The sequence below is a fragment of the Cohnella baijiui genome, from assembly GCF_020731285.1.
Lineage (GTDB): Bacteria > Bacillota > Bacilli > Paenibacillales > Paenibacillaceae > Cohnella.
The window spans coordinates 1-43,385 of the sequence record NZ_JAJFOW010000050.1; the positions used below are offsets into that span (position 1 = coordinate 1).

Annotated in this window: 45 protein-coding genes, 1 rRNA gene and 1 riboswitch; of the genes, 4 read left to right on the forward strand and 42 right to left on the reverse strand. The window is 60.7% G+C overall.

Annotated features, from left to right (window positions below; all coding sequences use genetic code 11):
* From LKX83_RS28260 to pth, 9 genes are all read right to left on the reverse strand, one after another.
* Nucleotides 1-1,020: oligosaccharide flippase family protein (locus LKX83_RS28260; protein ID WP_227886190.1), on the reverse strand; the 1,020-nt coding region annotated here is incomplete at its 3' end.
* 390 nt (nucleotides 1,021-1,410) lie between these two features.
* Nucleotides 1,411-1,953 (reverse strand): stage V sporulation protein T, encoded by a 543-nt coding sequence (gene spoVT, locus LKX83_RS28265; protein WP_227886191.1) that lies wholly within the window; start codon nucleotides 1,951-1,953, stop codon nucleotides 1,411-1,413.
* 691 nt (nucleotides 1,954-2,644) lie between these two features.
* The gene (locus tag LKX83_RS28270) at nucleotides 2,645-3,541 is read right to left on the reverse strand and encodes a MetQ/NlpA family ABC transporter substrate-binding protein (protein ID WP_227886192.1); all 897 of its coding nucleotides are present in this window, start codon (nucleotides 3,539-3,541) and stop codon (nucleotides 2,645-2,647) included.
* Nucleotides 3,542-3,618: 77 nt separating this feature from the next.
* Complete coding sequence (locus tag LKX83_RS28275) at nucleotides 3,619-4,287, reverse strand: methionine ABC transporter permease (protein ID WP_227886193.1); 669 nt, start codon at nucleotides 4,285-4,287, stop codon at nucleotides 3,619-3,621.
* Nucleotides 4,284-5,069 carry a methionine ABC transporter ATP-binding protein gene (locus LKX83_RS28280; RefSeq protein ID WP_227886194.1) on the reverse strand — a complete coding sequence of 262 codons (786 nt, stop codon included), beginning with the start codon at nucleotides 5,067-5,069 and terminating at the stop codon, nucleotides 4,284-4,286. Before LKX83_RS28280 ends, LKX83_RS28275 begins: the two co-directional genes overlap by 4 nt.
* A 1,404-nt stretch (nucleotides 5,070-6,473) precedes the next feature.
* On the reverse strand, nucleotides 6,474-7,517 hold the full coding sequence (locus LKX83_RS28285; protein ID WP_227886195.1) for a peptidylprolyl isomerase: 1,044 nt from the start codon (nucleotides 7,515-7,517) through the stop codon (nucleotides 6,474-6,476).
* Complete coding sequence (gene mfd, locus LKX83_RS28290) at nucleotides 7,504-11,028, reverse strand: transcription-repair coupling factor (RefSeq protein WP_227886196.1); 3,525 nt, start codon at nucleotides 11,026-11,028, stop codon at nucleotides 7,504-7,506. Before mfd ends, LKX83_RS28285 begins: the two co-directional genes overlap by 14 nt.
* Before the next feature lie 192 nt (nucleotides 11,029-11,220).
* Nucleotides 11,221-11,451, reverse strand: coding sequence for an anti-sigma-F factor Fin family protein (locus tag LKX83_RS28295; protein ID WP_227886197.1), 231 nt, complete (start codon nucleotides 11,449-11,451; stop codon nucleotides 11,221-11,223).
* A gap of 91 nt (nucleotides 11,452-11,542) precedes the next feature.
* Nucleotides 11,543-12,106, reverse strand: coding sequence for an aminoacyl-tRNA hydrolase (gene pth, locus LKX83_RS28300; RefSeq protein ID WP_227886198.1), 564 nt, complete (start codon nucleotides 12,104-12,106; stop codon nucleotides 11,543-11,545).
* Nucleotides 12,107-12,252: 146 nt separating this feature from the next.
* On the opposite strand from pth, the gene LKX83_RS28305 reads away from it, so the two are divergent.
* On the forward strand, nucleotides 12,253-12,459 hold the full coding sequence (locus LKX83_RS28305) for a hypothetical protein (RefSeq protein WP_227886199.1): 207 nt from the start codon (nucleotides 12,253-12,255) through the stop codon (nucleotides 12,457-12,459).
* A gap of 210 nt (nucleotides 12,460-12,669) precedes the next feature.
* Here LKX83_RS28305 and LKX83_RS28310 read toward each other — a convergent pair whose 3' ends face one another.
* The 21 genes from LKX83_RS28310 to LKX83_RS28410 form a co-directional block, all read right to left on the reverse strand.
* Complete coding sequence (locus LKX83_RS28310) at nucleotides 12,670-13,098, reverse strand: DUF6220 domain-containing protein (protein WP_227886200.1); 429 nt, start codon at nucleotides 13,096-13,098, stop codon at nucleotides 12,670-12,672.
* 45 nt (nucleotides 13,099-13,143) lie between these two features.
* Entirely contained in the window at nucleotides 13,144-13,875 is a 732-nt protein-coding gene (locus LKX83_RS28315; protein WP_227886201.1) for a response regulator transcription factor, read from the reverse strand.
* Nucleotides 13,850-15,424 carry a sensor histidine kinase gene (locus LKX83_RS28320; RefSeq protein ID WP_227886202.1) on the reverse strand — a complete coding sequence of 525 codons (1,575 nt, stop codon included), beginning with the start codon at nucleotides 15,422-15,424 and terminating at the stop codon, nucleotides 13,850-13,852. The genes LKX83_RS28315 and LKX83_RS28320 overlap by 26 nt, the downstream gene beginning before the upstream one ends.
* Nucleotides 15,425-15,597: 173 nt before the next feature.
* On the reverse strand, nucleotides 15,598-16,062 hold the full coding sequence (locus tag LKX83_RS28325; RefSeq protein ID WP_227886203.1) for a RidA family protein: 465 nt from the start codon (nucleotides 16,060-16,062) through the stop codon (nucleotides 15,598-15,600).
* A gap of 70 nt (nucleotides 16,063-16,132) precedes the next feature.
* Nucleotides 16,133-17,284, reverse strand: a complete 1,152-nt coding sequence (locus tag LKX83_RS28330) for an alanine racemase (RefSeq protein ID WP_227886204.1) — start codon at nucleotides 17,282-17,284, stop codon at nucleotides 16,133-16,135.
* Nucleotides 17,281-17,943, reverse strand: coding sequence for a helix-turn-helix transcriptional regulator (locus LKX83_RS28335; protein WP_227886205.1), 663 nt, complete (start codon nucleotides 17,941-17,943; stop codon nucleotides 17,281-17,283). The genes LKX83_RS28330 and LKX83_RS28335 overlap by 4 nt, the downstream gene beginning before the upstream one ends.
* 207 nt (nucleotides 17,944-18,150) lie before the next feature.
* Entirely contained in the window at nucleotides 18,151-18,795 is a 645-nt protein-coding gene (locus LKX83_RS28340) for a 50S ribosomal protein L25 (protein WP_227886206.1), read from the reverse strand.
* Between the two features lie 57 nt (nucleotides 18,796-18,852).
* Nucleotides 18,853-19,809 (reverse strand): ribose-phosphate diphosphokinase, encoded by a 957-nt coding sequence (locus LKX83_RS28345; protein ID WP_227886207.1) that lies wholly within the window; start codon nucleotides 19,807-19,809, stop codon nucleotides 18,853-18,855.
* A gap of 24 nt (nucleotides 19,810-19,833) precedes the next feature.
* Complete coding sequence (gene glmU / locus LKX83_RS28350) at nucleotides 19,834-21,225, reverse strand: bifunctional UDP-N-acetylglucosamine diphosphorylase/glucosamine-1-phosphate N-acetyltransferase GlmU (RefSeq protein ID WP_227886208.1); 1,392 nt, start codon at nucleotides 21,223-21,225, stop codon at nucleotides 19,834-19,836.
* A 255-nt stretch (nucleotides 21,226-21,480) separates the two neighbouring features.
* Nucleotides 21,481-21,768 carry a septation regulator SpoVG gene (spoVG, locus tag LKX83_RS28355; protein WP_227886209.1) on the reverse strand — a complete coding sequence of 96 codons (288 nt, stop codon included), beginning with the start codon at nucleotides 21,766-21,768 and terminating at the stop codon, nucleotides 21,481-21,483.
* A 109-nt stretch (nucleotides 21,769-21,877) separates the two neighbouring features.
* Nucleotides 21,878-22,276 carry a RidA family protein gene (locus LKX83_RS28360; protein ID WP_227886210.1) on the reverse strand — a complete coding sequence of 133 codons (399 nt, stop codon included), beginning with the start codon at nucleotides 22,274-22,276 and terminating at the stop codon, nucleotides 21,878-21,880.
* A 13-nt stretch (nucleotides 22,277-22,289) separates the two neighbouring features.
* The gene (purR, locus tag LKX83_RS28365; RefSeq protein WP_227886211.1) at nucleotides 22,290-23,129 is read right to left on the reverse strand and encodes a pur operon repressor; all 840 of its coding nucleotides are present in this window, start codon (nucleotides 23,127-23,129) and stop codon (nucleotides 22,290-22,292) included.
* A gap of 134 nt (nucleotides 23,130-23,263) precedes the next feature.
* Entirely contained in the window at nucleotides 23,264-24,127 is an 864-nt protein-coding gene (gene ispE, locus LKX83_RS28370; RefSeq protein WP_227886212.1) for a 4-(cytidine 5'-diphospho)-2-C-methyl-D-erythritol kinase, read from the reverse strand.
* Nucleotides 24,128-24,349: 222 nt separating this feature from the next.
* Nucleotides 24,350-24,532: a small, acid-soluble spore protein, alpha/beta type gene (locus LKX83_RS28375; protein ID WP_227886213.1), complete on the reverse strand. Its 183-nt coding sequence runs from the start codon at nucleotides 24,530-24,532 to the stop codon at nucleotides 24,350-24,352.
* Nucleotides 24,533-24,667: 135 nt separating this feature from the next.
* Complete coding sequence (veg, locus tag LKX83_RS28380) at nucleotides 24,668-24,943, reverse strand: biofilm formation stimulator Veg (RefSeq protein WP_185672758.1); 276 nt, start codon at nucleotides 24,941-24,943, stop codon at nucleotides 24,668-24,670.
* A 152-nt stretch (nucleotides 24,944-25,095) separates the two neighbouring features.
* Nucleotides 25,096-25,968, reverse strand: coding sequence for a sporulation peptidase YabG (gene yabG, locus LKX83_RS28385; RefSeq protein ID WP_227886214.1), 873 nt, complete (start codon nucleotides 25,966-25,968; stop codon nucleotides 25,096-25,098).
* Between the two features lie 66 nt (nucleotides 25,969-26,034).
* The gene (gene rsmA, locus LKX83_RS28390; protein WP_227886215.1) at nucleotides 26,035-26,937 is read right to left on the reverse strand and encodes a 16S rRNA (adenine(1518)-N(6)/adenine(1519)-N(6))-dimethyltransferase RsmA; all 903 of its coding nucleotides are present in this window, start codon (nucleotides 26,935-26,937) and stop codon (nucleotides 26,035-26,037) included.
* Complete coding sequence (rnmV, locus tag LKX83_RS28395) at nucleotides 26,934-27,497, reverse strand: ribonuclease M5 (protein ID WP_227886216.1); 564 nt, start codon at nucleotides 27,495-27,497, stop codon at nucleotides 26,934-26,936. Before rnmV ends, rsmA begins: the two co-directional genes overlap by 4 nt.
* Before the next feature lie 445 nt (nucleotides 27,498-27,942).
* On the reverse strand, nucleotides 27,943-29,094 hold the full coding sequence (locus tag LKX83_RS28400) for a 3D domain-containing protein (RefSeq protein WP_227886217.1): 1,152 nt from the start codon (nucleotides 29,092-29,094) through the stop codon (nucleotides 27,943-27,945).
* 414 nt (nucleotides 29,095-29,508) lie between these two features.
* A riboswitch (cyclic di-AMP (ydaO/yuaA leader) is annotated at nucleotides 29,509-29,721 on the reverse strand.
* A 154-nt stretch (nucleotides 29,722-29,875) separates the two neighbouring features.
* Nucleotides 29,876-30,673 carry a TatD family hydrolase gene (locus LKX83_RS28405; RefSeq protein WP_227886218.1) on the reverse strand — a complete coding sequence of 266 codons (798 nt, stop codon included), beginning with the start codon at nucleotides 30,671-30,673 and terminating at the stop codon, nucleotides 29,876-29,878.
* Nucleotides 30,674-30,731: 58 nt separating this feature from the next.
* A complete protein-coding gene (locus LKX83_RS28410; RefSeq protein ID WP_227886219.1) occupies nucleotides 30,732-32,024 on the reverse strand; it encodes an HD domain-containing protein in 1,293 nt (430 codons plus the stop codon).
* A gap of 324 nt (nucleotides 32,025-32,348) precedes the next feature.
* Here LKX83_RS28410 and LKX83_RS28415 point away from each other — a divergent pair, with 324 nt between their 5' ends.
* Nucleotides 32,349-32,603, forward strand: coding sequence for an AbrB/MazE/SpoVT family DNA-binding domain-containing protein (locus LKX83_RS28415; protein WP_185672753.1), 255 nt, complete (start codon nucleotides 32,349-32,351; stop codon nucleotides 32,601-32,603).
* Nucleotides 32,604-32,824: 221 nt separating this feature from the next.
* Here LKX83_RS28415 and rsmI read toward each other — a convergent pair whose 3' ends face one another.
* From rsmI to LKX83_RS28470, 11 genes are all read right to left on the reverse strand, one after another.
* The gene (rsmI, locus tag LKX83_RS28420; RefSeq protein WP_227886230.1) at nucleotides 32,825-33,709 is read right to left on the reverse strand and encodes a 16S rRNA (cytidine(1402)-2'-O)-methyltransferase; all 885 of its coding nucleotides are present in this window, start codon (nucleotides 33,707-33,709) and stop codon (nucleotides 32,825-32,827) included.
* 176 nt (nucleotides 33,710-33,885) lie between these two features.
* Nucleotides 33,886-34,641 (reverse strand): tRNA1(Val) (adenine(37)-N6)-methyltransferase, encoded by a 756-nt coding sequence (locus LKX83_RS28425; protein WP_227886231.1) that lies wholly within the window; start codon nucleotides 34,639-34,641, stop codon nucleotides 33,886-33,888.
* 213 nt (nucleotides 34,642-34,854) lie between these two features.
* Nucleotides 34,855-35,220 (reverse strand): initiation-control protein YabA, encoded by a 366-nt coding sequence (locus tag LKX83_RS28430; RefSeq protein WP_370639144.1) that lies wholly within the window; start codon nucleotides 35,218-35,220, stop codon nucleotides 34,855-34,857.
* Nucleotides 35,221-35,272: 52 nt separating this feature from the next.
* A complete protein-coding gene (locus tag LKX83_RS28435; protein WP_227886221.1) occupies nucleotides 35,273-36,073 on the reverse strand; it encodes a PSP1 domain-containing protein in 801 nt (266 codons plus the stop codon).
* A 40-nt stretch (nucleotides 36,074-36,113) separates the two neighbouring features.
* Nucleotides 36,114-37,097, reverse strand: a complete 984-nt coding sequence (holB, locus tag LKX83_RS28440; RefSeq protein ID WP_227886222.1) for a DNA polymerase III subunit delta' — start codon at nucleotides 37,095-37,097, stop codon at nucleotides 36,114-36,116.
* A gap of 108 nt (nucleotides 37,098-37,205) precedes the next feature.
* Nucleotides 37,206-37,649 carry a YaaR family protein gene (locus LKX83_RS28445; RefSeq protein WP_227886223.1) on the reverse strand — a complete coding sequence of 148 codons (444 nt, stop codon included), beginning with the start codon at nucleotides 37,647-37,649 and terminating at the stop codon, nucleotides 37,206-37,208.
* Nucleotides 37,650-37,673: 24 nt separating this feature from the next.
* On the reverse strand, nucleotides 37,674-38,003 hold the full coding sequence (locus LKX83_RS28450; RefSeq protein ID WP_227886224.1) for a cyclic-di-AMP receptor: 330 nt from the start codon (nucleotides 38,001-38,003) through the stop codon (nucleotides 37,674-37,676).
* Nucleotides 38,004-38,089: 86 nt separating this feature from the next.
* On the reverse strand, nucleotides 38,090-38,722 hold the full coding sequence (tmk, locus tag LKX83_RS28455; RefSeq protein WP_227886225.1) for a dTMP kinase: 633 nt from the start codon (nucleotides 38,720-38,722) through the stop codon (nucleotides 38,090-38,092).
* Nucleotides 38,694-40,211, reverse strand: a complete 1,518-nt coding sequence (wsfD, locus tag LKX83_RS28460) for a glycan biosynthesis hexose transferase WsfD (RefSeq protein WP_227886226.1) — start codon at nucleotides 40,209-40,211, stop codon at nucleotides 38,694-38,696. The genes tmk and wsfD overlap by 29 nt, the downstream gene beginning before the upstream one ends.
* Before the next feature lie 8 nt (nucleotides 40,212-40,219).
* Entirely contained in the window at nucleotides 40,220-41,686 is a 1,467-nt protein-coding gene (locus LKX83_RS28465) for an aminotransferase class I/II-fold pyridoxal phosphate-dependent enzyme (protein WP_227886227.1), read from the reverse strand.
* Between the two features lie 150 nt (nucleotides 41,687-41,836).
* On the reverse strand, nucleotides 41,837-42,022 hold the full coding sequence (locus LKX83_RS28470) for a sigma factor G inhibitor Gin (RefSeq protein ID WP_227886228.1): 186 nt from the start codon (nucleotides 42,020-42,022) through the stop codon (nucleotides 41,837-41,839).
* A gap of 170 nt (nucleotides 42,023-42,192) precedes the next feature.
* On the opposite strand from LKX83_RS28470, the gene LKX83_RS28475 reads away from it, so the two are divergent.
* Entirely contained in the window at nucleotides 42,193-42,708 is a 516-nt protein-coding gene (locus LKX83_RS28475; RefSeq protein WP_227886229.1) for a transposase, read from the forward strand.
* An 84-nt stretch (nucleotides 42,709-42,792) separates the two neighbouring features.
* Complete coding sequence (locus tag LKX83_RS34520; protein ID WP_227886232.1) at nucleotides 42,793-43,140, forward strand: sigma factor; 348 nt, start codon at nucleotides 42,793-42,795, stop codon at nucleotides 43,138-43,140.
* A 56-nt stretch (nucleotides 43,141-43,196) separates the two neighbouring features.
* Here LKX83_RS34520 and rrf read toward each other — a convergent pair.
* Nucleotides 43,197-43,313, reverse strand: a 5S ribosomal RNA gene (rrf, locus tag LKX83_RS28485).
* Between the last annotated feature and the right edge of the window lie 72 nt (nucleotides 43,314-43,385).

A 43,385-nucleotide genomic window follows, 5' to 3' on the forward strand; every position in this document is an offset into this window, starting at 1 on the left:
GGCGTCGCCCCGTGCGCGCGCCGCCGTCAGCGCGGGCACGAGCGCGGCGGCCGCGCCGCCGGCCGCCATGGCGACGAGCTGGAGCAGGGCGATGCCGCGGTTGTATTCGCCGAAGGCGGTCATCGCGGCGGCTGCCGAATCGCCCGCGTGCTGCAAGAGCCGCGGCAGCGTAAAGGCGTCGATCAAGCCGAACAGCGGCGCCACGACCGAGCCCGCGGCGACGGGCAGCGCGACCGCGGCGATGCGTCGCACGAGCGGCCAGCCCGTCTCGTTCGGCGCCGGGGCGGGCGACGGTTCGGATCGCCGTTCCTGCGCGTCGGCGTACGTTGGCACTCCACCCGCCGAGACGTCCGCTTTCGGCGAGGCGCTTGTCCCCGCGCGCCGTCTGCGGATTGGCAGCAGCATCGCGACCAGCCCCGCCGCGGCGCCGGCCGCGAGGCCGCCGTGAACGGCGGCGGCGGTCGAAGCCGGCCCGTACGCCTGCCGCAGCGCCCACAGGAGCGCGACGATCATAAAGGCGACGCGCGCGACCTGCTCCAGCAGCTGCGAGACGGCGGGGCGGAGCATCTCCATCCGCCCCTGCGCGTAGCCGCGCATCGCGGCCGTCATCGGCGCGACGAGCAGCGCGATCGACGACGTGCGGATCGCGGCCGCCGCCTCCGGGGAGCCCATCCACCCCGCGAGCGTATCGGCGCAGGCCTGCAGCGCGGCGAAGGCGGCCAGCCCCGTGAGCGACAGCAGCGCCGTCGCGTAACGCCGCACCCGTCGGGCGCCGGCTTCGTCGCCGGCCGCATGGCGTTCGGCGACGAGCAGCGACACGGCGACCGGCACGCCGGCCGCCGCGAGCGTCATCCACATGACCGCAAGGGCGTAGACGGCGCTATAAAGGCCGAAGACGCGATCGCCGGCCAAATTCTGCAGCGGGATTTTCTGCAGCGTCCCGATCAGCTTGGACGCCAGAGCGGCGCCCCCGAGCAGCGCCGCCCCCTGCCATACGGCTTTGGGAGCGTTCGATTTCAATATGCGTATGAACCGCCCCGGTGATGCGCGCCGCGGCCGTTCCCCTCCTCTGCATCAAGTCGCTTGTCGAGACCATTATAGCACAAGGAGACGGACCGGCAGCGTCTTTGGAGCTGATAGCCGGGCAGCGGCAGCAGGCTTGCAGCGACAACACCTCTCAGACTAGTTCTGGTTATCGTACCCCTTGCCTCTCGCCCCCGTAGGGCGATGCCAATCCCGGGCCTCGCTCCGAACTTCTCACTTGCTTGAACGTGGGAGCCCGTGTAACCGATACACTCAAAAAAGCTTCTCGGACCGTGGATCTCCACAGCTCCGGGAAGCTTTTTCGCCGATTCGCGTGCGCTGCCTGCCATCCGGCAATCGCATGCGCGCCGTGCATCGCAGCGTCTTCTATTGCTCCATCTGCTTGGCCAGGAAACCCGCCGCCGTCTCGACCATCTTGCTCTCCATCTCGGCCATCGAGACGCCGTCTTCTTTACTCAGAAGGACGACCGTCCCGATCGGATCGCCGCCCGCCACGATCGGCGCCGCCACGAACGAGCTAAGCGATTCGTTGCCGTCGCGAATCAGGTCGACCTGGCCGGCGCTGCTCTCGAGCGTGATTTTGCGGTTTTCCATGCAGTTTTCCAGCACGTTGCCAATCGGCTTGTCCAAGTACTCCTTTTTGGACGCGCCCGCCACCGCGATGATCGTATCCCGGTCGGAAATCAGGCAGATATGGCCCGTGCTCTCGGACAGCGATTCGGCGTATTCCTTGGCGAAGTCGCCGAGCTCGCCGATGGGGGAGTACTTCTTAAGGATGACTTCTCCGTCCCGGTCCACGAAGATCTCCAGCGGATCCCCTTCGCGGATGCGGAGCGTTCTGCGGATCTCTTTTGGTATAACTACCCTGCCGAGGTCATCAATGCGGCGTACAATACCGGTTGCTTTCATGGTTTCGTGTTGCCCCGCTTTCTTGGATGTTTTGGACCATGGCCTACGCCGCTGAAGAGCAGCGAACGACTGTATGACGAACGCTACGAGCACTCGGGAAATGGGTGAACTTGAACTTGGGAGTAGTATTCAACCCCTCCCAATTTCTTATGCGCTTGCCCTCCGCTGGAGGGAAGCCCCATCCACGCGCCGCGGGCGCTCTTTGGACGCGTCTGCCGGTCGTTTTGGCAACATGTTCCTCCGTCTACTCATTCCTTACCCAAGAATGCGAATATGACCAGAGTCCTATTCGGGAATCGGCAAAAAGCCATGCCCGCCGGATGCAACCATCCGCAAGCACGGCTATTCTACAGCAAGGGACAGCTCTTCTCCGATACGCCGCCGCTCCCCACTTCTCTCCCTTGTGCCTATGCCGCGAAGCACCGGATGCTCCCGCACTCCTGCATCTCCAGCTTCGTCCGCGCGTCGAGTGCATCGAACGCTCGCCCATGAGCAACCTTACGCTGCCAGCGCGCGAGAAAATGTCATTATATCTAACACATGACACAAACTACGCGAGCAATGCCAAAAAGCCGTCCCGGACGGACGGCTTCATCGCAGGAAGGCTTTGCGGAGCGTGTTGGCGAAAGCCCCTTCGGCGCGCTGCGCCAAGGAGGAAAATTAGGTCTTTCGGCTTAGTTTTAGGACGGAATTAGAAGGCAGGAACGACGGCCACACCGTATTTGTCCTCGATGAATTTCTTCACTTCCGGCGTCGTCAGCGCCGCGTCGAGCTTCTTGATCTCTTCGCGGTTCTCGTCCCCCTTGCGGACGACGATGACGTTGGCGTATGGCGAGTTGGCGTCTTCACGGAAGAGCGCGCTCTTCGGGTCGATTTTGGCTTCGAGCACGAGGTTGGTGTTGATGATCGCGCCGTCGAGATCGGGCAGCGAACGGGGCAGCGTAGCCGAATCGGCTTCGACGAACTTCAGCTTCTTCGGATTGTCCACGATGTCCTTCGGCGTCGCTTCATAGGTTGTCAAACCTTCCTTCAGCTTGATCAGCCCTTGCTGCTGCAGCAGCACGAGCGCGCGGTATTCGTTCGACGGGTTGTTCGGAATGCCGATCTTGGCGCCTTCCTTGATCTCGTCCTTCGACTTCAGCTTGTCGGAGTAGAATCCGATTGGCTCTACGTGGACTTTGGTCGTCACGGCGAAGTCGTAGCCCTTCTCCTTCGCGACGGAGTCGAGGTACGGCACGTGCTGGAAGTAATTCGCGTCGATCTGGCCGTCCTTGAGCGCGGGGTTGAGCTGTCCCTCGTCGTCGAAGACGACGATGTCGAGGTTGACGCCCTGCTCCTTCAGCGCGGGCTTGACGAAGTTCAGGATTTCCGCGTGCGGCACAGCCGCCGCGCCGATCTTCAAGGTCGTCTCCTTGGCCGGCTCCGGCGAAGGTTCGGCGGAAGCCGACGGACTGGCCGACGCGCTGGCCGAAGGCGACGGCGAGGCGGACGACCCGTTATTGTTGTTTTTGGACCCGCAGCCGGACAGCAGCGTCCCCGCCACCAGCAAAATGGCCGTTACCGCGAACAAACTTTTCTTTCTAGACATGTTTCTCCACTCCCTACTTTTCATTAAGAATCTATGGGTTGAAGCCGTAAAACCGTCGGAATGCGCTGATACGCCGCCTACTCGGCTTTCGTCCGCCGCCGCAGGATCGCCCTCGCGACGCCGTCGCCGGACCATTGGATCGCCTGCACGAGCGCGATGATGACGAGCACCGTCGCGAGCATGATGTCTTCGCGAAACCGCTGGTAGCCGAACCGGATCGCCAGGCTCCCCAGCCCGCCGGCCCCAATGGCGCCGGCGACGGCCGTGAATTCCGTGATGGCGATGATCGCGATCGTGATGCTCCGCACGAGAGCCGGAAGCGCTTCGGGGATGAGCACCCGGAAGATGATCGTCATCGGCGTCGCTCCGACCGCTTTGGCCGCCTCGATTTTTCCTTCGGCAACTTCCTTGAGCGTATTTTCGATGATGCGCCCGAGGAAGGGCGCGGCTCCGATGGACAGCGATACGATCGCGGCCGTCGGACCGAGCGTCGTGCCGACGACGAACCGCGCCAGAGGCAGCAGCAGTACGATCAGGATGATGAACGGCAGCGAGCGGACGCTGTTGATGAGCAGGCTGATCAGCTTGTTCAGCTTCGGTGCCGGGAGCACTCCGCCCTTTTCCGTGACGACGAGCGCCACGCCGAGTGCAAGTCCGAGAGCGAGCGCAAAGATCGAGGACCAGAAGACCATGTACAACGTCTGCTGCAGCCCTTCCCACAGCAAATCGATCAGATCGTCTCTCATATGCCCGCCCCCGCCCCTTCCAGCCGGTAGCTCCGATTGCGGTAGCGGTCCACGATGCCGACGAACCGCCGGGCCGTGTCGCTTTGCGGATTCAGGAAAAATTGGTCCACCGAACCCGTCTCGACGATCGTGCCGCCTTCGATCACCGCCATGTTGCGGCAGATGTGCGAGAGGACGTCGAGCTCGTGCGTGATCAGCACGATCGTGAGCTTGAGCTTGCGGTTGATGTCCTGCAGCAATTCCAGGATCGAATAGGTCGTTTGGGGATCGAGCGCCGAGGTCGCTTCATCGCTCAGCAGCACGTCCGGCTCGTTGGCGAGCGCCCGGGCGATGCCTACGCGCTGCTTTTGCCCGCCGCTCAGCTGCGACGGGTAGGCGCCCGCCTTGTCGCCGAGCTGCACAAGCTCCAGAATCTCGGCCACCCGATCGCGGATATACGGCTTCGGATGCCCCGCCACCTGCAGGGGAAAGGCGACGTTGTGCCAGACGGTCTTGGCGTCCAGCAGATTGAACTGTTGAAAGATCATGCCGATCTTGCGCCGGGCGAGCCGCAGCTCCTTCTCGTTCAGGTCCGTGATGACGTGGTCGCCGATCCGGATGCTGCCCGAGTCCGGCTCTTCCAGGCGGTTCAGACAGCGGATGAGCGTTGACTTGCCCGCGCCGCTGAACCCGATAATCCCGAATATATCCCCTTTCTCGATCGTGAGGTTCACGTCGGAAAGGGCCGTTACGGTAGAAGATGTCGTAGCATAGCTCTTGCACAAATCCCGAATGACGATCATGGACGCCGCACGCTCGCTTTCCCCCCGTGGGGTAAAATGAAAAAAAAGACCAAGCTTCGCGCAGCCGTCGCTGTGCGGAACTTAGTCTCCAGTGATCTGGTCAACTAGTCTTATTCTAATAACCAACTAAATCAATCGGTTTTTATTTAATTTAGACGAAGAATGGGCGCCTGTCAAGATGAATTTTTGTTGGAGAGGGCGACGTGCGGAGGGGATGGAGAAGGAGAAGACGGTTGCGCGTGAGTGAGGGCTTTTTAACTGGTGGGACCAGGAAGGAGTCCTGCTGAAGCTTAGGCGCGTGTTTCTCGGCCAAGAGGGAGCCCTATACTCCTTCTTGGGGTTACAGTGTTCGTTTCGCAGCCAAGTGGGAGTCCTGGACTCCTTCTTTGTCTAGCCGGTTCTCTCCTAGGAATGTGCGTACTTTAACTACCTACATTGGTGCCGAACCGCCACTTCCCTCAAATGTGCGTACTTTAACTTCCTACATCCGACGCTGGACCACCACTTCCCACGAATGTATGTACTCTAACTACCTACATCGGCGCTGGACCACCACTTCCCTCAAATGTGCTTACTTTAACTTCCTACATCCGACGCTGGACCACCATTTTCCACGAATGTGCGCAGTTTAACTACCCACATCGACGCTGGATCGCCACTTCCCACGAATGTGCGTAGTTTAACTACCCACATCGGCGCAGAATCGCCACTTCCCCCAAATGTGCGTACTTTAACAACCCACATCGGCGCAGAATCGCCACTTCCCCCAAATGTGCGTACTTTAGCTACCTATATCGACGCCGAACCGCCACTTCCCTCAAATGTGCGTACTTTAACTTCCTAGATCCGACGCTGGACCACCACTTCCCACGAATGTACGTACTCTAACTACCTACATCGGCGCTGGGCCACCACTTTCCACGAATGTGCGCAGTTTAACTACCCACATCGACGCTGGATCGTCACTTCCCACGAATGTGCGTAGTTTAACTACCCACATCGGCGCAGAATCGCCACTTCCCCCAAATGTGCGTACTTTAACTACCCACATCGACGCTGGATCGCCACTTCCCACGAATGTGCGTAGTTTAACTACCCACATCGGCGCAGAATCGCTACTTCCCCCAAACGTGCTACTTTAACTACCTACATCAACTCAGAACCAACGCTTCCCACAAATGTGCGCTCTTTCTCTACCCCTGACGTCAAACCACCGCTTCCCCCAAATGTGCGCACTTTCACTACCTACATCGACGCAAAACCGCACTTTTCCCCTAACCACCTACACCTCCCCACAACCGACACTTCCCACCGGCCCCCTCCGAGGAACCGGTCGCCAAACGCACGAAAGCCCTCCCGAAGGAGGGCTTTCTGCCAAATGCCGCGGCGAGCGGCGGCGTCCGCTTACTTGCTTGCCGATTCGCTCGGCGATGCCGAGGGGCTCGACGAGGCCGACGCGCTCGCGGAAGGCGATTCCGAACCGGAAGCCGAAGGCGACGGGGATGGGATCGGCGGGAGATTTTTGATCTCCTTGATCAACTTCGGCAGCTCGTCCGACATGAACTTATCGATGCTCTCGGAGCTGAGCGTCTGCCGAATCTCTTCCTTGGCCTTGTCGTCAAACGCTTGGCCGCGGGATTCGACCTTCATCACGTGATAGCCGTACTCCGTCTCGACAGGATCGCTGATCTTGCCGATCGGCAGCGTCTTGGCGGCGTTTTTGAACGCTTCGACAAACTGGTCCGGATCGGAGTTCGCATAGAGACCGCCGTCCGCCACGGAGGCGGTATCGTCGGAATATTCCTTGGCGAGCTCGGTCCAGTCTCCGCCGGCTTCGAGCTTGGCTTTGACTTCGTTGGCCAGCTTCAGCGCTTCTTCCTTGGTGCGCGTCTTCTGGTTTTTGTCGGTCAGGCCGATCAGGATATGGCGAAGCGACACGCGCTTTTCGAACTTGTCTTTGTTCTTGTCGTAATACGCCTTGACGTCGTCGTCCGTTACCTTGAGCTCCGAGTCCTTCAACATGATGAGCTGCTCGTTGATGAACAGCTTCATCTGGTCTTGGGTAAGGCCGCCGTCCTTCATGGCCTTCTTGGTGTCGGCGTCGGCGTCCAGCGATTTCTTGATCTCCGCGAACTGCTTGTCCGCGTCCTGCTGGCCTTCCTTCTTGGCCTCGTCGCTCGCGCGCTGGCTCAGGATGCGGATCGCGATGAATTGCTTCAGGATGCTCTCCTGAACGGTAGGCTCGTCTACGATGCTCGCGTACATCGGGTTGACGATTTTCATAAACGTTTTGTAAGACGTGAATTCCTTGTTCGTAATTTGACCGCCTTCGTATTCCGCTACGACCTTATCCTTCTTGCCGCAGCCGGCGACGAGCGCGGCCAGCAGAACGACGGCCAGCAGGCTCAGGCCGAGCCGGCGGTACGATCTGCGTTTAGGGTGCGACATCCTGTAATTCCCCCTTGATCTTTGTCACTTCCTGATATTGTACCAGAAACTCCTCGACAAGCGCCAACATCGCATCGTCGTCCAGACGCTTGACGACGAGACGCACGACGGGCTGCGGCGAGAAGGAGACGATCTGCATACGCCCCTGGTATTTGGCCTCCAGCGCCTTCAGCTTCGGTTCTTCGATCTCTCCCCGGCGGCGCTCCTCGAACTTGAGCGTCACGTCGTCGCCCCGCTTCACGATCGACTCGATGCCGTAACGGCGGCCGAACACCTTGAGCCGCGCAACGGCGAGCAGATTCAGCACCGACTTCGGCGGATCGCCGAACCGGTCGGTCAGCTCGTCGAACAGATCGTTCACGTCATCCATCGACGCTGCGGCGGCGACCTTCTTGTAGATCTCGATCTTCTGAATGCTGTCGTAGATATAGTCCGGCGGCAAATACGCATCGACGCCGATGTCGAGCTGCGTATTGACCGGAGGCGGCGGCAGCGCTTTGCCCCCATGCCACTCCAGCTTGCGCGCTTGGATCTCCTCCGCCAGCATCTGCGAGTACAAGTCGAAGCCGACGGACGCGATGAAGCCGTGCTGCTCCGCGCCGAGCAGGTTGCCCGCCCCGCGGATCGACAAGTCGCGCATCGCGATCTTGAAGCCCGATCCGAGCTCGGTGAATTCCTTGATCGACTGGAGACGCTTCTCGGCCACTTCGTTCAGCACCTTGTCCCGCTGGTAGGTGAAGTAGGCGTACGCGATCCGGTTGGATCGCCCAACCCGGCCGCGCAGCTGGTACAGCTGGGACAGGCCCATTTTGTCCGCATCGTGCACGATGAGCGTGTTGACGTTCGGGATATCCACGCCCGTCTCGATGATGCTGGTGCTGACCAGCACGTCGTATTCGCCGTCGAGGAAGTCGAGGATCGTGCGCTCGAGCTCCTGCTCGGACATTTGGCCGTGCGCGACGGCGATGCGGGCATCCGGCACCAGCGCCGTAATTTGCTCCGCCATCTGATAGATGCCCTGGACGCGGTTGAACAGGAAGTACACCTGGCCGTCCCGGGCCATCTCCCGCTCGATCGCCTCGCGCACGAGCGTCGGGCTGTACTCCACGACGTACGTCTGCACGGGGAACCGGTTCTCCGGCGGCGTCTCGATGACCGACAGATCCCGCACGCCGAGCATCGACATGTGCAGCGTCCGCGGGATCGGCGTCGCGGTCAGCGTGAGGACGTCCACGTTCGTCTTGAGCCGCTTCAGCTTCTCCTTGTGGGACACGCCGAACCGCTGCTCCTCGTCGACGATGAGCAGGCCAAGGTCTTTGAAGACGACGTCCTGCGAGAGCAGGCGGTGCGTTCCGATCAGCACGTCCACGGTGCCGGCCTTCACGCCTTTGATCGTCTCGTTCTGCTCCTTGCGGGAGCGGAACCGGCTCAGCACCTTGATATTGAACGGATAGCCCGAAAACCGCTCGCGGAACGTCTCGTAATGCTGCTGCGCGAGAATCGTCGTCGGGACGAGGACGGCCACCTGCTTGCCCTCGATCGCCGCCTTGAACGCCGCGCGGATCGCCACTTCGGTCTTGCCGTAGCCGACGTCTCCGCATAACAGACGGTCCATCGGCCGCGGTTGTTGCATATCCACCTTGATCTCTTCGATCGCCCGCAGTTGGTCCGTGGTCTCGTCGTACGGAAACATCGCCTCGAACTCCTGCTGGTAGGGCGTGTCGTCGCCGAAGCCGTGGCCAGAGGTCGCCTGCCGCTCGGCGTACAGCTTGATCAGGTCGTCCGCGATGTCCTTGACCGACGAGCGCACCTTCGACTTGACCCGCGTCCAGTCGGCGCCGCCAAGCTTGTTGACCTTCGGGTCCTTCTCCTCGGAGCCGACGTATTTCTGGATCAGGTCGAACTGCTCGACCGGCACCGACAAACGGTCCCCACCGGCATAGATGATATGCAAATAGTCCTTATGAATGCCGCCCACTTCGAGCGTCCCGATACCGAGATATTTGCCGATCCCGTGGTTCTGGTGAACGACGTAATCGCCGACCTTCAGCTCGGTATAGCTCTTGATGCGTTCGGCGTTGTCCATCCGGCGGTCGACGCGGCGCGCCTTGCGCTGCTTCTGGGTGAACATCTCGCCTTCGGTGATGACGACGAGCTTGATCGAAGGCAGCTCGAAGCCGCTCTGCAGATTGCCGAGCTCGATTTCCGGCGTCTCGATATGGTAGTCGTCGAGCACCCGGCGCATCCGTTCCGCGCGCTCGGCATTGCCCGCGAGCATGACGATGTGCGCGCCGCCCTTGCGCCAGCGCTCCATCTCGGCCTTCAGCACGTTCATCTGGCCGTGGAAATTCTGCATCGCGCGGCAGACGAAGTTCACGATATTTTGCGGCTGCGTATGCGGAATCTGGCGGACGAAGAGCGACATGTATACCGTCTGAAACGCTTTCGGATACAGCGCCTGCTCCGCCGGCACGGCCAGCACGAAGCCTGGAAGCGACTTGCCCTGCTGCAGCAGGTGCGTCGTCCATTCGGTCTCGTCCCGCTCCAGCTGCCGGGCCGTCTCTCCGAGCCGGTTCGGCTCGTCCATGAGCAGCACCGTGTCGCGCGGAATATAGTCGAGCAGCGTCTGTCTCTCGGGATAGAGCAAAGAGATATATTTGTAGATTTCGGAGAAATAAACATTTTGCCGCAAAAAGTCGATTTCCCGGGTAATTTCGGTGCGCAGCCGCTCCTTGGCCTGCCGGTCCGTCATCTTGGCCAACTGCGCTTCGAGCAGGTCGAAGGCATGCTGCGCGGCATTGCCGAATCTGCGCTCGTCTGCGATGATCTCCCGGCACGGCCGCACGAGGTACGACTCCAGCTTGTCGACGGAGCGTTGGTCCGTCGGATCGAACGTGCGGATCGAGTCGATCTCGTCGTCGAACCACTCGACCCGCACCGCCGTAGGCGACGTCAACGGGAAAAAGTCGGCGATGCCCCCGCGCACGCTGAGGTGGCCCTTCTGCTCGACGCGGTCGACCCGTTCATAGCCGAGTCCGATCATGCGGCGGAGAAAATCGTCCATCGAAAGCGTGTCGCCTACGCGAAGCGTCACAAGGGCGCTCGCCATCGTCTCGTGGTCCGGCTGGAATCGGCGAATGCCGGAGAACGGCACGACAACGACCCCGCGGAAGCCTTCCGCGAGTTGGAGCAGGACGTCCATCCGGCGCGCCGACGTCTCGGGACTCGAGATCGCCGTCTCGGCCGCGATCAGCTCGTTGGCCGGGTACAGCAGCACCTCTTCGGCAGAGAGGCACTCCTGCAGGTCCTCCGCCATTTTTTGCGCCGCGAACATATTATGGGTGACGACGAGTATCGGACGATGGAGCTCCCGATACATCGACGCGATCATCACTTGTCGGGCCGAACCGGACAGCCCCGCGACCAGCTGCTCCCGCATGTTGCCTTTCACGCCGGCCAAGACGGACAGGAAGTCGGGATCGGTGGCAAACGTATTCATCAACGGCTTCATCGCGTTTCCCCTTATCGGTCGATTCTAATCTAGGCGTTCGCTTCCCCGGAGATTCGGCGCGACCAGCGGCGGGCGCCGCCTTGCGAGGGCATGCCTCTTCGACGGACCCGGGCGAGGCATCCGGTCCGAATCATTCAAAAAGAAGCCTCGGCAGCAAGCCAAGGCCTCTCCATTGTCCCGGGTCGCGGAACGCTATTGAAGCGGATTGGTCAAGAGTGCCAGTTCCGGATGTTGCTCCAGCGTCTGGCTGCAGTAATCGCAAATGACTTGGACCGTTACGTCCCCGTTGGAATTATACGCTATTATACGCTTTCGCTCCTCGGGGGTCAAGAAATGCAGGCCCAAACGATACTCCGAAACCTGGCCGCTCTCGAAGCTGCCAAGCGGCATCTGACAATGTCGGCAAACGTAGTTTACAGCCATTTGTATGCCTCCTAATGGCGGGTTATGCGGCGCTGCCGCGATTCCTCTAGTATGCCCGCCAAAAGGTGGTTTTAAGCGCAGGAGCTGCCTGTTACTTGCCGTTAAACTTCGCCATCGTCATGTCGAACGGATGTGCGAGCGCGTGCTCGATCGCGTCGCAGGCGTCCTCGATCATCTGGCGCAGCGCCGCCTGCTCGCTCTTGGCGAACGGCGCCAGCACGTAGTCGACGACCTGCATCCCGTTCGTCGGCCTGGAGATGCCCATGCGCACCCGGTTGAACGATTGCGTGCCCGTGTGCTGGATGATCGACTTGATGCCGTTGTGCCCGCCGGCGCTCCCTTGGTACCGCAGCCGGATCTTGCCCGTTTCCGTGTCCAGATCGTCATATACGACAATGCCGTCCGTGAGATCGGCTTTGTAAAAATCCATGAACGACCGGACCGACTCGCCCGACAGGTTCATATACGTCATCGGCTTCAGCAGCGCCACCTTTGTCCCCTGGACGCGCGCTTCGCCGTATAGCGCCTTGCATTTGCTCTGGTTCACCTGCGTATTCCACCGCCGGGCCAGCTCGTCCACGACCATGAAGCCCGCATTGTGCCGGGTCGCCTCATAAGCGGGTCCGGGGTTGCCTAATCCTACGATCCATCGCATCGCTCGTTTTACCTCCAAGTCCTCGCTGCCTGGACGGAGAGCGGCCGCAGCGTCCTCCGCGCAAAAAATTATTGCTTGCTCCCTGCAACGATTTGAAATGCTGATGTGTCTTCTCTTATGCCAGCGCTTAAAGGGAAGAGGGGTGAATGGGAATGTACATGAACGGCCAAACCATCTACGACGACCGCCACTTCGAAGATCACATCACCGCCGACGTGCCGGTGCAGATCTACCAAGGGCAGTCGCACAGCGACATCGGGTTCATCGAATATTATGGCAAAGAATTCGTCCAGGTCAACAACATTTTGTACAATCGCAAGCAGTTCACATTCGTCTCCAGACCCGGTTACTAAATCAAAGCGAGCCAAGTAAAAACGGTTTGTCGTCTTTCCGAAAGAAGGCGGCACGTTTTATCGAAGGTCATGCGGCAAGGGCTAGGCATCCGGACCTTGCATGCTGCAAGTCGGGTAAAGACGCTCCCGCGCCCCTGGAGAGGGCCGAAGCGCAAGAAGAACCGTCAGGGCCGGGAACCCAGGCGGTTCTTCTGTTTATAAGGCGATCTTTTACGCTCCTTGCGCCTTGTTCGCATCGGCGTCGGTCAGACGGGGCACGAGCCAGCCTTTGGATCGATTCGCCGTATGCATCGACGCCCAGAACAGCAGGAGCGCCACGACCGTATGAAACGCCGCCAGCGGGCCGATGTCCGCGAACACCCGCACGGACATATGCTGGAACGAGATGAGCAGGAACATCGCGAGCGGCAGCCAGCGCAAAAGCCCGCGGATGCGGCCTCCGAACGAGAGCAAAAACATGATCGCCGGTGCAAACTCGAAATAATTGACGAAGGTGCTGTGCAACTCCCAGTTCGCGGAGCCCGCGAACGTCCCGAGCCCCGCCAGAAACACTTGAATGACGATGCAGACAAAGGTGACGACGGCCAGAAAGGCATACAACACCCGTACGTAACGGTTTCCCCCTGTGCTAGCTTTCACGTTCCCCATCCTTTTACACGCTCCCTTAGCTTCGATTAGATGGCACTATAGATTAAAACGGTAACCGACGCCCCAGATCGTCTCGATCTGCTGCGGCTTGGACGGATCGCGCTCGATTTTCTCCCGCAGGCGGCTGACGTGGACGGTTAGCGTCGCGAGATCGCCGTAAGAATCGAGTCCCCAAACCCGCTCGAACAGCTCTTCCTTGCGAAAGACGCGGTTCGGATGCGAGGCCATATACAGCAGCAGATCGAACTCTTTGGTCGTGAGCGGCGTCTCCTTGCCGGCCACGAACACCTGGCGCGAACGCTTGTCGATGATGAGATTCGGCATTTGGATCCGGGCGGACGCGTTGCCGGCTTCGGCGTCCGCAGCGGCGCCGCTCTGGGTCAGCCGCTCGTACCGGGCGAGGTGTGCCTTCACGCGGGCGACGAGCTCTCCGACGCCAAAGGGCTTGATCAGATAGTCGTCGGCGCCGAGCCCGAAGCCGCGGATCTTGTCGATCTCTTCTTTTTTGGCGGAAACCATCAAGATCGGGATCTCCTTGACCTCGCGGACTTGCCGGCAAATCTCGTAGCCGTCGAGACCCGGCAGCATCAGATCGAGCAGCAAGAGGTCGAACGGTTCCCCGATTGCCCGGCGCAGCCCCTCGTCGCCGTTGGCAGCCACCTCCACCTGAAAGCCGCCCGCTTCGAGAAAGTCCTTCTGCACCTCCGAGATGACGGGGTCGTCCTCAATAATCAAGATGCGTTTAGCCGTTTCGCCCGTCCCGCTCATGCCCCTCTCCTCCTTCGTCCGCTTGGTCCGTCCCGTCGCCGGGCTCCTCCGCTTCCTCCTTCGGCACGGCTCGCGTCAGCGTGAACCCGATCGTCGTCCCGACGCCCGGCTCGCTCTCCGCCCAGACGGTCCCGCCGTGCGCCTCGACCAGCTGCCGCACGATCGACAGGCCTAGTCCGCTGCCTCCCGCCGCCGCGTTTCGCGACGGATCGGCCCGATAGAACCGCTCGAAGACGAGGGGCAGCGCCTCCGGCGCGATGCCGCGGCCGTTGTCCCTGATTCGGACGGAGACCTCCGATTCGGCGGGGCCGGGCCGCAGCGAGATCGACAGCTCGCGCTCGTCCTTGTCCATGAACTTCAAGCTGTTGTTCGCGATGTTCGCGATGACCCGTCCGAGCTTCTCTCGATCGGCCGTGACGGGCTCGGGTCGGCCTTCGTCAGGCACGTCCAGCGAAATCCGGACGCCCTGGAACAGCGGGTCGTGCTTCATCTCGTCGGCGATCTGCCGCAGGTAGCCGGCAAGATCGATCGTCTCGAAGCGGAACGGCTCCCGCTTCAAATCGAGCTTGGAAAAGAGGAACAGCTCGTCGATCATTCGGTCCATGTCGTTCGTCTTGCTGGCGATCATGTCGATGTACTTCATCCGTTTGTCCGGCGTGTCCGCGATGCCGCTCCGCAGCCCTTCCGCGCAGCCCGCGATCGCCGCGATCGGCGTCTTCAGGTCGTGCGAGATGTTCGAGAGCAGTTCCTTGCGATTGTCCTCGTACTGGAGCTGCAGCGCGATGGACTCCTTCAGGCGCAGCCGCATCTCCTCGAACGCGGCCCCCACCTCGCCGATTTCGTCCTTGCGGCGGACGAGCGCGGCTTCGCCCAAATCGCCGTCCTTGATCCGCTCGGCGGCGCGCTTGAGCGCCTGAAGCGGACGGATGATGCTGCGGGAGACGAAATAAGTGAGCAGTCCGTTGGTCAGCACGATGCCGAGGATCAGCGCGATCGGGATCAGCGGGAAGCCGGTCTGAAACCAATTGTGGCGCTCGCTCGTGTTTTTCAGCATATATACGGTGTCCTCCGCGACGGTCTTTCGGTCCACCTCGTAGCTGGCGTCGCCAAGCTTCAAGTAGCCGGAGTGCCACGGATTGCCGCCCCCTCCCCAGTCGCTCCGGTGCGCCGTCTCATACGCGTCCAGCCGTCCGAGCAGCGCCTCGTCGCCGCCAGCCGCCCGGGCGGAAGGGACGAGCCCTTCGGACAGGTGCAGCAGGCGCCCGTTCCGCGCCACCGCCATCCCCATGCCCATCTCCGCCAGCCGTTCGTCCGTCGCATGCAGGAACGTCTCGTCCGACAGCAGCCCCGGCTCCCGGCCGACGGCGAAGAGAAAGCCTTCGGACCATTCGCCCGTGACCAGCTCCTTCTGATTAGGCGCCGCCGGCTTCGCCTGGTCCGATCCCCGGCCGGCCGCCGAAAACACAGCGATCGCGGTTATCGCCACCAGGACGACCGGCACGACGATCATCGCGATATAGGAGAGGATCAATTTTTTGCGGATCGACACGATGCGTTCATCTCCTTTATACGGTTGCTTATGGCATTATCATACCAAGCAAGCCTAAATCCCGGCTAAATCCAAATCTAAATAAAGTATAAACAAAAAAGACGGACCGCCGGGTTACCGCCGGGTCCGTCTTAGCAGGATGTTGCAATCGATTCGGTTGGAGGAAAGGAAGCTTAATCGCGAATCTCCGCGATGAGCTCGATCTCGACCGGCGTATGGAAGGGCAGCTCGCTCGTCCCAATCGCCGAACGGGCATGGCGTCCCGCGTCGCCGAAGATTTCGACGAGCAGATCCGAAGCGCCGTTGATGACGAACGGCTGGTCGCCGAAGCCGGGCGCGCTGTTCACGAAGCCGAGCACCTTCACGATCTTCACGACCCGGTCGAGATCGCCCAGATAACCCTTCATGACCGCCAGGCAGTTGATGATCGTCTGGCGCGCCGCTTCCTGGCCTTGCTCGATCGTCAGATCGATGCCGAGCTTGCCTTCGTACAGCAGGTTCCCGTCGACTCGGCAATCTTGGCCGGATAGATAGAGAAGATTGCCCGTCCGGCTGCACGGAATATAGGTGAACTTGGGCTCCGGCGGCGGGGGCAGGACGATGCCGAGCGTTTGCAGACGTTGTTCGATCTTGGACATGAGATAACCTCCGATACGAGTGGAATGTAGGAAAATCGATGCGAGATCAGAAACGGAGCCGGAGCGGCCGTTACTCGAGCAGACCGCGGCCGAGGACCGGGACGGCCTCGAAGCGGTCGCCGCGTTGCATCCATACCTGGTTGTGTAAGTTGACCGTGCTGCAAATGTGGTTCGGGACGATACGCAGCCGATCGCCGACCCGGATGTCGGCCGCCTGCGCGTCCGGTCCCAGCTCCACCATGCCGTGCTCTTCGCTCATACGGACGAGCCGGGCGTCGTCGTAGCCGACGATCCGGCCGAAGCCCCGCAGATGGAGCGGGGGGACGTCCGGCTGCACGTCCGTGGCGAACGTCTTGCTTCCGCCATCGACGATGGCGAGGTCGGCGGCTGGCCGGCTGACGACGGTGACGAGCACGCTGCCCGCGCAGTCGTCCGGACCGCATACTCCGAAGGCCGCCTGCATCCGGTCCTGGAAGACGTACGTGCCGGGACGGATCTCCGTCACGCCGGGCACGGCGGCGGCGTAGGCGGCGGTCGGCGTTGAGCCGACGCTGACGTCCGCGATTGGGATGCCCCTCGCCCGCAGACGCTCGGCCAGCCCGACCATGAGCGCGCCTTCTTCGGCGCCGGCCGCAGCGAGATCGAGCGTCGGCCGCCCGTTCAGCTGCGCGCCGCGGAAGGTGTAGATACCGGTCAGCCGCAAATGGGGCAGCCCGGCGATCGCCACCGCGAGCGCTTCGGCCTCCGCATAGGGTACCCCGGTCCGGCGGAAGCCGATGTCGATTTCGAGCCGCACCTCAAGCGTCCTGCCCGCCTCGGACGCGGCCCGGTCGGCCCGCTCCGCGCCCGGCAGGCTGTCCACGCCCGCGATCAGCCGGATCCGCCTGGCAAGCTCAAGCGCTCGCGCGAGCTTGCCCTCCGTCACGAGCGGATAGGCGATAAAGATGTCGCTCACGCCGTGCGCGGCCATCAACTCGGCCTCCGACACCTTGGCGACGGTGATGCCCTTCGCTCCTGCCTCGATCTGCCTCAGCGCCACCGAGGGCAGCTTGTGCGTCTTGGCGTGCGGACGCAGCCGGACCCCCCGCGCCCGGGCCAGCTCCGCCATGGCAGCGATATTGCGGTCCATCCTGGCTTCGTCGATGAGGAGCCGGGGCGTCTCCATCTCTTTCCAGCGAATGCCCGCCGCCGCTTTGGCCGCGTGGCTATCGTTTCGATTCATCCGGGACCGCTCCTTTCGCCGGCTTCCTTTTTGCCTTCTTCCAGGTAACTGTACAGGGTGTATTTGGAGATGTTGAGATAGGCGCCGATTTTCTCTCCGCCCTTTTTGACGAGGAAGGCTCCCTTCTCGTCGAGCAGACGGATCATGCGGATTTTGTCTTCCTTCGTCATGACGGCGACCGGCTTGCCCACCTGCTCCTGCGCCTCCTGAATCAGCGCGTCCAGCAGCTCCCCGACGCTCGTGACGAACGTCTCCTTCACCCGTTCCTGCCCCTGCGCTCCGACGAGCGATTGCAGCGTGCCGCTCGCGACCATTAGATCGGTCACGTCGAAGTTGATGCACAGGGCGCCGACGACTTCTCCCGCGCCGTTGTGCACGTACATCGAGCTGGACCGCAGGATGCGGCCGTCCTTGGTCTGGGTGACGTAGTTCAGCTTGGTCCCGCTCTCCGTTCGGCCACGCAGCAGCTCGAGTCCAAGGTTCGTCCCGGGGTCGCCGATCCGCCGGCCGGTGACGTGGCCGTTGGCGATCGCCACGATCGTGCTGTCGTACGGGCGCTTCAGATCGTGCAGCACGACCTCGCATCGATCGCCGAACTGCGCGGCGATACCCGTCACCAGATCGGACAGAAACGCCCGTTCGTCGTTTACCGATTCCATATGCACATGTACGTCCTCTCCAGTCGCGTTCAGCAAGATCGTAATTCATTCCTCCCCCGACTGTCAAACGAATTGTTAGATCAAATAACAAAAAGTTAGGACAAACGGGAGCCGCGACGGTTGGCGGGCTAGCCGAACGAAAAAGAAGCGCATCGGCCCAGGTCAGCCGTGCGCTTCCGATCTCTAAGATGAGAAGAGAGATTTGGGTTAGTCTTTCTCGACGGCATGGGCCGCGTCTTCTTGCGCCGTGTTCTCCTCGGCCGCATCGTCCATCGCATCGAGTTCGTCTTCGGTGCGTTCCTTCTGCGGGGCCAGGACGGCCACGACGACCGCATCCGCTTCGGGCACCGCTTCGACACCCGCAGGGAGCTGCAGATCGCCGACGGTCAGGTGCTCGCCGAAGGCGAGCGAGCCGATGTCGACCGTGATCGATTCCGGCAGATCCTTGGCGATGCATTCGACCTCCAGCTCGTGGAGCACGACTTGAAGCATGCCGCCTTCCTTCTCGCCGGGGCTTGTCCCCGTGATTTCCAGGCGTACCGGCGCCTTGATCTTCTGGTTCAGGTCGATCTTGCGGAAATCCACGTGCAGGACCCGTCCGTTCAGCGAATCGCGCTGAATGTCGGTGAGGAGCACGGATTGGCTGCCGCTGCCCGGCACTTCGAGATCGAGCACCGCGTGCGGGTTGCTCTTCAGGAGCGTTGCGAGCTCCTTGGCATCGATCGCGATCACGCTTGCCGTGCTGAGGCCTTGGCCATAAACGACGCCCGGGATTTTGCCCCGGGAACGCAATTCGCGCAGCGTCCCCTTCGACGCCCGCTGGCGGGATTCCGCATGTAACGTACTGTTCATAAGGGTTCCTCCTGACATGGTCAAGGCTTACCCTAGATTACCCATTCGAACCGTTACCTAAACATGCGGCTCGAACAGCTTGCTGATCGACTGCTGTTCGTGGATGCGCACAATGGCTTCGCCGATCAGCGGCGCGACCGACAATACGCGCACCTTGGTCGAGGCGCCCGGGTCGCGCAGCGGGATCGTATCGGTGACGACGATCTCCGTCAGCGGCGAGGATTCGAGGCGCTCCATCGCCTTGCCGGACAGGACGGGATGAGTGCAGCAGGCGTAGATCTCCCGCGCGCCCGCTTCCTTCAGCGCCTGCGCGGCGAGAGAGATCGTCCCCGCCGTGTCGATGATGTCGTCGATCAAGATCGCCGTGCGGCCCGATACGTCGCCGATAATGTTCATCACCTCGACGACATTGGGCTCCGGACGGCGCTTGTCGATGATCGCAAGCGGCGCCTGCAGCTCGTCCGCAAGCCGCCTGGCCCGCACGACGCCGCCGTGGTCGGGCGAAACGACGACCGGGGCGAGCAGGCTCTTGGCCTGGAAGTAGTCGCCCAGGATCGGGACGCCGAGCAGATGGTCGACCGGGATGTCGAAGAAGCCCTGGATCTGCATGGCGTGCAGGTCCATGGCGATCACCCGGTGCGCGCCGGCCGTCTCGATCAGGTTCGCCACAAGCTTGGCGGTGATCGGGTCGCGGGAACGGGCTTTGCGGTCCTGACGGCCATATCCGTAGTAAGGAATTACGACGTTGATCGTCTTGGCCGAGGCACGCTTCAGCGCGTCGACCATGACGAGCAGCTCCATCAGATGCTCGTTCACCGGCCAGGAGGTGGACTGTACGACGAACACGTCGGCGCCCCGCACGCTTTCATTCAGCCGGATATGGATCTCGCCGTCGCTGAACCGGTTCACGGCGACGTCGCCCAGCGGCACGCTCACATTGCGCGCGATCGATTCCGCGAGGCGGGGATTGGAGCTGCAGGAGAAGATCTTCAGCTTGTCATCAGGGTAGTTCATTGGCGCCACCCGCTTTCCCACAGGTTATTCCCGTTCTTTCATGGAACGGGCACGGGCGCGAATCTTGTCCGCATACCCCGGTTTGTTCACTTGGCGTTCGCGGGCGATCGCCACGTCGTTCTCGCCCACGTCGTGGGTAATCGTGGAGCCCGCCACGACGTACGCGCCGCTGCCGACCTTGACCGGCGCGATCAGGTTGGCGTTGGAACCGATAAAGGCGTTGTCGCCGATCTCGGTCTTCGATTTATTATATCCATCGTAATTGGCCGTAATCGCGCCGCAGCCGATGTTGACGTTGGTGCCGACGACGGCATCGCCGACATAGCTGAGATGCGGTACTTTGCTGCCCGGGCCGATGACGCTGTTCTTGATTTCGACGAAGTCGCCGACCTTGACCCCGCGCGCCAGCTTCGTGCCGGGACGCAGAAAGGCGAACGGACCGACAGTGCAGTCGTCCGCCACCTCGACCTGCTCCGCCACCGACTGTCGAATCGTGACGCCGTCTCCGATCGCGGCGTCGAGGAGATCGGCCTGCGGTCCGATGACGCAATCCGCGCCGACGGACGTCTTCCCGCGCAGCTGGGTGCCGGGATAGATGACCGTATCCGCGCCGATGGTCACCTCCGCATCGATATACGTGCCCGCCGGATCGATTAGCGTCACACCGTTACGCTGGTGCTTCAGCGCGATCCGGGCCCGCATGAGACGCTCGGCTTCGGCCAGGAGGACGCGGTCGTTGACGCCGATCGACTCCGCCGGATCGTCCATGATCGAGGCGGACACCCGGTCGCCCTGCTCGCGGAGAATCCCGATCACGTCGGTGAGGTAGTACTCGCCCTGGGCGTTGTCATTCGTCACTTGCCCGAGCGCCGCGAACAGCTTGCGGTTGTCGAAGCAGTAGGTGCCGGTATTCATTTCCCGGATGGCGGCTTCCTCGGGCGAGCAGTCCTTCTGCTCCACGATTCGGACGACGCTTCCGTCTTCCGACCGCACGATCCGTCCGTACCCCGTCGCATCCTCCAGTACCGCAGTCAGGATTGTCGCTGCCGCGCCTTCCTGCTCGTGCACGGCGATCAGCGCTTCGATCGTTTCGGACGAGACGAGCGGCGTGTCGCCGCAGATGATGACGGTCACGCCGTCCGCGTCACCCAGCAGCGGCTTCGCTTGAAGCACCGCATGCCCCGTTCCTAGCTGCTCGTTCTGGAGGGCGTACTCGACGCTGTCTCCCAGATGCGCCTGTACCGCCTCGGCCCCGTGGCCGACGATCACGACCGTGCGGTCGCAAGACGCGCCCCGCACCGCCGCGAGCGCGTGGCTGACCATCGGCTTGCCGCACACCGGATGCAGCACTTTATATAATTTGGATTTCATCCGTTTGCCCTGACCGGCGGCCAACATGATTGCCATTCTCGACATGACGAAAGATCCTCCTTCTCGCACGTTCAACAATTCTCTAGTGAATCATAGCTTATTCGGCGAAAAATGAAAAGAGAGCCCAAAGAGGCCCTCTTCCCGGAAAACGTCATGACTTGAATGCGCCTTGCGAAGCATTTCGGCCGGCGGGCCGGGCATAAAAACGGCCCCGCCGTCCACGAAAGACGACGAAGCCGTTCCTACCTAAAACCAATATCTGTAATCATGCCGGATGCATTCGCGCGAAGCGAACACGCATTATGCACCTTCTACCAGTACTTCTTCTTCTTCCTGAGCTGCGCGCTCGTATTCGGCCAGCACGGCGGTTTGGATCTTCTCCCGCGTACCGGACGAGATCGGATGAGCGATATCGCGGAACTCCCCGTCGGGCGTCCGTTTGCTAGGCATTGCTACGAACATGCCATTGTTGCCGTCAATGACACGAATGTCGTGAACGACAAATTCGTTGTCAATGGTAATGGAAGCAATAGCCTTCATGCGCCCCTCGGAATTGACGCGGCGGAGTCTCACATCTGTAATTTGCACTTGTGTTCACCACCTTTGCCCCATCAGAAGACTTGGTGTAATATTCCACAAATCCGTGCAAATTCCTTCTTATTACTGGAAAAACGGTTGTAAAAATTAAAAATATTTTTTAATTCCTTACAGTATCGACAGATATCTCCGCAATCAGCTCAATTTCGACAAAAACATCCCTCGGCAGGCGTGCCACTTCGACCGTCGAGCGGGCTGGTTTGTGGTCGCCGAAGTAGCTGGCGTACACCGCGTTGAACGCGGCGAACTGGTTCATGTCCTTGAGGAAGACGGTCGCCTTGACGACATTTGAAAGGGTGGCGCCTTCGGCCGCGAGCACCGCCTTCAAATTGCGGAATACCTGATGGGTTTGTTCTTCGATTCCTCCTTCGGCAAGCTCGCCGGTAGGCAGCAGCGGAATCTGTCCCGAGGTGAAGAGCAGATTGCCCATTCGCACCGCTTGGGCGTAGGGGCCGATGGCGGCGGGGGCTTCGGTGGTGGAAACGATTTTGAGCGACATAATCTTATTCCTCCTAGGACGAGTGGATGTCGTTAAAATAGTTGCCCGGCTGAACCGTAATTTGCTTGGTCTTCAGATCGACCTCGGTCAAGCGCGCGAGCGAAATGTAATCGTGCAACAGGCGCTCTTCGCTGTCGATCTCGCCGGATTCGACGAACACGCCGACGCCGGCGACATACGCCCGGAACTCGTGCAGCAGGTCGACCATCCCCTGGATGGTGCCCCCCGCCTTCATAAAGTCGTCGACGATCAGGACGCGCGACTGCTCCTTCAGCGCCCGGCGGGCAAGCGACATCGTCTGGATGCGTTTGGTCGAGCCGGAGACGTAGTTGATGCTGACGACGGAGCCTTCCGTCACCTTGTGGTCGCGGCGGACGATGACGACGGGAACGTTCAAATATTGAGAGGCGGCGTGCGCCAAAGGGATCCCCTTGGTCTCTACCGTCATGATGCAGTCGATCTCGCGGTCCGCGAAAGCAGTCGCGAACATGCGGCCCACCTCCTGAAGCAGGCCGGGCTGGCCGAGCAGGTCGGTCATGTACAAATAGCCGCCTGGGAGCAGTCGATCCGGCTGCTCGAGCATGCGGCAGATGTCGGCGATTTTGCCCAAGGCTTCTTCCTTGCGGCACTTCGGGATGAAGCGCACGCCGCCGGCCGCGCCAGCGAGCGTATGGAGCTCGCCGATGCCGTCGTCCTCGAATACTTCCTTGATGATCGCCAGGTCTTCGCTGATCGACGATTTGGCCGACTGGTAACGATCGGCAAATGCTGTCAGCGAAATTAACGTATGAGGACGGGCTAATAGGTATTGCGTCATTTCTACGAGACGCGCGCTACGTTTCAATTTTTTCACAATTCCTCTCTCCCGTCCAAAACCCGAATATTTTAACGTCATCATAACATTTTTATCCGGTTTTGGGCAAGGAGTCTCCTTATTAATGGAAATGTACCTTACATTAGATGTGATCTCGTTGTCGTGCGGCTCTTTTAAGTGAGCATCCGAACCACATACACTTCTTTGCAGAAGCCGCGCAGTCCGTTGTAGAGGCGAGCGACTTTGGATTCCTTGGACACGAGGCCGAACACGGTCGGACCGCTGCCGGACATGAGGACGCCGTCCGCGCCCAGGCGCTTCATGACTTCCTTGATCTGGCGTACCTCGGGGTATCGGCCCAGGGTCACCGATTCCAGCACGTTGCCGAGACCGGCGCAAACATCCGCGAAGGACCCGCGCGCGATCGCATCCAGCATGCCGGGGATCGAGGGATGGTCCTGGATCTCGTTCGCGCGAAGCTTGCCGTACACGTCCGCGGTCGAGACGTTGATCGGCGGCTTGGCGAGCACGACCCAGCAGGGCGGAGGCGGAGCGATGCTCTCGAGCCGTTCCCCTCTTCCGCGCGCGACGGCGGTTCCGCCGCGAACGCAGAAGGGGATGTCGGAGCCGAGCTCCGCGCCGAGGTCCTCCAGCTCTTGAACCGTCAGTCCGAGTCCCCACAGCCGGTTCAGCCCTCGCAGCGCCGCAGCCGCGTCGCTGCTGCCGCCGGCCAGTCCTGCCGCGACCGGGATTTGCTTGTCCAGATGGATGTAGACGCCTTTGCAGACGCCATAGCGCTCCTTGATCAGGCGGGCGGCCTGAAAGGCGAGATTCTTCTCGTCGAGCGGGATGAATCCCGCTTGGCTGGAAAGCACGATCTGATCGCGCGGCAGCTCCTCCATCTCCAAGCGGTCGGCCAGGTCGACCATCGTCATGATCATTTCGACTTCGTGATATCCGTCGTCCCGCTTGCGCAGCACGTCCAACAGCAGATTAATCTTGGCGGGGGCCTTTTCGTATACCTTTGTCATGGTCATCACCTGCTAAGCGAGCTTGTCCGCTAAGATTGCATAACGGCGATTTCGCCCCGTTCGTTGGAGCGAAGGCGGCGCAGATCGCCCGGGTTGAAAAGCTTTACATATTATAACAAACCCCGGCCCGAAATGCGATTTGGAACCGCAGCCCAAAAACGCCCGCATGTATGTAAAGACGGCGGTCCGTCTGCCGGATGCCGCCGCCGTCGTATCCATTCGCTTGCGCTATTGCTGCTGCTGACGGGCCGCCGCCTGTTCGGCGATCTGGATGGCCCGCTTGACCATATTGCCTGCGTCTTTGGCCCGGATACCGCCCCAGCCTTCCTGCTGGACCGTATCGTAAAAGCCGAGATCCTTGGCGAGCTCCGTCTTGAACTGCTCGGACATCGTACTGCGTCTGCGGCTCATTCGTCAACGCCCCCTTCGCGCAAGTGACGCCTTCGTTGGCGTTCCGGGCTAGGGTGCCCGAAAACGGCCTTTCCCATGCAAAACGGGCAGCGCCCGCGCCAACGCGCGAGGACTGCCCGTACAAGTGAAATCGAGTCAATGCGACAAGTAGCTGATGCGGACTTGGCCTTCTTCGTTGCAAAGCATCACTTCGACGGACTCGGTCAGAATGTCGGCGTAGCTGTACGAGACGCGCTTGAACGCATTCTGTTCCTGGTCCAACTTGACGATGAACACCGACGGGTAAATTTCCTCCAGCACGCCCGTGCGTTCGATGGTTTTACGACGGCCACCGTTGGCGCGGAGCATGATCTTGGCGCCGATATGCGGCTCCAAGCTTCGTTTGATTTCCAGAAGCGCGTTTTTGGACATGTCCACTACCACCTCTTTCTCTGTCAATTATAACTAAAAAGAGGTGGTTTGTCAAACAGGAGAAATATTATAGCAGTACCCAAGTTTTATTGTCAATAATGTTTTGGGGGTGTAATCGGCTTTTTTGTGAAAATAGGCCTTTGGACGGACGATTACGCAAAATCCGGGGCGGGCGTCACCGATTCCGGCAGCTTCATATTCGGTACGCCCACGCGGTACTTGCCGACCGTCTCCACGCCGCCGACGCCTTGCATGCCGCTGATCGTATGCGAGATCACGTCCGAGATGTCGATCGTCTCCCGGAACGGCGTGAATGCGGCCCGCACCGCCACGTAGACCGGGTCCAGGGCGTGGATCATGATGCGCCCCGGCGAGCTCGCAAAGTTCGAGCCCGCGTAGAGCAGCGCCTCGAAATGCGACTGGCACGCCCCGGCGACGACGACGAGCGAATCGCGGCTGCGCTCGTAGCTGCGCGCGACATGAACGGCGTTCACGAAGTTCGCCGAGTTTTTGTAGCTGGACAGGGCGAGCAGGTTGCTGCGGGACTTCAGCACGCCGTCGTGGCCGGTGATGACCACGATGTCAGGACGCACCTGCGGGAGCAGCCGCCCGAGAATAAGCGGCATCTGCGACTCGTGGCAGTGGACGCCGTCCGCGGGGATGCGGAGCTGGTTGTACACGGCCATGCTTTTCTTCAGATAGCTCGCGTCTCCGTCGAGATGGAGCACCTTGCCGGGCATTTCGAAAAAGGGCCTGCGCGGAACGGAATCCTGGCCGAAGGCCGACTGCGCCTGCTCCCGCTCCACCCGCATCCGGTGCAGCGACTCGCTGGCCTGTATCCGCGCCCGGCGGGATCCGCCGAGCTCGTCCGGGTTCCGTACCGGCGCGAGGTCCGTCACCGGCGCATCCGCGAGCAGGCGATAGTCGGTCCCCCGCAGCACCGCCATTTGTTCGTTCATTACCGCAATTCGAAACAGAACGTCACCGCCATACGATTTGCGGACGACCAAATCTCCTTGCTTCATGGGCGAATCACCTCTTCCGTCTATCGTATGGAGGCATCCCGCACATGGTGCACGGAGTTATGGATTCTAGGAAAGAAGCTTGGCCTCGGCGAGGGCGTCGGCCAGCGCGGCAAATTCCTTCAGCGACAGCGTCTCGCCTCGGCGCGTCGGGTCGATGCCGCAGCGCTCGAAGACGCCGCCGAGTTCGGCTTTGCGCTCCTTGCCGACGAGCGCGGCCAGATTGTTGCCGAGCGTCTTGCGACGCTGGGCGAAGGCTGCGTGAACGACGCGGAAGTAGCGCTCCTCGTCGCTCACGTCGACGGCGGGCTTCGGCCGCCGCTTCAGCTTGATGACGGCGGAATCGACGTTCGGCGCCGGGATGAAGGCGCCCGACGGCACGATGCAGACGAGCTCCGGCTCGCAATAATACTGCACGGCGATGCTGAGCGTGCCATAGTCTTTGCCGCCCGGCTTCGCGGCCATCCGCTCGGCTACCTCCTTCTGCACCATGACGACGATGTTCTCGATTGGCAGATGCTCCTCGAGAAGCCGCATAATGATCGGCGTCGTCACGTAGTAAGGCAAGTTGGCCACGACGCTGACGCTTTCCGTCCCGGCGAACCGCTCCTGCCACAGCTGCCGCAGATCCGCCTTCAGCACGTCCGCATGAACGACCGACACGTTGTCATAGGGGGCGAGCACGTCCTGCAGGATCGGGATGAGCCTGCCGTCGATCTCGAGCGCGGCGACCCGTCCGGCCTCCTGCGCCAGCCGCTCCGTGAGCGCGCCTACGCCAGGACCGATCTCGAGCGCGCCTTTGGCGGGGCCGAGGTCGGCGGCGTCCACAATCTTGTCGAGAATGTTTTTGTCGATCAGGAAGTTCTGCCCGAGGCTCTTCTTGAACGTAAAGCCGTGCTTGCGGATGATATCCTTCGTCCGCGTCGGCGTCGCGATCGCGGCCGCTCTCGTATGGGTCTGATTCGTCGTCATGTCGTCTCTCCTTCGCTCTCCAGTCGCTCCAGCGCCTCGGCGAATTCCGCCCGCGTAATGCGGAACATGACGCAGCGCTTGTGGAACTGCTTGCCGTTGGCGTAGCCGATGCCGAGCAACTCGCCCATCCGCTCGCGCCGGCCGGCCGCCTCCGCATGGACGATGAGGCCGGCATCGATCAGATCGCTCCAGGCGATCTCCGCCTCCGCGGCCGCCGTCTCGGGCGCCTCCGCGGTCCGCACGCGGGCGAGCGCGCCGCGGATCGCCTCCGGACTCGCGTGCTCCACGCCGAGACCGTCCCGCCCCCGTGCTTCGTCCCGCGTCAGGAAGGCGTGCTTGCACCCCGGCACCCGCTCCGCGATGATCTTGCGGATCTTCTCCCCCGGCACATCGGGGTCCGTGAACACGATGACGCCCCGCCGCTCGTAGGCGAGCTCGATGCGGCGCAGCACGCCCTCGTCGATCGCGGAGCCGCCCGTTTCGATCGTATCCGCCCCGACCGCCCGGCGTACGGCAACCGTGTCTTCCTTGCCTTCCACTACGATTATTTCGGAGATCATGAATACCGGTTCCTTTCCGCATAACCCATCCTCAATAACGTCTATTATAGCCGACTTGACCCTCGCGCACGAAAAAAACGCCGTTTTCCGAAAAAGAAAGGGTCATTCGGCGGCGGGCGGGTTAAAAAAAAGATCAGGGGCATGTAACCTTTCCCCTTGCTCAGGCGTCCTATTGGTAACAGACTTTTTCGACCTCTGCCTCCGAGCGGTTCGGCTTGTTTTCGCCTGGCGGGCAGCCAAGTAAAAACGGCTTTGCCGTCTTCCCGGACGGCGACACGTTTTTATCGGAGGTCATACAGAAATGGATACGGTAAAACTTATACATGCTGTAAGACCAAAAAAGAAGAGGCCTCTTCGGCCCCTTCCCCTCGCCACGGCCTTCCGGCCATGCTAATGAAGCATAACGATCATGGCTAGACATCGATCCTGCCAAACCGCTCAAGTCTCAATCCGCAGTCGGCTTCACCGGTCCGATGACGTGGACGGTATAGCCCCGCTTCAAGCCGAACTTGTTCGCATATTTTTCGCTGTCGTAATAGACGTCGATTTTTTTGCCTTTGATCGCGCCGCCGGTATCTTCCGCGCGGCGGAATCCGATACCTTCGATGTACACCCACCAACCGATAGGAATCACCTTGGGATCGACGGCGATCGTGCGGCCTTCGGCCACCTTCGTGCCCGATGCCGTAATCCCGTAGCCGGCATCGCCTTCGCTCTTGCCGGTCGACGCGGGCCCCGCCGAATAAGCGGTCAACGTCATGTTGTTGATCGTCTGCTTGACGCGGACCGTCTGGCCGCCCAGCTTGATCGTGCGCGGCTGGTTCGCTCCCGCGTTGTAGGACAGCGTGGTGACCGCTGGTTTTTTCTTCGCGCCGACGGCGACGACCTGCTGTACCGCAGGCTGCTCCATCGACTTGGCGATCATCTGTTCGCTGACGAGCTTGCCGTCTTCGTAGACGCGCTGATACGTCTTGACGAGGCGGCCTTCCTTGCCGGTGCGGACGACCTTCTGCTGTCCTTCGAGCAGGCTCGGGTCCTTCTGCTTCACGACCGTATAAGCGACGGGATGCTGAGTCGCGACGATGTCCTTTTTGACGCGTACGACCTTGATGGTCGTGCCTGGTTCGATCGGAGCGCTCAGCGCCGGGAATACCCGGTCGTCCCCGGTGAGGGGGACTTTCAGGTCGGCGAGCGCCTCCTGAACGGTGTCGGCAGTCGTATATTTGAGTTCGTTCTTCCCGTCCGCGGCCAGCGTGACGCCGACGGCGCGGTCGATAACGATACGGCTTCCATCTTGCAGGGATGCGGTTAACGCTTGAGAAAGTTCATCGTTAGGTCCGACCGTGATGTTCTGTTCCTCGAAGAGGGATTTGACATCCGTCGTTCGGGTTTGGATGACGGTAGATTTTCCGCCGTCCACGACTGTCACGCTCATGGCGGACGCGCCGTGCAGCAGCATGATCAAACAGATGGTAAGAGCAAAGGACAGAATTGCGCTCAAGAGAATCAAACGCAAATGCTCATGCAACCATCGCGCTGCGTGAAGCTTGCCGGTCGGTCGTGGATCATGGGTTCCCTGGATAGGAACTGCACCCATTTTCTCGTTCCTCCTTCATAGCCTCGCCGTCGACTGTTAAGCATGACTTCGTCTGACGCGACTATCCATTTGTGGTAACGGCGCGGAAGCTCGTGTGGAGCGGCAGTCACACGAACGATTCGCCGCCTTGCCCAGCTCGAGGGGTCGCGAGCGCCCAATGATCAGATTCCCCTTGTTACACATCGTGCGTAGGCCTCGGACAAGCATGCCTTGTAAGGACGACCTCGCCATCCTCGGAAGAGGGCGGGCGCATTTTACGGGAGGCGACGGGCCATCAAGATGACGTGGGCTTCATGCTTGGCTGGCGCGCGCCGAAAGGCAGCATGCTTTTCGGGCACAAAAAAAGCCGGCGACAGAGGACCTGTTCGTGGCTTCCGCTCAAGGTGTAAAAGGGGAATTGGGCAGCACGAGGTTGACCTCTCTCTACTACGCTTACGAGGTTAGCTGTCGGGTTCGGGCGTGGAGAGTCGCCCTATCCGCGGGCATCGGACACCGATCGCTGGACCGGTTTCCTTGTTTGCGGAATTCACCCCAAGATTGCTCACCCGCATCCGCCGAGCGATCGCGGCTCGGCATCTGCGTCGGGTCCCCCGATCTCCGTTAAGGGAGATTCAGCGTACTGGAAAAGGGATGACATATTCAAACTCTTGAAACTGATGATAACCTCTCGCCCCCGAAGGTGTAAAGAACGGTCAAAGCGTGAATTTAGCCTTTTTCCCCGGAAATATCGCCGTTTTTTCGTAATTCGAAGATAAAAAACCAGTTTTATCTGAGAAAAGAGTTATTTTTCTTGCATTGTAACCGTTTTTTCTTCGAGTCGAAAACAGGCCCGCGCATTTAAGCTCGTTAAATCTTCTATATTTTCCCTGGTCAGGCCCTTGATTTCCGCAGCCGCATCTGCGACTAAAGACACATAAGCGGACTCGTTTCGCTTGCCTCGATGAGGATGTGGGGCCAGGTAAGGGGCATCGGTCTCGATCAGCAATCGGTCTAGCGGAACCTTGGCCAACACCTCCTTCGGGACACGCGCGTTTTTGAAGGTAACCGGTCCGCCGAAGGAGATATAGAAGTTCATATCGAGGCATTGTCGAGCTGTCTCCCAGCTCCCGGAAAAGCAGTGCATGATACCGCCGACTTCCGAGGCGCCTTCTTCCCGCAACAGGCGGACGACGTCTTCGTGCGCGTCGCGGTTGTGGATGACGATCGGCTTGTTCAGCCGTTTGGCCAGGCGAATCTGCTCCCGGAAGACGACGTGCTGGACGTCCTTGGGGGAAGTATCCCAATAATAGTCGAGGCCGATCTCGCCGATGGCGACCACTTTGGGGTGGGCGCACAGCCGTTCGATCCAGGCGAGGTCCTCTTCGAGCCGCATATCGATCGCATCGGTCGGATGCCAGCCAACGGCCGCATAGATAAAGGGATATCGTTCCGCGAGCGCCATCGTCGTCGGGATCGTCTCGCGGTTGAAGCCGATGTTCACGATCGTGGAAACGCCGGCTTCTCGCGCTCTCGCGATCACTTCTTCGCGGTCGTTGTCGAATTTGGGTGAATCCAGATGGGCGTGCGTGTCGAATAACATGTCGCTTGTTGTCTCCCTTCTATAGAGGACGCGCCCGAGCGCGTCCTTGCCTGTTTCCTTAGAGTCCCAGCAGGTCGCGGGTTTCCCGATTCAGCCGCGGGGCATGCGGGCGCACCAGGTCGTCCGGATAGTAGATGTAGTATTTCCCCGTATGCAAGCCCGCGATCGAGCGGATGATGTCGGACTTGAGCGAGATTTCCGTCAGCCGCTCCTTCGCGTCGAGCACGAGGACCGGCGCCTTGTCCGACGTGTCCGGCTGCGCTCCGGGCTTGTACACGTCATAAGGCAGATCGGTCGGCGTATCCATCTCCAAGTGGTAGTCCGGATCGAGGCCGATCTTCCGCCACTCGGTTCGGAGCCGCTCGGCAAGTGTTTCATCCGGCTGCTCCAGCGGTACATACTTGTAGAGTCGGCGATTTAAAAAACGTCTACATAGTTCCGCCAACAGCGGATCCCGTTCGTGCATCCACTGGCCGAAAGCCGTCTGCACCATGGCTTCGTCCAGTGCCAGATAGCTGTTCACCGTCATCGTTCCGCGCAGCAGCTGCTCCAGGGGAGGCAGCAGAAAACCGAACCGATAGCCGGCGCGGTGCAGTTCCTCGGCCCTGCGGAAAATCTGCCGCAGCAAGATCTCGGAGCTGCGCGTCACGGGGTGGAAGTAAATCTGCCAATACATCTGATAGCGGGACATCAAATAATCCTCGACGGCGTGCATTCCGCTTTCTTTGACCACGATCTGTCCTTGATGCGGGCGCAGGACGCGCAGGATCCGGTCGAGGTCGAACGTGCCGTAGTTCACGCCGGTGAAGTAGGCGTCGCGCAGCAGATAATCCATCCGATCGGCGTCCATTTGGCTCGAGACGAGGCTGACCACGATCGGTTTGTCGTATGTCTTGCGGATGACCGCGGCGACCTGCTCCGGAAATGCGGGGTCGACTTCCTTCAATATCCGGTTGATCCCGGTCTCCCCCAGGATGATCTCGCACGTCCACTCTTCGTGGTCCGTCCGGAACACCTGTTCGATGGAGTGGGAAAAAGGTCCGTGTCCGACATCATGCAACAAAGAAGCGCATAAACTTACCAATTTCTCCCCTTGCGGCCAATCCTTGTATCGATTACGCTCAAATTGGCTGATGATTTTCCTCGTAATCTCATACACGCCGAGCGAGTGGGAGAAGCGGCTGTGCTCCGCCCCGTGAAAGGTGAGATAGGATGTGCCCAGCTGCCGGATGCGGCGCAACCGCTGGAATTCGGGCGTGTTGATGAGCCCCCAGATCGTGGCGTCTTGCACGTAGATCGAATTATGAACCGGGTCTTTGAATACCTTCTCCTCTTCCAATTGGCGCAGCATGATGCACCTCCGTCAAATTTGGCAACTTGATTCGACAAATAGAGTGGATTTTGTCGAATTATGTCGTATTAGGTATGGGAAAATATATGCTCCCTGACCCTCTCTCCAGACTGCCTAAACCCCTACAACCACCGTAACGATAACCTTTTCCATCAATATTGTCATAATTAGATCGCGATACCCGGTTGACTTATTTGGGAATGGTTGGTACGATAGTAAGCGGAAAAGCCAGAAATTTGTCGAATGATGGCGACTTGCGGACAAGCTCTCGTGGCCCCTATCCGTATAGAACTTATTTTAACCTGTATGAAGGAGGATTTCCAAATGTTGAAATCAACGGGCATTGTACGGAAAGTGGATGAGCTGGGGCGTGTCGTCATCCCGATCGAGCTGCGCCGGACGCTGGGGATCGGAGAAAAGGATGCGTTGGAGATCTACGTGGATGGCGAGCGGATCATGCTGAAGAAGTACGAGCCGGCCTGCATCTTCTGCGGCAACGCGGAGAGCGTCACTTACTTCAAAGGAAAAATTGTTTGCAGGGATTGCTTGAAGGATTTGCCTACACCTGTGACAAATTAAAGAATATACGCTATAATAGAATCGTACTACGCCAAATTGTTAATTCTAACCTTTTTATATCTCCTTGCACCCCTCCCGGACTGGATGATCGGGAGGGGCTTTTTTCTTCGCCGCCGTCTGGGGCGGCTGCAGTTCCGGAGTCAGGACGGCGCATGGCGGTCCGGACGAGACGAACGGCTTCTCCTCTCGACCGAGGGCGAAGCCGTTCGTCTTGTTGCAGCTTACTTGCCGCCATGCAGCGCCTGGTACACGTCCCGGCGGGAGAGGCCGCGATCCCGCGCGGCGAGGCGCATCGCTTCCTTGCGGTTGCCGCCGCTCTCGCCGTCCGCGGCTGCGTAATGCGCCACATGCTCCTCGAGCGACAGCCCGCTCCACCAGTTTTCCGCCTGGGCCCCGCTTTCCGCCCTGCCCGTTTCGCCGGCCGCGCCGAAGGGGCTCGCCCCTTCGATGACGAGGCAGCATTCGCCGAGCGGCGGATGCTCCTCGAGATGTCGGAGGCAGCTGCGGATCGTGCCGCGGACAACTTCCTCGTGACGCTTCGTCAGCTCGCGGACGATCGCCATTCGCCGGCCGCCCCAGCGCTCGGCCAATCCGGCCAGCGTCTTCTTGAGCCGATGCGGCGCTTCGTAGAGGATTAGAGTCGCCGTCTCGCGCTCGAGCCCATCGAGGAAAGCGGCGAGGCCCTTGCGCTCCCGCGGCGGAAAGCCGGCGAACAGGAAGCGCTCCGTCGGCAGACTCGAGATGATCAGGGCGGACAGCGCCGCGTTGGCACCGGGGATCGGCACGATCGGGATGCCGCGGGCCGCCGCTTGGGCGGCCAGATCGGCGCCGGGATCGGAGATCGCCGGGATGCCGGCGTCGCTGACAAGCGCGATGCTGCTGCCCTCCTCCAGCAGACGCAGCAGCTCCGGACCGCTCGCTTCCTTATTATGTTCGTGATAGCTCACGAGACGGCCCGCAATCTCGAAGTGGGTGAGCAGCTTGCGCGTCTGGCGCGTATCCTCGGCCGCGATGAGATCGGCTTCCTTCAGCGTCCGGATGGCGCGGAAGGTCATGTCCTCCAGGTTGCCGATCGGCGTAGCGACCAGATAGAGCGTCCCCGGCATGCCGGAAGGCCGCGGCGCGAAGCTTTTTTGCACCTGGGCCTCGGCCTCGTCTCCCTTATCGTCTCCGTCATGGATCGCCGCTGCCGGATTCGCCGGGTTCAACCCCTTCGGAGGCAGCAGTGCTTCGCCGCCCGTCTCCGGGACCGCGGTCCTAGCTTTCTTGCCCGGTTTGCCCTTCATTCGCCGCCCTCCTCTCTCTGCCCTTCGTCGCCCAATTCCGCCTTGCGGCCATAGAAAATATCCAGCAGCTCTTGGGTATACTGCCGATCTTCGCCTTCGTATACGATAAGCGGCGGCAGCAGCCGAACCTCGGGCTTGCCCCCGAGGCTCGCTTCGATGAGCACCATGTTCGCCTCGGCGTTGACGCGCGAGTGGACGAAGCGGATCCGCTTCGGCTCCAGCCGGTAGCGGCTCATCGCACCCAGGATCTCCGCCAGCCGGGACGGCCGATGAACCATCGACACCCGTCCCCCCGGCTTGACGAGCCGCGCGCAAGCGGCCGTCACCTCCTCCAGCGTGCAGCCCAGCTCGTGCCGGGCCATCGCTTGGTGGAGATTGCCCTTGTGCTCGCCCGTTCCGACGGGCTTGTACGGCGGGTTGACCGTGATCGCGTCATAGGCGTCCGAACCGTGCAATGCGGGAAGTTCTTTGAGATTTCCTTCTATTATATAGATGCGATCTTCAAGCCCGTTGCAGGCGACGCTGCGGCGGGCCATGTCGGCCAGCCGGGGCTGAATCTCGATCCCCTCGATCCGGGCGCCGGTTCGCGTCGAGAGCAGCAGCGGAACGACTCCGTTGCCAGTGCACAGATCGAGCACGCGGCCGCGCGGAGGGACACCCGCGAATCGGGCAAGCAGCACGGCGTCCAGCGAAAAGCTGAACACCTCCGAGCTCTGAATGATCTTCAGCTCCTGGGTCAGCAGGTCGTCCATCCGTTCGCCCGGGAGCAGCCCGACCGTCTTCGTCGATCCTTCCCTATTCAAGGTCAAGCGAAGCCACCTTCCGTTCCATTTCTCCATGCCCATTAGCTTACTCGATTTGAGGCGGGAATGCCAGTCCGCGTCCCTGCAGGCGACCGGCATCCAAACGCAAAAAAACCGGCATCCCCTACAGGGGTGCCGGAGGATTGCGATGAAAGACCAGCGTTACTTACTGAGAAAGGACAAGCAGAACAGGCAATCGCCCTCCATCCGCAGATGTCCGTAATACACGTTGCAAATATGGAAGCCTTCATGGTACAGACGAGCCAAGTTGTCGTATCCTTCTCCGACTCCAACGGTCAAAGCCGATTTTTCTTCCCCGGAGACGTCGGCCGGTTCTTCCGCCGCCTCCGGATCCGCGTCGGAGATGGTCTCGCGCTTTAATATTTTCCGTAATTGTTGATTTTCGATCCGAAGCCGCTGGTTCTCTTCCACCAATTCCTTAATCTTCAGTTTGAGCGAACCGAAGTCCGAATGCAGGGTTCCCAAGTTAGCCTCGAGTTCGTTTACGCCTAGGAAAATATCTTTCATGGGCAACGCTCCACCTCAAGCAACAGGTTATGTCGTGACGTGAAATCTGACTTTACTTAACGACGACTTCTTCGAAGGGCAGCTCCTTGACCTTGCCGACCTCGAACAGCTGCACATGGACGGTGCGGCTTCCGGCGTTCAGACCGACGACTTTGCCGTCTCCGTAAGAGGTGACGACCATCTTGCCAACCGCAGGCATCTCTTCCTTGGCGCTCTCATAGTTGTCGTGCTCGAACTTCAAGCAGCACATGAGGCGTCCGCACAGGCCCGAGATCTTCGTCGGATTGAGCGACAGGTTCTGGTCCTTGGCCATCTTGATCGACACCGGCTCGAAGTCGCCGAGCCAGGACGAGCAGCAGAGCACCCGACCGCAAGGTCCGATGCCTCCCAGCATCTTGGCTTCGTCTCGCACCCCGATCTGCCGCAGCTCGATGCGGGTCCGGAAGACGCCTGCCAGATCCTTGACCAGTTCGCGAAAGTCGACGCGCCCTTCGGCCGTAAAGTAGAAAATGATCTTGTTGCGGTCAAATGTGTATTCCACGTCCACCAGCTTCATGCGCAGCTGATGATCCTTTATTTTCTGTAGTCCGATCGCGAACGCGTTCTTCGCTGCGCTGCGATTCTCCTCCACCGCATGGGCGTCGGTCTCGCCCGCGATCCGGATGACCCGCTTCAGCGGCAGGACGACATCCGATTCGCCCACCGTCTTCGGTCCGATGACGACCGTACCGTACTCGACTCCCCGGGCAGTCTCGACGATGACATGCTGATCCTTGATTACCGGATGCTCAGCGGGGTCGAAATAATAAACCTTGCCCGCTTTTTTGAAGCGGACCCCGACAACATCGTACAATATCTACCCCTCCCGCACGCCAGCAGCCCTCCGCACGGCTCTATGTGGCTGTCGCCGCTGACGTCACCAAAAATTGCTCAAAGGCTAACTGCGGCTGCACGTGCGCTTTGATTCGGCGGGATGCGGTCAGCGCCGCCTCCATCGCCTTCACCCAGTCATCGATGCTGCGGCTCCAGGCCTGCTTGGCCATCCACTCCCCTTGGTCGGGGAACACAAGCCGCTGTTCGCGCCCGGTCATGACGTAAATCATATCTCTATACCATAAGGCAAACATTTGCAGCAAAAGGTCGCAATGCTCGGCAAGATCCGTCTTAAACACCTGCTGCTGTGCGGTTAACAGAACAGCGGGGAACCGGGACGGGATCTCCTTGCCTAATTGTATCACTACGTTTCGGATTTCTGCAAACCAATTCTCTTGGGCGAGGGCGCGGCTGCCGTCGAGTCCGGAGGAGAGATGGACGGCCGCTTTGGCGAGCAGCGGCGGGATCCCTTCGGCGAAGAGCGTCTGCTCAAGCGCGACCGGATCGCCCGGCACAAAGGGAACGAGCTGCGTCCGGGACGCGATCGTCGGGAGCACAGCTTGCGTGCTTGGCGCGATCAGCATCGCTACGACCGGCGACGGCGGCTCCTCCAAAAACTTGAGCAAGCTGTTCGCCGCCTGAACCGTCATCGTCTCGGCGCCCTCGATGACATAAATTTTGCGGTCCGCGCTTGCGCTGCGGTAGGACAGCTCGCGCTGAAGCTCGCGGATCTGATCGATCTTTACGGTTGCGCCGTCCGGCGCGATCCGGTGCAGATCGGGGTGGTTGCCGTGCAGCACCTTGCGGCAGGAGAGGCACTCGCCGCAGGCGTCCTCGCCGCCTCTTTCGCACAGCAGCGTCTGGGCGAACGCCTGCGCCATCGCCCGGCGCCCGGTGCCGGCAGGCCCCGCAAACAAATAAGCGTGGGCGATCTTCCCCGAACGGAGAGCGCCCCGCAGCAGCGTCTTCGCCCGCTCCTGGCCGGGTATGCCGCCAATTGCCATGTTGCTACGCTTCCTTTCCATTCGACGGCCGCCGCATTCGCCGCGTGGCCGTCGAAGTGATGCCGTTTCCCGTTTGCCCGAGCCGCGCTCGGGCTCAAGCGGGAAAACCTAAAACACGAGATTGATCAGCAGTCCCCGGATTTCGCCGACCTTCTCGAGCAGCTCGAGACGGCCTTCCTCGTTGTGGAGCAGCTCTTCGCCCATCGAGACGAGCATCGTGTCGACTTCTTCGAGGATCTTGTAGCGCTTGCCTCGACCGCGACGATCCCAGCCCTTCGTCTCCTTGAGCCCGATTCCGCGCTTCACCGTGTCTTCGAGGAAGCTTTTGACCATGATGCGGTACAGCTTCAGTTCCCGCACGGTCATGGAGCGCATGAGTCGGTCGCCCTGCAGCCGGATATCCTCCAGCTTGCGCTGCAGCTCCTCTTGGGAGCGGCCTTCGTCCGACTGCTTCATGAAGTCGCCGAAGGTCTGCGTCTGCGGCGGCCTCGCGTTCGTCTCGTTGCGCTGTACCGTATTGTTAAGAGGGAAATACCCCGGTCCGATCTTCATTCCGCGCTCACCGCCCGATGCTCATTAGAAATGTTCGAAGCGCTCGACCGGCATGACGAAGACGGCCGCGCCGCCTACTTGGACTTCTACCGGGAAAGGAATATAGGAGTCGGCTGCGCCGCTGACGGGGGACACCGGAGTGACCAGCTGATCGCGCACTTTGCAGTTCGCGCGGATGACATCGAGCACCTGTTGAACGCGCTCGTCCTCGATGCCGATCAGAAACGTCGTGTTGCCGGCCCGCAGAAACCCGCCCGTACTGGCAAGCTTGGTCGCGCGGTACCCTTCCTTGATCAGCGCGTTGGAAAGTCTGTTACTGTCTTTGTCTTGAACGACGGCAATAAGCAGCTTCATCGGCTTCATCCTCTCTTTGGTTATCGCATCGTATTCCTACTATTATAAATTAGACGCGATGCGGGCGAATTCCTCTTTTCTTCGCCTCAATGCGATAACCGCGTCTCGAGCCGTGCCCATGCCGCATCCGCGATCCGCTCCGGAGACTCGGACGCATCCAGCGTCACGATCCGATCGGGGAACCGCTCCGCCGCCAGGCGGAAGCCTTCCCGGACGCGCCGGTGAAAGGATAATCCCTCGAGATCGAGCCGATTGACCTCGCGGCCGGCGTCCGCATGGATGCGGGAGAGCCCCGCTTCGGGCTCGATATCCAGATACAACGTCAAATCCGGCATGCAATCTTCGATGGCGAACCGGTTGATGTCCCATACTTCGTCGAATCCGAGCCCTCTGGCATGGCCTTGGTACGCCAGACTGCTGTCGACGAACCGATCGCACAGGACGATCGCCCCTCTGGCGATCGCGGGCAACACTTTTTCCGCCAGATGCTGTCTCCGGGCTGCCGCGTAGAGCAGCGCCTCGGTGCGCGCATCCATCGCGGTATGATCCCGGTTCAGGATAACGGCGCGGATCGCTTCGGCGATCGGGATACCCCCTGGCTCCCGCGTCGCAACGACCTCTTGACCCAACTGCTCGCATCGCCGGACCAGCTGTTCGATGAGTGTCGTCTTGCCGGCGCCTTCCCCGCCTTCAATCGTGATGAACTTGCCTTGCTTCACCCGTCATGCCCCTCTCTCCCTTACCCCGACGGGCCGTCCGACGACTCGCGATCCCATAGGCGGCCGCATGGACGACGCCGATGAGGGCGCTTAGGATCATCATATCAAAGCAGACGTTAAACATAAACAAATGCTTGCCGATGTCGGCTTCGCCGTCGCCCACGAGCGGCACCATCCAGGAGAACAGACCGGCCAGCGCGACGACGGCGAACGTCTCCGCGACGAGCCGAGCCGCCCGGCTGCGCATTCGCTTCCACCACAGCGCCAGAATGGCGAGATACCCGGCGAAGAAACCCGTGAACCATCCCAGTGTATGCGGCATATGTGTCCGCTTCCACTCGCTCCAGCCGCTGAAGGCAAAGATGAGGTCACCGCGCTCGCGTCCTTCGCGCTTGTCGTAATTGCCCAGGTAATAAGGGCGTAACGCAACGCCGTGGTCCGCCCCTTTGGCCAGCTTGTCTGCGAACCGTCCCGGGTGCCGAAGGTAAAACAAGGCGATGTCCCGGTGACCGAGCTTCTCCAGCACATCTTCGCGAAGCGCCGGATCGTTTTGCGGGATGACCGTGTCTTTTTGGAAAAAATTCGTCCCCGCGAGACCCGCGTACCGCTCCGGGATGCCCAGTTCCCGCATGTCCCCGGACACGTCCGGGGAATCCTTGAGAATGCCGAAAAAAATCGTCTGATAGAGATTGATGTGCCTCAGCTTGTCGGGGGCGATCGCGATCATCAAGACGGAGGCGAGCAGCAGGACGCCCGTCCCTGCCAGCACCCGGCGATGCCAGAAACGGTCGGCGCGCAGCGCCAGCATTCGCCAGGCGAGTACGGCGAAGGCGAAGCCGAGCGGCGCGTTCTGGATCTTGGAGGTCGCGACCGCGATGGCGGCGGCGATGAAGCCGGCGAACAGCCAGGCGGACGGCTGCCGGCTCCGCGCGAGCGCGACGGCGCAGGCGACGGCGAGCAGCATGCCGACAAGGGCGAAGGGCTCGCCGAAGAAAGATTGAAAATAAGCGGCATATCCGATATCGCCGAATACAATCAGCAGGGCGGCGCCAAGAAGCCCCGCGACAAGCCCTGTCAGCACCCGGCTCCGGGTCGCGGGCGCATGCCGGACCAGCAGACCGACGGCCGCCAGCATCAGGATCGAATAGCAAGCGCCCAGGACGCGAATGTCGAATACGCGCGAATTGAAGAGCCTCCCGATCCATCCCGCGATCGCGACGAGCACGACATGCGTCGACACGTAACCACCCGACGTGTAGCCCCCATAGCCGAATTCGCGATGGGCATAACCAAAGTAGCGGTCCGCGTAGCTCTCCTGCGGATCGGGATAAGCGATCCCCGCCGCCCCCATGACGCGAATGAAATCGCCGTTGTCGGCGACGCCGACGACCGGCGGAATCATGAGCAGATAGACGAGCAATACGGCGCCCGCGGCGACGGCGAGCCAAGACAGGCCATAGCGAATGTCGCGCTCCGGCTCCAAAGGCAAGGAACGAATCAGGATCTCCTCCTCATGTCCGTCAGGACTTGGATGGTACGGAAGGCGGCGTCCGCCGCCCCTTGAAAACGCGCGCCCCGGTCCCGCCATCGCGCGATGGCCGCTATTGCGTCCGATGTAACGGGCTCGCCCGGGAACAGCATCGGGATGCCCGGCGGATAAGGGATGACCCATTCGCCCGCAACGCGGCCGACCGCCTGATCGAGCGGGATCGCTTGGGTCTCGCCCGTATGGCGGCGGATGCGCACCGGTTCCGGGATTTCGCCGAAACCGCGGCTCGCGAGCTCGACCGTTGCGCCTGATGCTCCGCCGTTCAACCCGGCGGCTTCGCCATCGGCGCTCCCAGCTTCCGCAATCCGCCGCAGCGCCGCGACGAGCGCCTCGCCGTCTGCCGGCCGCGAGCCCGGGCCGAACGCGAGCACCGCGTGGCGCGGATCGGCCATCTCCGCGAGGCAGCCCTCCCGTTCGAGCGCCTCCTGCAGCTCGAAGCCGGAGAGTCGACCTGTCCGGTCGTACAGCGACAGCTTGAGCGGATCGGCAACCTCGAGCGCGTCGAACGGCAGCTCTACGAGCGCTTGGCGCACGACCCGAGTGGCCTTTAGAGCCGGTTCGAACATATGTTTCCCTTTGACCTGCAGCTGTCGCCGGGCCAAATCCAGCGAAGCCATGATCGGGTAGGACGGACTGGAGCTCTGCACCATCCGCAGCGCCTGCCGGATCGCGCCCCGCGACGCCAGTTCGCCCTGCAGATGCAGCATGGCGCCCATCGTGAGCGCGGTCAGCATCTTGTGCGTCGATTGAACGACGGCATCGGCTCCTCCTTGCAGCGCGGATGGAGGCACATCCGGGTGTTGACCGAAATGCGCCCCATGCGCCTCGTCCACCAGCAACGGGACGCCGCGTTCGTGGGCGACTTCGGATACGCCTTTCACGTCTGCCGGCATGCCATAGTAGTTCGGGCTCGTGAGGAAGACGGCGCGGGCTTCCGGATATCGGTCCAGGGCTTGTCTCACCGTATCGGGAGAAGGCGCGATCGCCAATCCCGAGGCCGGGTCGATCTTCGGTGGAAGGAACACTGCCCTCGCCCCGGCGAGCGCCAACGCGTGAATGACCGATTTGTGTACGTTGCGCTGCACGAGGAGGAGATCGTCCGCGTCGCACGTCCCCAAGATCATCGCCAGGTTCCCCGCGGTGCTCCCGCCTACGAGGAAGCATGTCTCGTCGGCGCCGAAGGCGGACGCCGCGAGCCGTTCGGCCTCGGCGATCGGACCGATCGGATGATGGAGATCGTCCGTGTCCGAGAGCTCCGTGACGTCGATCCGCAATAGCTCCTGATAGGTCCGATCGGCGCCGGGCTCGTCCCACGGGGCGCGCTGCTTGTGGCCGGGAACGTGGTAGGCATGGGGTTGCCTGTCGGCATGTCGGATTAAAGCTTCATATAAAGGCGCGGTCGCGCGGTTGTTCATGGGTACCCTCTCTTTTGAACGGCTGGTTATCTTGAGGGATATTATACCAAAGTATCGTCCTGCCACCGTCTTTCTAAACGAAAAATCGCCAGTCTTTGCAGACTGGCGACCGGAAGCGGTGCGGAGAACGGGCTGCGTCCCGCTCATCGGTTAAGCGTGGAATCGAACCCACAATTGTTTGAGCTGCTGGACGAAGAACGGATACCGCTCATCCTCTACTTTTGTTTGGACCATTTCCGACTCGCACGAGTGACAGATAAATGCGGTTACGACGGTGATGCCTTCCGTTTTTTGCTGTTCGCAGACGATACAGGTTTTGGTCTCGACCTGCTCCATCGACATTCCCGCCTTTTTGGCCATGTTTTCTTTAGTATGCACCGAATTCTATGAAAATATACGTCTTTCATAGTCCGTTTGCCCAAAAATCATAACATTGAACCTCGCGGCCGCCGATAGTAAGGATGGACGGAACGCCGTATGGCCGAGTCCCGAAGGAGAGGGCCTGCATGTCAACCCGGGAACCGACGATCTATCATTACAAGCTGGTACGCAAACTCGCATTGCGTCCCGAGACCAAATACAGCTACATGACCACCGCTCTGCTAGGCAGCGCCTTTATTACAGCCTTCTATGGTTGGCGCGGCCTCCTCTGGACTGCCGTCGGACTGCTCGTCATGTCCGCCGTTCATGCCGTTGTGCTCCGCATTACGATCCGGCGCGTCGATGCGCCATCGGGCCGGCGCTGGACGTTTCGGCTCGACTGGCCGTGGATCGGCCCGCTGCCCATCATGGACACAAGCCTGGCGCTATTCCGCCGCCTTCATTTTCACCTGACGCTCGTCGGCTTCTGCGTCGCCGGCCTCTTCTATCCTTGGGCCACGCCGCCGCTGCTCGTCGCGCTCGTCTATTGGCACATTTGGCTGATCTCGCCGCGCGTGACGCTGCTCATGCAAGTACGCAAAGAGCAGGGAGACGGCATTCTCCGGCTATCCGCAGAGGAAGTTTCGTATTATCATATTTGATAGTAGACTCGCATCCCGATCAGGGATGTTTTTTTCTGGGGAAAAGGGAACTTTCGCGTGCGTGCGTTGTCTATTTCCGGTGAGGTGAATCGATTGGAGGACCAATACTTGCAGGCGGTCGCGTCTCTGGAGGACGTCCAGCTCGAACAGCTGATCGCTTCGTATTGGAGCGATGTCTGGAACTTCATCTATATCCTGGTGCGGCGACGAGACGCGGCCGACGATTTGACGCAGGAGACGTTCGTGCGCGCTTTTCGCTCGCTCTCCACTTTCCGGGGGCAGTCCTCTTATCGCACCTGGCTGCTGCGGATCGCAGATGGATCTGGGTTTGCATTTCGAGTACCTGCCCAACGCCGATCCATACCTTCATACCTATACGCCCTTCCCTGCCGTATATGGCACGGTCGTCGACGATCGAAGGTCCTTCTTTAAGTAAAAAGCTGCGGATAAACGAACAAAAGAGCCCTTAGGGCTCTTTTGTCTTGTCGGCCTGGCGGCGTCCTACTCTCCCAGGACCCTGCGGTCCAAGTACCATCGGCGCTGGAGGGCTTAACGGTCGTGTTCGAGATGGGTACGCGTGGGACCCCTCCGCCATTACCACCAGACCAGATTGATGTACAGAGCTTGCGCCCTGAAAACCGGATGCGAAACGAAGCTGGAAACATCTTCACCTGTGA

What these genes read in the sequence shown, in the direction of transcription:
- LKX83_RS28285 (WP_227886195.1), bottom strand. Translation starts at nt 7,517, where the DNA reads ATGTCGCACCCTAAACGCAGATCGTACCGCCGGCTCGGCCTGAGCCTG.
- LKX83_RS28360 (WP_227886210.1), bottom strand. Translation starts at nt 22,276, where the DNA reads ATGTCGCTCAAAATCGTTTCCACCACCGAAGCCCCCGCCGCCATCGGC.
- LKX83_RS28425 (WP_227886231.1), bottom strand. Translation starts at nt 34,641, where the DNA reads ATGGACGACCTGCTGACCCAGGAGCTGAAGATCATTCAGAGCTCGGAG.
- ispE (WP_227886212.1), bottom strand. Translation starts at nt 24,127, where the DNA reads ATGACCATGACAAAGGTATACGAAAAGGCCCCCGCCAAGATTAATCTG.
- LKX83_RS28465 (WP_227886227.1), bottom strand. Translation starts at nt 41,686, where the DNA reads ATGAACAACCGCGCGACCGCGCCTTTATATGAAGCTTTAATCCGACAT.
- LKX83_RS28400 (WP_227886217.1), bottom strand. Translation starts at nt 29,094, where the DNA reads ATGGGTGCAGTTCCTATCCAGGGAACCCATGATCCACGACCGACCGGC.
- LKX83_RS28270 (WP_227886192.1), bottom strand. Translation starts at nt 3,541, where the DNA reads ATGTCTAGAAAGAAAAGTTTGTTCGCGGTAACGGCCATTTTGCTGGTG.
- veg (WP_185672758.1), bottom strand. Translation starts at nt 24,943, where the DNA reads ATGTCCAAAAACGCGCTTCTGGAAATCAAACGAAGCTTGGAGCCGCAT.
- LKX83_RS28345 (WP_227886207.1), bottom strand. Translation starts at nt 19,809, where the DNA reads ATGAACTACCCTGATGACAAGCTGAAGATCTTCTCCTGCAGCTCCAAT.
- LKX83_RS28410 (WP_227886219.1), bottom strand. Translation starts at nt 32,024, where the DNA reads ATGCTGCGCCAATTGGAAGAGGAGAAGGTATTCAAAGACCCGGTTCAT.
- LKX83_RS28470 (WP_227886228.1), bottom strand. Translation starts at nt 42,022, where the DNA reads ATGGAGCAGGTCGAGACCAAAACCTGTATCGTCTGCGAACAGCAAAAA.
- LKX83_RS28275 (WP_227886193.1), bottom strand. Translation starts at nt 4,287, where the DNA reads ATGAGAGACGATCTGATCGATTTGCTGTGGGAAGGGCTGCAGCAGACG.
- LKX83_RS28475 (WP_227886229.1), top strand. Translation starts at nt 42,193, where the DNA reads ATGTCAACCCGGGAACCGACGATCTATCATTACAAGCTGGTACGCAAA.
- LKX83_RS28430 (WP_370639144.1), bottom strand. Translation starts at nt 35,220, where the DNA reads ATGAAAGATATTTTCCTAGGCGTAAACGAACTCGAGGCTAACTTGGGA.
- glmU (WP_227886208.1), bottom strand. Translation starts at nt 21,225, where the DNA reads ATGTCGAGAATGGCAATCATGTTGGCCGCCGGTCAGGGCAAACGGATG.
- LKX83_RS28405 (WP_227886218.1), bottom strand. Translation starts at nt 30,673, where the DNA reads ATGTTATTCGACACGCACGCCCATCTGGATTCACCCAAATTCGACAAC.
- rsmI (WP_227886230.1), bottom strand. Translation starts at nt 33,709, where the DNA reads ATGCCGGGGACGCTCTATCTGGTCGCTACGCCGATCGGCAACCTGGAG.
- LKX83_RS28450 (WP_227886224.1), bottom strand. Translation starts at nt 38,003, where the DNA reads ATGAAGCTGCTTATTGCCGTCGTTCAAGACAAAGACAGTAACAGACTT.
- LKX83_RS28325 (WP_227886203.1), bottom strand. Translation starts at nt 16,062, where the DNA reads ATGTCCAAGATCGAACAACGTCTGCAAACGCTCGGCATCGTCCTGCCC.
- LKX83_RS28335 (WP_227886205.1), bottom strand. Translation starts at nt 17,943, where the DNA reads ATGGAATCGGTAAACGACGAACGGGCGTTTCTGTCCGATCTGGTGACG.
- LKX83_RS28340 (WP_227886206.1), bottom strand. Translation starts at nt 18,795, where the DNA reads ATGAACAGTACGTTACATGCGGAATCCCGCCAGCGGGCGTCGAAGGGG.
- rsmA (WP_227886215.1), bottom strand. Translation starts at nt 26,937, where the DNA reads ATGACGACGAATCAGACCCATACGAGAGCGGCCGCGATCGCGACGCCG.
- holB (WP_227886222.1), bottom strand. Translation starts at nt 37,097, where the DNA reads ATGGCAATTGGCGGCATACCCGGCCAGGAGCGGGCGAAGACGCTGCTG.
- LKX83_RS28415 (WP_185672753.1), top strand. Translation starts at nt 32,349, where the DNA reads ATGTTGAAATCAACGGGCATTGTACGGAAAGTGGATGAGCTGGGGCGT.
- LKX83_RS28280 (WP_227886194.1), bottom strand. Translation starts at nt 5,069, where the DNA reads ATGATCGTCATTCGGGATTTGTGCAAGAGCTATGCTACGACATCTTCT.
- LKX83_RS28445 (WP_227886223.1), bottom strand. Translation starts at nt 37,649, where the DNA reads ATGAAGATCGGACCGGGGTATTTCCCTCTTAACAATACGGTACAGCGC.
- LKX83_RS28315 (WP_227886201.1), bottom strand. Translation starts at nt 13,875, where the DNA reads ATGAGCGGGACGGGCGAAACGGCTAAACGCATCTTGATTATTGAGGAC.
- yabG (WP_227886214.1), bottom strand. Translation starts at nt 25,968, where the DNA reads ATGAAGCAAGGAGATTTGGTCGTCCGCAAATCGTATGGCGGTGACGTT.
- pth (WP_227886198.1), bottom strand. Translation starts at nt 12,106, where the DNA reads ATGCGATGGATCGTAGGATTAGGCAACCCCGGACCCGCTTATGAGGCG.
- rnmV (WP_227886216.1), bottom strand. Translation starts at nt 27,497, where the DNA reads ATGATCTCCGAAATAATCGTAGTGGAAGGCAAGGAAGACACGGTTGCC.
- LKX83_RS28375 (WP_227886213.1), bottom strand. Translation starts at nt 24,532, where the DNA reads ATGAGCCGCAGACGCAGTACGATGTCCGAGCAGTTCAAGACGGAGCTC.
- LKX83_RS28330 (WP_227886204.1), bottom strand. Translation starts at nt 17,284, where the DNA reads ATGAATCGAAACGATAGCCACGCGGCCAAAGCGGCGGCGGGCATTCGC.
- LKX83_RS28305 (WP_227886199.1), top strand. Translation starts at nt 12,253, where the DNA reads ATGGGAATGTACATGAACGGCCAAACCATCTACGACGACCGCCACTTC.
- mfd (WP_227886196.1), bottom strand. Translation starts at nt 11,028, where the DNA reads ATGAAGCCGTTGATGAATACGTTTGCCACCGATCCCGACTTCCTGTCC.
- spoVT (WP_227886191.1), bottom strand. Translation starts at nt 1,953, where the DNA reads ATGAAAGCAACCGGTATTGTACGCCGCATTGATGACCTCGGCAGGGTA.
- LKX83_RS28295 (WP_227886197.1), bottom strand. Translation starts at nt 11,451, where the DNA reads ATGGCTGTAAACTACGTTTGCCGACATTGTCAGATGCCGCTTGGCAGC.